The sequence below is a fragment of the Streptomyces poriticola genome (genome assembly GCF_036689765.1).
In the GTDB taxonomy this organism is placed as follows: Bacteria; Actinomycetota; Actinomycetes; order Streptomycetales; family Streptomycetaceae; genus Streptomyces; species Streptomyces poriticola.
This window is the reverse complement of sequence record NZ_JBAGKH010000038.1, coordinates 1-50387: the sequence shown is the minus strand read 5'-3', so window position 1 is coordinate 50387 and position 50387 is coordinate 1. Positions and strand designations below refer to the sequence as shown.

The following is a 50387-nucleotide window of genomic DNA, read 5'->3' as shown; positions in this document are numbered from 1 at the left end:
GGGGGTGGTGGTGGCGGTGTTGTGCCGGAATTAGCAGTCCGAGACACCCGCGGCACTGGTGGTGGGCCCGCGGGTCACCGGCGGCCCCTCCTCTCCCCTCCTGGTCCTGCCCGGTCCGTCACTACCGGGGCAGCACCACGACATACGCGGCGGGCTCCCGGTCCGCCGCCGCCATCAGTGCCGTACGCACCACCGCAGCCTGCTGCTCCAGGGACTCCCGCAGCTTCTTCGGCGTCACGTACACCACCGTGATGCCCAGTCGTTCCAAGTGCTCGCGCTTGCGGGTGTATTCCGACCACAGCGCGTCCTCTTCCTGCGGCTCCGCCTGCCGGTGGGCGCGGGTGTCCAGTTCGACCGCCACGGCCTGATCGGGCCAGTAGGCGTCCAGGCCGCCGAGGTGGGGGCCGCCGGGGAGGCGCAGGTCGATGTTCCACACCGGGTCCGGCAGACCGTGTTCGCGGACCATGCGGTACAGCCGGTGCTCGGCGATCGCCCGTCCCTCGGCCAGGAGCGAGTCCACCGCGTCCACGACGTGCGGTCGGCCCAGCAGCCGGGCCCGGTTCAGTTCCCGTACCACCGCCGCCGGTTCGCAGTGGCCGCCGCGCACCGCCTCCGTCAGCAGCCGGCGCACCGCGCCCGCGTCCGTCAGGTCCGCCACCGCGTCGGCCAGCGCCCGCGCGACCGGCGCCACCGGCACCCCCGTGATCTCCTCCGGCGTGGGCAGCGCGGCGGTACGGACGATCCGGGCGCAGCCGGTCGAGCGGAGCCGGCGCAGGCGGGGGACCAGGACGTCCAGGGTGTCCAGGGACGGCAGCGGGGGAGCGGAGGCGAAGCCGTGCAGGGTCAGCGCGGCCAGGCCCGTGATCACCACCTCCGGGTACGCCGGGCGGGCCGGTGCCTCAGTGCCCGGCTGGGCCGGTACGCCGGCGCCGCCGCGGTCGCGCGCCGCGTACAGCAGGACCGCGTGCAGCCGCTCCTCGCTGGTGGGCGGGCCCGGGTGCAGCAGGACGACGCCGGGGAGCAGTTGCCGCCAGGGTCCGCCCGGGCGGCACTGCTCGGTGGTCTCGGCGGCGGTCACGCCGTGGGAGCGGAGCTGCGCGGTGGTCAGTACGCCGCGAGGGCCCGCGGCGAGGTGGTGCAGGGGGCGGGGGGAGAGCGGGGTGTTGTGGGTCATGACCCGGGACTTCCCGTGTCCGATCCGTCCCTTAACCGCTGTTACACGGCCGTCGACCAATGCGGACAATCCTGCCCTAAAGGACGGGTGTTCGGATGCCGAAAACCCCTGGTCCGTTCGGGGGTGGACCAGGGGTTACGGGTCATCTTGTAACGATGACGGAACGCCGAAGCATTGGCCAATGATCGGTCCGGTCGACGGCCTAGCGGTCGTCCGCCGCCGCGTCGCACGCCTGCCCGCGCAGCGCCCGCGCCAGGTCGTCCCGCGCCTCCAGCACCAGCCGGCGCAGCGCCGGAGCGGCGTCCTCGTGCGCCGACAGCCACGCGTCCGTCGCCTCGAGCGTGGCCGGCGAGTCCTGGAGCTCCGGGAACAGGCCGCTCACCACGTCCATGCCGATCTGGATCGACCGCTCGCTCCACACCCGTTCGATCGCCGCGAAGTACTTCTCCGCGTACGGGGCGAGCAGCTCGCGCTGAGAGGGCTGGGCGAAACCCGCGATGGTCGCCTCCACCAGGGCGTTCGACAGTGCGTCGGACTCGACGACCTGCGCCCACGCCTGCGCCTTCACCGCCGCCGACGGGCGGGCGGCCAGACAGCGGACCTGGTGGCGCTTGCCGGAGGCGGTGTCGTCGCGGGCCAGCTCGGCGGCGAGCACGGCCTCGTCGGCGACCCCGTGCGCGGCCAGCGGCTGCAGGAACGCCCAGCGCAGCTCCTGGTCCACCTCCAAGCCGTCGATCTTCTCGCTGCCCTCCAGCAGCCCCCGCAGCAGCGCCAGGTCCGCCTCATCGGAGGCCATCGCCGCGAAGAACCGGGCCCACGCCAGCTGGTGCTCGCTGCCCGCGGCCGCGTCCCGCAGCTCGCGCAGCGCGCCCTCCGCCAGCAGCAGGCCGCCGGTCTTCCGCCGGCCGGGTGCGGCGTAGTGCACCAGCGCCGAGTCCGCCCAGGCGTGCAGCATCTGCAGCACGCCGATGTCGGACTCGCGGCCGGCGAACCGCAGCACCAGGTCCACGAAGTCCCGGGCCGGCAGCAGCGCGTCCCGCGTCATGTTCCACAGAGCCGACCAGCACAGGGCGCGGGCCAGCGGGTCGGTGACGTCGCCGAGGCCGGACCGCAGGGTGGCCAGCGAGGTCGCGTCGAGACGGATCTTGCAGTACGTCAGGTCGTCGTCGTTGACCAGGACCAGGTCCGGCGCGTCCTGCCCGGCCAGCTCCGCGACGACCGTCCGCGGCCCGTGGACGTCCACCTCGGCGCGCGCGTACCGCTCCAGCGCGCCCTCGGCCGTGCGCCGGTACAGGCCCACCGCGACCCGGTGCGGGCGCAGCTCCGGATACGCCTCGGCGGCCTCCTGCACCACTGCCAGCTCGCCGACCCGGCCCTCGGCGGTCAGCAGCACCTGCGGGGTCAGCGAGTTGACGCCCGCCGTCTGCAGCCAGGACCGCGACCACGCCGCCAGGTCCCGGCCGCTGGTCTCCTCGAGTACCGACAGCAGGTCGCCGAGGCGGGTGTTGCCGTACGCGTGCCGCTTGAAGTAGCGTCGCGCGCCCTCCAGGAACGCGTCCTGGCCGACGTACGCAACCAGTTGCTTCAGCACCGAGGCACCCTTGGCGTAGGTGATGCCGTCGAAGTTGAGCTTGGCGTCCTGCAGATCACGGATGTCGGCCGTGATCGGGTGGGTGGACGGCAGCTGGTCGGCGCGGTACGCCCACGCCTTGCGGCGGTTGGCGAAGGTGATCCAGCCGTCGGTGAAGCGGGTCGCGCCGACCAGTGAGAAGGAGCCCATGAAGTCGGCGAAGGACTCCTTCAGCCAGAGGTCGTCCCACCACTCCATGGTGACCAGGTCACCGAACCACATGTGCGCCATCTCGTGCAGGATCACATTGGCGCGGCTCTCGTACGACGCCCGCGTCACCTTCCCGCGGAAGATGAACTCCTCCCGGAACGTCACCAGGCCCGGGTTCTCCATGGCGCCCAGGTTGTACTCGGGCACGAACGCCTGGTCGTACTTGCCGAACGGGTACGGGTAGTCGAAGTGGTCGTGGAAGAAGTCCAGCCCCTGCCTGGTGACCAGGAAGACGTCGTCGGCGTCGAAGTAGGGCGCGAGCCCCTTGCGGCACAGCGCGCCCAGCGGGATCCGCAACCGGGTGCCGTCCGCGAGCTCCCGCTCGTAGGTGTCGGTCACGTAGTGGTACGGGCCCGCGACGACACAGGTGATGTAGGTGGAGACGGGCCTGGTCTCGGCGAACCGCCACACCCCGTCGCCGGCCCGCTCGCCCGCGCCGTTGCTCCACACCGTCCACCCCTCGGGCGCCCGCACCTCGAAGCGGAAGGGTGCCTTGAGGTCCGGCTGCTCGAAGTTGGCGAACACCCGGCGGGAGTCGGCCGGCTCGTACTGGGTGTACAGGTACACCTCGCCGTCCTCGGGGTCGACGAAGCGGTGCAGGCCCTCGCCGGTGCGGGAGTAGGCGCACCGGGCGTCGACGACCAGCTCGTTGTCGGCGGCCAGGTCCTCCAGCACGATGCGGGTGCCGTCGAAGACCTCGCTCGGGTCGAGGTCGCGGCCGTTGAGGGAGACGGCGGTGACGCTCGGCGCGACCAGGTCCGCGAAGCTGGTCGCGCCGGGCTCGCTGCAGCGGAAGCGGATCGTGGTGACCGAGCGGAAGGTGCGCGGCCGGGCGTCGGCGCCCGGGCCACCGCTCTCCCCGGCGCCCTCGCCCACCGCGGAGCGCACGTCGAGGAACACCTCGTACCCGTCGACGGACAGCAGGGCGGCCCGCTCCCGGGCCTCGTCGCGGGACAGATTCTCACCGGGCACGGACGGCACTCCCTCGGCTCGCGTTCAGCATGCGGACAGCACCGATCCTGCCATGCGCCCCTGACGGCGGGCACTCGGGAATCGGCGGCTGCCCGGGAATGGCCGGGGCGCGCCGTGGCGTTCCCCCTGTGATCCCCAGTGATCTCACCCGTCATCCCCAGTGATCCCGGTGATCGCTCAGTGATTGTCCTTGGGAACGCCTGCCCTACGAGGAGAGACATGTCCGACAAGACGCCCGTCGACTTCTGGTTCGACCCGCTGTGCCCCTGGGCCTGGATGACCTCCCGCTGGGTGCTGGAGGTGGAGAAGCTGCGGGACATCGAGGTCCGCTGGCATCTGATGAGCCTCGCCGTCCTCAACGAGGACAAGCTCGACGAGCTTCCCGCGGAGTACCGTGAACTGCTCGAGACCAAGGCCTGGGGCCCGGTCCGGGTGGTCATCGCGGCGCAGGAGGAACACGGCGCCGAGGTGCTCGGCGACCTCTACACCGCGCTCGGCACCCGGATCCACAACCGCGACGAGGGCAGCGGCAGGGAGACCGTCGCGGCGGCGCTGAAGGATGTGGGCCTGCCCGGGTCCCTCATGGACCACTGGGACGACACCCCGTACGAGGCGCAGCTGCGCGCCTCCCACAAGGAGGGCATCGACAAGGTGGGGCAGGAGGTCGGCACCCCGGTGATCGCCCTCCCCGGCGCCGACGGCGAGCAGATCGCCTTCTTCGGCCCGGTCGTCACCCCGGCCCCGAAGGGCGAGACGGCTGCCCAGCTGTGGGACGGCACCGTCGCGGTCGCCTCGGTCCCGGGCTTCTACGAGATCAAGCGCACCCGCACGAAGGGGCCCGACTTCAGCAACCTGTAGCCGCCCCACCCCGGCAGCCTCGGGCGGTCCGGGTGGTCCGGGTGGTCCGGGTGGTCCGGGGCGGTCCGGGTGGTCCGGGGCGGTCCGGGTGGTCTGGGGTGGTCCTGGCAGTCCTGGCAGTCCTGGGCGGCCGGGGCGCACCGGGGCAGCCCGGTGCATCTCGACGGCCCGGTGCCCGGGCGCCGACGGCAGCCGTGCCCGCGGTGGCACGGCTGCCGTGCCCCGGGGTACCCGCCCCGACCACAGGCGGGCGGTGACGACGTCGGCGCCGGGGCCGCCGCCGTGCCCCCGGGGCATCCGCCCCGACCGCCGTTTCAGTTCAGGGTGTGTGCCGGGGGTTCTCCGCGGGCCCAGCGGGCGACCTCCTCCGCGGCCGCGCGGGCCGCCTTTCCGGCAGCGGCGCGGGTCGCCCCGCCCAGGCGCGGGGTGAGCAGCACCCGGTCGCCGAAGGTGCGCAGCCGTGCGGGAACGGGGGCGGTGTCGAGCGCCGCCGCCGACACCCGGCCGCCCTCCAGCGCCTCGCAGAGTGCGTCCTCGTCCAGCTGCTGCCCCCGCGCGGTGTGCACCACCACCGCCCCGTGCGGCAGCAGCGCCAGCTCGCGGGCGCCTATCAGGCCCCGGGTGCCGGGGGAGTCCCCGGCGTGCAGCGTGATCACCCGGGAGCGGGTCAGCAGATCGTCCAGCGAGGACACCCGCAGCCCGTGGATCTCACCGCGCACATACGGGTCGTACACCATCACCTGCGCGCCGAACGCACACAGCAGCCGCGCCACCCGCGCACCGACGGCCCCGTGGCCGATCAGCCCGACCGGCAGGTCCTCCAGCTCCAGCCCGGCGTCCTCGTAGGCGGGGCGCGCGGCGCCGTCCGGCCACGGGACGCGGCGCAGCGCTGCCAGCATCAGGCCGAGCGTGTGCTCGGCGACCGCCGCCGCGTCGCAGCCGGGCGCGTGGCACACCTGGACGTCCCGGATCTTGGCCGCGTCCGCATCGACGCCGGCCGGGCCGCTGCCGCACACCACCACCAGCCGCAGCCCGGGCCGGGCGTCCAGAACGCGCCCGGTCACCGGGGCCGCCCGGGTCACCAGCACCTCGACCCCCTCCAGCGCCGCGATCAGCGCGTCCTCGGCGCCGTCCGCCTCCGCCTCGAGCACCAACTCCCGTACGTCCACGGGGCGGTCGCGCAGCTCGTCGCCGACCGCTCGCGCGATCAGCGACGGTGGGGCGAAGGCATCGCCGGCGGCCAGGACACTCACCGGTTCGGTCATTGCAGGGGTACTCCCGTCTCTCGGCTGCTTCCCGCTGGTACTGCTCCTCGCCGGCCCTGTTCCTCGGTCGTGCCGTCTTCACCGGCCTTGCTCCTCGGGCGTGCCGTCTTCGCTGGTGCTGTTCCTTCGTTCGGCTGTTCCTCGGTCGTACTGTCCCTGGGGATCAGGGGACCTGAGGGCACTTGAGCGCGCCGGAACCGGTGCGTCAATCCCCCGCGGAGGGCGAAGTTCCCGTCCGGCCGGGGGAGAGCCCCGCACGGGCGGGACGGCGGATCGCGCCCCGGCCGTGCGGACCGCCGCACCGGGTCGTACGCTCGCCTCGTCGGCAGGCGGACGCGGCGGACAGGTCCGGGGCGTCGCCCACGGCACGACCCGAAACCGGAGGCGAGCCCCACCCCATGACGGAGATCGACACCTCTGTGCCGCACTCGGCCCGGATCTGGAACTACTGGCTGGGCGGCAAGGACAACTACCCGGTGGACGAGACGGCCGGGGACGCATACACCGCCGTGTTCCCCGGCATCGTCACCATCGCCCGCAGCAGCCGCGCCTTCCTCGGCCGCAGCATCCGGTACCTGGTGCAGGAGGCGGGGGTACGGCAGTTCCTGGACGTCGGCACCGGGCTGCCGACCGTCGACAACACCCACGAGGTCGCCCAGCGGTACGCACCCGAGGCGCGCATCGTCTACGTGGACAACGACCCCCTGGTCCTCGCCCACGCCCGCGCGCTGCTCACCTCCAGCGCCGAGGGGGCGACCGCGTACGAGGACATGAGCCTGTACGAGCCGGAGCAGATCCTCGAGGCGGCCGGCGGCACTCTCGACCTGGCCCGTCCCACCGCCCTGATCCTCAGCGGCATCCTGGGCCACGTCGCCGACCACGGTGTCGCCCGCGACCTGGTCCGCCGGCTCATGGCGGGCCTGCCCTCCGGCAGCCATCTGTGCCTCAACGACGGTTCCCGCGGCACCGATCCGGCCTACGAGGCGGCCCAGGACGGCTACAACGAGACCGGCGCCGTCCCCTACTTCCTGCGGCCCGTGGAGCAGATCGAGGCCTACTTCGAGGGCCTGGAGCCGGTCGAACCGGGCGTGGTGTCGGTCCCGCTGTGGCGCCCGGACACCACCGCCGACGGCGCGCAGCCGCAGCCGATCGGGCAGCACGGCGGGCTCGCCCGCAAGCCCTGACCTGGCCCCGGCACACAGGAAGCCCCCGTGAGTCACGTCCTCACGGGGGCTTCCCTTCTTCCGCCTGCCGCCGTGAAGGGTGAGAAGACGATCACGAGGCAGGGCGTCTCACCGGCGGGTCAGGGCGCCAGCAGCAGCGTGTTCGCACGGGACTTGGCGGCCTCGTAACGCTTCGCCACGTCCTGCCAGTTGACGACCTGCCACATCGCCTCGATGAAGTCCACCTTCTGGTTCTTGTACTGCAGGTAGAAGGCGTGCTCCCAGGCGTCGAAGACCAGGATCGGGGTGGAGCCCTGGCCGACGTTGCCCTGGTGGTCGTAGACCTGCTCGACGATCAGCCGCTCGCTCAGCGGCTCGTAGGCCAGCACACCCCAGCCGGAGCCCTGCGTGGTGGCCGCGGCCTTGGACAGCTGAGCCTTGAAGTTGGCGAAGGAGCCGAACGACTCGGCGATCGCGCCCGCGAGCTCGCCCACGCCGTCCTTGTCCAGCGGCTCGCCGCCGCCGTCACCGGTCATGTTGTGCCAGTAGATGGAGTGCAGGATGTGGCCGGAGAGGTGGAAGGCCAGGTTCTTCTCCAGGCCGTTGATCGAGCCCCAGGTCTCCTTGTCCCGAGCCTCGGCGAGTTGCTCCAGCGTGTCGTTGGCGCCTTTCACGTAGGCCGCGTGGTGCTTGTCGTGGTGCAGCTCGATGATCTCGGGGCTGATCACGGGCGCCAGCGCGGAGTAGTCGTACGGCAGTTCAGGAAGCGTGTAGACGGGCATGGCGGTATCCCCTCCGAGCTCTCTATTGCAAAAGGCTTGCAAGTGCACGCTAGCAGCAAGAGGGTGCACACCCGTGCGGGGGCACGCCAAAAGGGCCCCCGCACGGTTCGTCTCCGTACGAGGGCCCTCGGGGCTGAGCGGCGTCAGCCGATGTTGTGGCTGACGCTCCGGCTGTCGCTGTCGCTGTCGCTGTCGCTGTCGCTGTCGCTGTCGCTACGGCTGCGCTGCCAGGCGTAGCCGATGGCCGCCAGGACCAGGGTCATGCCGCCGGTCGAGTACAGCTGCACCCGGGTGTCGGGCTCGCGGGCCATCAGTACGAACACGGTCGCCATACCGGCCAGCGCGACCCAGGTCAGCACCGGGAACGCCCACATCCGCACGACCAGCCTCTCGGGCGCCTCCCGTTCGATCCGGCGGCGCAGCCTGAGCTGCGAGACGGCGATGAAGATCCAGACGACCAGGATCACGGCGCCGATCATGTTCAGCAGCCAGGAGAAGACGTCGTCGGGCCGCCAGTAGCTGAGCAGCACGCAGCCGAAGCCGAACACGGAGGAGGCGAGCACCGCGATGCGCGGCACCCGGCCCGTGACCCGGCCCAGCGCCTTCGGGCCCTGACCGCGCTCCACCAGCGAGTAGGCGATGCGGGAGGCACCGTAGATGTTGGCGTTCATCGCGCTCAGCAGCGCGACCAGCACCACGACGTTCATCAGCTGACCGGCGCCCGGGATGCCGAGCTGGTCCAGGGCGGCGACGTACGGGCCGTTCTCGACTACCGCGGGCGAGTCCCACGGAACGAGGGTGACGATGACCGCCATGGAACCGATGTAGAACAGCGCGATGCGCCACATCGCCGTGCGGACGGCGACGGCCACGCCCCTGACCGGGTTCTCCGACTCGGCCGCCGCGATGGTGACCGTCTCCAGGCCGCCGTAGGCGAAAACGGATGCGAGCAGGCCGATCACCAGCCCTTCGCCGCCGTGGGGCATGAAGTCGGTGAGGTTGCCGGTCCCCGGCGAGTCCGTGCCGGGCAGCACTCCGGTGATCGCCAGTGCGCCCAGCACCAGGAACAGGCTGATGGCGAAGACCTTCAGCGCGGCGAACCAGAACTCGAACTCGCCGAAGTTCTTCACCGCGGCCAGGTTGGTGGCGCAGAACACCACCATGAACAGCGCCACCCAGGCCCACTCGGGCGTACCCGGCAGCCAGCCGCTGACGATCTTCGCCGCGCCGATGCCCTCAAGGCCGACGGCGGTGCACAGCAGTACCCAGAACGACCAGCCCGCGGTGAAACCCGCCCAGGGGCCGAGCGCGCGCTCGGCGTGCGCGGAGAAGGAGCCCGACGACGGATACGCGGCGGACATCTCGCCGAGCATCCGCATCACCAGCATCACCAGGAGACCGGAGAGCGTGTAGGCCAGGACGATCGAGGGTCCGGCGGCGGCGATGCCCGCGCCGGAACCGACGAACAGCCCGGCGCCGATCACGCCGCCGAGGGCGATCATGGAGAGGTGGCGCTGCTTGAGGCCGTGGGACAGGGAGGCGTCGTCCGACTTCGGCGGCGTCTCGGTGGTGGTGCTGGACATCAGGCGGCTCGTCCAATGTGTGCGATGCGTGCGACGGGCGCACGAAGGGCAAAAGTGCCCACAGTCTCCGTGCTCGACAGGTGCTGCGGCAGCGGTTGCCCACGATGTGGACATCTGTGATACGGAGGGTGAATGGATGGTTGCAAGTGCTGCAAGTGCTCGGCGGGTCTCGGCCACCTGGACCGGTTTGGTGGATCCCTACAGGCCTCCGCGGTGTCCGCCGGTCTCGGTCGCCGTGACGGCCACCTCCCGACCTCAGTGACTGGTATCACGCCCGACGTGGTGAGGGGCCGGTGCTTTGTCGGGAGCCCACCAAGCCCCCGCTCGCCCCTTGTCGACGGCTGACGGTGAGCGGCCGTGATCCGCTGGGATAGCGTCACCCGGTGTCCCGACATGTCCACACCACCGCGGAGTCCCCATGAGCAGCGTTGCCGCAGCCCCCGCCCGCACCGGAACGGTCCTCGCCGACCTTCTGCCCGCCTCCCGAGTCCGGGACGCCGCCCTCGTGATCGGCGGCGCCGCGCTCACCGGTCTCGCGGCGCAGATCGCGCTGCCCGTGCCGGGCTCCCCGGTCCCGGTGACCGGCCAGACCTTCGCCGCGCTGCTGGTCGGCACCAGCCTGGGCGCCGGCCGCGGCTTCCTCTCCCTCGCGCTGTACGCGCTGGCCGGCATGGCGGGCGTGCCGTGGTTCGCGGGCGGCGCCTCCGGCGTCGGTGCCCCGTCTCTCGGCTATGTCTTCGGCATGCTGCTCGCCGCCGCCGCCGTGGGTGCCCTGGCCCGCCGTGGCGCCGACCGCTCCGTCTGGCGCACGGCCGGTGCGATGGTGCTGGGCGAGGCGATCATCTACGCCGTCGGTGTGCCCTACCTCGCCCTGTCCACCGGGATGTCCGCCACCGCCGCGATCGCGGCCGGCCTCACCCCGTTCCTGATCGGTGACGCCCTGAAGGCGGCCCTGGCGATGGGCCTCCTGCCGACCGCCTGGAAGCTGGTCGACAGGCGCTGAGCGCTCCGCTGGAAGTGCCGCGCTGTGCCGTCGCTCGTCCGCGGCGCCGTCGTGGCTGGTCGCGCAGTTCCCCGCGCCCCTTCAGGGCGCTGCGGAGCCGCAGGGGGCTTCGCCCGACCTGCTGGACGGCGCGACGTCCAGTGGAGACCGCCCCGGACACGCGGCGGCGGGGCCCGCGGCGCAACGCCGCAGGCCCCGCCTCTGCGTGTACCGGCAGGCTCGTTCCGAGTACGTGGTCAGGCTCGTTCCGAGTACGTGGTCAGGCTCGTTCCGAGTGCACGGGCAGGCTCGTTCCGGGTACGTGGTCAGGCTCATTGCGCCGCGGCGCGGCCTTTCCCGATCCGCTCCCTGGCGAACGCGATGCCGAGGACGATCGCAGCCACGAGCAGCGACAGCAGCATCGTCGTACGGCCGTCGTGCTCGGTGTCGGTCAGCATGTAGCCCAGCACGAAGACGATCAGCCCGGCCGCCGCCCACGTCAGGTACGGGTACAGCCACATCTTCACGACCAGCTTCTCCGGCGCCTCCGCCTGGATGATCTTCCGCATGCGCAGCTGCGAGAAGCAGATCACCAGCCAGACGAACAGGGCCACGGCGCCCGAGGAGTTGACCAGGAAGAGGAAGACCGAGTCGGGGAACTCGTAGTTGAAGAAGACGGCGACGAACCCGAAGACGACGGAGGACAGGATCGCCGTCCGCGGCACGCCCCGCCGCGTCGTCCGTGCGAACGCCTTCGGCGCGTCCCCGCGCTCACCGAGCGAGAAGGCCATCCGGGAGGCCGTGTAGAGCCCGGAGTTCAGACAGGACAGGACCGACGTCAGCACGATGAAGTTCATGATCTGACCGGCGTGCGCGATGCCGAGCGAGTCCAGCGCGGCGACGTAGGACCCGTCCTCGGCGATGGACGCCGAGTCCCACGGCAGCAGGGTCACCACGACGAAGATCGACCCGAGGTAGAACACACCGATACGCCAGATGATGCTGTTGGTCGACTTGGTGACCGCGCGCTGCGGGTCCTCCGACTCACCGGCCGCCAGGGTGGCGATCTCGCTGCCCATGAAGGAGAAGACGACCAGCAGCACACCGGTGAGGACGGCGCCGGGGCCGTTGGGCAGGAAACCGCCGTGCTCGGTGAGGTTGGCGAGCCCCGCCCGGTCGCTGTCGACGCCCGGCAGCAGCCCGAACACGGCCAGCGCGCCGACGACGACGAACGCACCGATCGCGACGACCTTGATCCCGGCGAACCAGAACTCGAACTCGCCGTAGGAGCCGACGGAGACCAGGTTGGTGAGGGTCAGCACGACCATCACGATCAGCGCCCAGGCCCACTGCGGCACGGCCGGTATCCAGCCCTCAAGGATCACCGCCCCGGCGGTCGCCTCTACCGCCAGCACCACCACCCAGAAGAACCAGTACAGCCAGCCGATGGAGAACCCGGCCCAGCGTCCGAGCGCCCGGTCGGCGTGGGCGGAGAAGGACCCGGACGCCGGATTGGCCGCCGACATCTCACCAAGCATCCGCATCACCAGCACCACCAGGGTGCCGACCAGGGCGTACGACAGCAGGATGCCGGGCCCCGCGGTGGCGATGCCGGAGCTGGAGCCGACGAAGAGCCCGGCGCCGATCACCCCGCCGATGGCGATCATGGACAGATGGCGGTTCTTGAGGCCGGCCTGCAGACCGGAGCCGGGTTCTCCGGCGGAGCCGCCGTCCCCGGTGGGCGGGGGGCTCTCTTCGGCCTGGGCGAGGGTCGGCTGCGAGGTCATGCGGTGGATTTCCTTTGCGCCGGTGGTGCTGGCTCCCGTACGGGCCTCCCGAACGGGCGAGGGACATGCCGTTCCAATGAAACGGAGGTACACGATTTCAGAAGCCTTGGAATCTGTGTCGTATCTTGAGGCATTCCTGAGGTTCTTTGATCTTCTTTGGGTTCTCTTGACGATTCCTTGATCGGTTCATGCTCCCGGGAGCGACACCCCGCGCCCTCGCCCTGAGACGGGCGTGTCACACTCTGACCATGCGCGTGTACCTCGGTTCCGACCATGCCGGTTTCGACCTCAAGAACCACCTCGTGGAGTGGCTCAAGGCCGCCGGCCACGAGCCCGTCGACTGCGGCCCGCACATCTACGACGCCCAGGACGACTACCCGCCCTTCTGCCTCCGCGCCGCCCAGCGGACCGCCGCGGACGAGGGCTCTCTCGGCATCGTGATCGGCGGCTCCGGCAACGGCGAGCAGATCGCCGCGAACAAGGTGAAGGGCGTGCGTGCGGCCCTGGCCTGGAGCGAGGAGACCGCGTCGCTCGGCCGGCAGCACAACAACGCCAACGTGGTGGCCGTCGGCGCGCGCATGCACACCCAGGAGGAGGCGACCAAGTTCGTCGAGACCTTCCTGAACACGCCGTTCTCCGAGGACGAGCGGCACATCCGCCGCATCGACATGCTCAGCGCCTACGAGACCACCGGCGACCTCCCGCCGATCCCGGCGCACCACCCCCAGCAGTAGCGGACCCGCCCCCCGAGGAAGGGCCCCGGCAGCCCCGGGGCCCCGGCGGCGCGCCGCAACGCACCCGGCGGAACGCACCCGGCGGGACGCCCTTGCCACCCACCGGGCGGAACGCGCCGCCACCCCACCGAGCGGAACAGGACGATCCCCGTGCCAGAAGGGCACACCATCCACCGGCTGGCCCAGGACTACGCCGCAGCCTTCGCCGGTGCACCCGTGCGCGTCACCAGCCCCCAGGGCAAGTTCAGCGACGCCGCGGCCCTCCTCGACGGCACCGTCCTGCGCACCGCCGACGCCCACGGCAAGCACCTCTTCCTCGGCTTCGGCGGCGCCGAGGAGGGCGACTGGGTCCACATCCACCTCGGCCTGTTCGGCAAGGTCGCCTTCGGTCCGGCCCCCGCGCCGCCGCCCACCGGCACCGTCCGCCTCCGCCTGGCGAACACCACCGCCCATGTCGACCTGCGCGGCCCCACCACGTGTGCCCTGATCACCGGGGCCGAGAAGGGCGCGATACACGGCCGCCTGGGCCCGGACCCGCTGCGCGGCGACGCCGATCCGCAGGCCGCGTACGCACGCGTCCGCCGCAGCCGCACCACCGTCGCCGCCCTGCTGATGGACCAGAAGGTGATCGCCGGCGTCGGCAACGTCTACCGGGCCGAGGTCCTCTTCCGGCACGGCATCGACCCCTACCGCCCCGGCCGGGACATCACCTCCGCCGAGTGGGACGCCCTGTGGGGCGACCTCGTCGCACTGATGCGGCAGGGCGTCCGCGACAACCGCATCGACACCGTCCGGCCCGAGCACACCCCGGAGGCGATGGGCCGCCCGCCCCGCGTCGACGACCACGGCGGCGAGGTGTACGTGTACCGCAGAGCCCACCAGGCCTGCCACATCTGTGGCGGCGAGATCCGCACCGCCGAACTCGCCGCCCGCAACCTCTTCTGGTGCCCCGGCTGCCAGCGCACCTGACCTGACCCGGGTGTCTGCGCCTTCTCATGCGTCAGACACCTGACCCGGTGTCAGCACGCCTGCCGAGGGCCGCCGCCGGGCCGCCTGACCGGGTGTCAGCACGCCTGCCGAGGGCCGCCGCCGGGCCGCCTGACCCGGTGTCAGCACGCCTGCCGAGGGCCGCCGCCGGACGCCTGGTCCGGTGCCGGCATGCGCCGGGGCTCGCCAGTCCACCTGACCCGGTGTCAGTACACCACTGCTGTTCAGCCCACCTGACCCGGGCGGCAGCGAACCCGAGCCGGTCGGCAGCCCCGGGCCGGGTCCGACGGCCGGGCGATGCGGCTCTCCGGCGACGCGATCCGCCGGACAGGCCCCGGCGTCAGAAGCCGTGCGGCAACCACGGCGCCACGTCGGAGGCGAGACCCAGCGACGCCTCCGCCAGCGCACCGGGCCGCAGCTCCCGCACCCGGCCGGCCGCGCCCAGCGAGCTCAGGGTCACGCCACCGAGGTAGGCGGCCCCCAGCTCCCGTACCGACAGGGCCAGATCCGCGACGTCGGCGGTGCGGGTGCACGACGCCCCCCGGAATCCGAACGCCCCCGTCGTACCGACGCAGTCCGCGCCGTCCCAGACACCGATGAACCGCTCGGTCTCGGTCAGCGCGTGCCACAGTTCCTTCTCCTCCGGGGCCTCCGGGACCCCGCCGAACGCGCGGATCTGGGTGCCGTACCAGGTCTCCCACTCGCCCCGCCGCAGTACCCGCAGTTCGGTCGCCGGATCCGGCACGGGGCCGGTCCCACGGTCAGTGCCGTCAGTGCTCATGAGCCATGCCTAGCAGGGGGACCCGGGGACGGGCGAGGCGATTTCACCCGGCGGCACGCAGGCCAAAACGTGGTGAAGTTCACTGATGAGTCCGGCCTCGGACGGGGGACAAGTGGGACCTCCCGTGCCAAGCAGCAGCCTCGATGGATAGGGTCCCGAACTGATGGCAGCAGGACGACAGCGGCGCGCGGAAGCCGAGACGATCCCGGCCCGGTTGCGGAAGCAGTGGCACCGGGCCCGCGTCGGCGTGCGCCGCTCCGCCGTCGACTACTTCCGCGGCGACGGATCCGACTGGATCGCGCTGGCCGGTCTGCTGCTGACCATCCCCGTGATCGCGGCCACCACGATGGCCAACTCCGTGTGGGTCTCCCCGGCCGCGCTGATACTGCCGATCGTCGCCGGCGGGCTGCTGCTGCGCCCCGCCAGCCTGCTCGGCCTGTACGCGGCGGCGGCCACGGCACTGATCGTGGAGTCCATACAGCTCGGCCCGTACACCGAGGGGCCCTCCCGGGTCACCCCGGGCGTGGTCCTGGTCGTCGCCGCCTGCGGCTTCTTCGGCCTGCTCCTCGCCCAGTTCCGCAGCCGGGTCGGGGTGCCCTGGCGGCGCGGCGGCACCATGCTCTTCGACCTGCGTGAACGCATCCGGGTGCAGAGCAAGCTGCCCAAGCTGCCGCCCGGCTGGCACCGGGAGATGGCCCTCCGTCCGGCCGGCGGCCAGTCCTTCTCCGGCGACTTCGTGGTCGCGGCCCGCACCAACGGCGGACGGACCCTGGAGGTCGTCCTCACCGACGTCTCCGGCAAGGGCATGGACGCGGGCTCCCGGGCCCTGCTGCTGTCCGGAGCGTTCGGCGGACTCCTGGGCAGCCTGCCCCCGCACGCCTTCCTGCCCGCCGCCAACGGCTATCTGCTCCGCCAGGACTGGGACGAGGGCTTCGCCACCTCCATCCACCTGGTCCTGGACCTCGACACCGGCGACTACGAGCTGTACTCCGCAGGGCATCCACCGGGGCTCCAGCTCAGCGCGGGCAGCGGACGCTGGGAGCAGAAGACGGCCGACGGCCCGCTGCTGGGCGTGTACGACGGCGCCCAGTTCGACCCGGTGAAGGGCTCGCTGCGCCCCGGTGACGTGCTGATGCTGTTCACGGACGGCCTGGTGGAGACCTCCGACCGGGACATCTTCGAGGGCATCGACCGGCTCACCGGCGAGGCCGACCGCTATGTCGCCGGCGGCTTCCACGGCGCCGCCTGGCATCTGATCGAGGCGGTCGCCAAGGACGTCAACGACGACCGGGCGCTGCTGCTGATCTGCCGGGAGGGCGCCACGGCCCAGGCACAGGCGGCCCTGGCCGCCCAGGCGGCCACGGCCCGGGCGGTGCGGGACCAGAGCGCCCGCACCCGGGCCGGCGGCCCGGCGGCCCCTCCTCCGGCACACTGACGCCATGCCCCGGACACCCCCGCTGACCCTGACCGAGGTGGCAGCCGCCGCCCGCACCGCCCACCAGGACCAGGTGGACAAGGCGGGGCGCCCCTACGCCGAGCATCTCGCGGCCGTCGCCGAGGGGGTCCGCCGGCGCGGCGGGGACACGGACCAGATCGCGGCGGCCTGGCTGCACGACGCCGTCGAGGACGACGCCCTGCCGGAGGAGTGGCTGCGCGAGGCCGCGCTGAGCCGCCGTACGAAGGACATCGTCCTGGCCGTCACCAAGCGGGCGGGCGAGTCCCCCGAGGCCTACGCCGCGCGCGTCCTGGCCACCCCCGGCGCGCTGCTGGTCAAGGAGGCCGACCTGGCGCACAACAGCGACCCGGCCCGTCTCGCGGTCCTCGACCCGGTCACCCGAGCGCGGCTGACCGAGAAGTACGCCCGGATGCGCGCACTCCTCGGTCTGGCCGGCCCGGACACCCCGGGGGGAAACCCGGGCGAGGAGGCCTAGACCCCGACCTTCTCGCCCACCCCGCTGCTCCCGCCGGCATCGCGGGTCTCGCGCACCTCGGTCGCCTGCGTCCCCTTCCGCTCGCGGTGGTCCCGGGCCCCGTCGGCCGGGCCGCGCCGGAAGGCCCACTCCATGCGCGGCTCCACGACGAACCGCAGGACGCGCCGGACGGGCTCGGTGCACAGCAGCGTGATCGCCGCGGCGCCGAGCACGGTCATCGCGATCTCACCGAGCGGCCCACGCCAGGCGGGGCCGTCGAACCAGCCCGAGAAGCTGCCCTGCTTCACCAGGAAGCCGTGCAGCAGATAGCCGTAGACGGTGCCTGCGCCCAGCGCCGTGAACCAGGTGCGCCGGCCCGGCACCCAGGCGAGGAAGCACGCGGTCAGCACCAGCGAGCAGCCGAACAGCGCCAGTGTGAGAACCGGCCCGGTCCACCAGGGGGCGCCGGTGTTCTGCGCGGCGGCGTTGCGGTAGAACCAGCCGGTGTCCATGAGGGGTACCGTCCACCATCCGACGGCCACCGCCACCGCGACCACCGGCACCGACAGGATCCGCACCGCACGGCGGCGCACCAGCGCGAAGTGCTCGGGCCGCAGCAGCAGGCCCAGCACGAAACACGGCAGGAACTGCAGCACCCGCTGCATGTTGAGGTCGTTGTCGACCGTCGGTGTCATCGACGCCAGCGCCGCGATGGCCAGCGCGACCGGCAGCGGCCAGCGGACGGTCCGCCAGATCGGAGTGGTCAGCCGCCACACGAACAGCGCGCACAGGAACCACAGCAGATAGCTGGGGTCCAGCAGGCTGATGGCGTGGTCCGGGGCGTCGTCGCCGTAGCGCATGTGCAGCGAGTAGGCGACCTCGAAGACGAGATACGGCACGACGACGCCGGTGATCAGCCGCTTGACGCGCTTGGGGCTCAGATCGAAGCTGCGCGAGAAGTAGCCGGAGATGATGATGAACGCCGGCATGTGGAACGTGTACAGGACCCGGTACAGGGTCTCCATGGACCGGTTGTCGTCCAGGATCTGTCCCCAGGCATGGCCCACGCCGACCAGCACGATCGCCAGGTACTTGGCGTTGTCGAAGAACGCGTCACGGCGGCCCGGCGGCGCCGGCGGCTGCGCCGGGGTGGGTGTCGTCCTGCGTTGGCCGTGTGGTGGCAGCGAGTTCGTCATGGAGCCTCCCGCCGGGAAGTCGGCGAGCAGCCCCAGGACCCCGCTGCGCTTTCGGGGAACGTGGCAGCGTAGAACATCTGAGGCACCCTAGCGTCGGCCGAGCTATTCCGTAAAACTCCTGACGACACCTTCCCGGGCCTTTCCGTAAATCTCTCACGAGTACCTGCGAGTACCCGCAATTTCAGGGAGGTTGACACGGCTGCCGCGTACGGATGCCGCCCGGATCATCCGGATGTTCCATGATTAAACACCCCATAAGCCCGGCGAGGGACTACCCCGTTATGTCCGGATCAGCCTGGATTTCAAGGGTCGTTGAGGAGCGCCCTCGTGTAGCCGTCACCACAATTCGAAATACCTGCGAACGTGTTGTGTGGGCATGGAAACGGAAGTGATCGAATTCCCCGTCGGTCACCCCGCCGCTTCTCTTCCGCCGCGTGCGGCACTACGTCCGTGCGACCTGTCGAATTCCTGTGCGGAATGCCCCTGTCGGCCTCCCCCGACGCCCGCCTGACCCCCGGTGCCGACTCGACTCGGACAAACGTTGCGTCACCTGCCGCATGGCGCGGCCGGGTTGGTGGCACGATGGTTCTGGCGGGGGTGCGCGGGGTTGCGCCCCCGGGCCGGGAGAGCGGACCGACCGAGGGTGTGATCAGTTGTGGCCATTTCACTGTCAGTGGTGCTGCTGTTGGCGATCATCCTGGTGGTGCTGCTCCGGGGCGGCTCCCTCAAGCCCGGCCCGGCGATCGTCGCGGTGCTCTTCGGCTTCTTCCTCGCCTCCACCGGCATGGCCCCGTCGATCAACCGCTTCCTCGACTCGATAGCGGACACGATCAACTCGATCAGTTTCTGAACCCGCCCCCGCCGGCCCTCGCCGTCTCCGCCACCGTCGCCGCACACACGTAGGGCCCGGTTCGTCATCGGAACCGGGCCCTACTGCACAACAGAGCGGGCGACGGGAATCGAACCCGCGTAGCCAGTTTGGAAGACTGGGGCTCTACCATTGAGCTACGCCCGCACGGCACTGGCCGCCGGTCGGCGACCGCGGCACCGAAGGCATCGTACCGGGTCACACCCCGTCCCCGCACACCCCGTTCCGGTCCGCGGCGGAGCGTCACCGGCGCCCCCGAAATGCGGCGGCCGGCACACCCGGCGGCATGTACCCTACGTCTCGCACCAGACGGGGTGTGGCGCAGCTTGGTAGCGCGTCCGCTTTGGGAGCGGAAGGCCGTGGGTTCAAATCCCGCCACCCCGACCATCCACCGGTACCGCCCCCGCACCGGCCGAGCCCGGCCGCACCCGGCCGTTCGGCCGATCACCTCGCGTGATCGCCTTTTGGGCCGTGTAGCCGCTGCCGTTACTATGCAAGCTGCACGCCCGTGTGTCTCATCCTGTGCAGTCCTCCGGGCGGCGAAATCGGCCGGGCCGCTCTGGCTCCGGCAGAAACCAAGAAGTCAGCCACAAGGAGACCGAACCGTGAAGAGCGCCGTGGAGACCCTGAACCCGACCCGGGTTCGGCTCACTGTCGAGGTGCCCTTCGAGGAGCTCAAGGACAGCCTCGACGCGGCGTACAAGAAGATCAACCAGCAGGTCACGGTGAAGGGCTTCCGCAAGGGCAAGATCCCGGCCCGCGTCATCGACCAGCGGTTCGGCCGTGGTGCGGTGCTGGAGGAGGCCGTCAACGACGCGCTGCCGAAGTTCTACACCGACGCGGTCAACGAGGCCGAGCTGAGCCCGCTGGGCCAGCCCGAGGTCGACATCACGGAGCTGAAGGACGGCGAGACGCTGAACTTCACCGCCGAGGTCGACATCCGCCCGGCCCTGGAGATCCCGGACTACTCCGGCATCGAGGTCGAGGTCGACGCCGTCGAGGTCAGCGACGAGGACGTGGACAAGTCGGTCGAGCAGCTCCGTGAGCGCTTCGCCTCCACCGCCCCGGTCGAGCGCGCCGCCGAGGACGGCGACGTGGTCACCATCGATCTGGAGGCCAAGGTCGACGGCGAGGTTCTCGAGGACGGCGTGGCCAGTGGCGTCTCCTACACCATCGGCTCCGGCGAGCTGCTCGACGGCATCGACGACGCCGTGACGGGCCTGGAGGCCGGTGGCGAGGCCACCTTCGCCTCCGAGCTCAAGGGCGGCTCGGCGGCCGGCAAGGAGGCCGAGGTCACCGTCAAGGTCACCCAGGTCGCCAAGCGCGAGCTGCCCGAGCTGGACGACGACTTCGCCCAGCTCGCGTCGGAGTTCGACACGCTGGAGGAGCTGCGCGCCGACAGCCGCAAGCGGCTGGCCGACATGAAGCAGTACGACCAGGCCACCCAGGCGCAGGAGCGCGTCCTGGACAAGCTGCTCGAGCTGGTCGAGGTCCCGGTCCCCGAGAAGCTCCTCGAGGACGAGATCAACACCCGTAAGCACAACCTCGAGCACCACCAGCTCGGCCAGATGGGTCTCACCCTCGACAAGTACCTGGAGCTCCAGGGCAAGACCGCCGAGGAGTTCGACGCCGAGACCCGCGAGGCCGCGGTCAAGGGCATCAAGACCCAGTTCGTCCTCGACGAGCTGGTCAAGCAGGAGAAGCTCAACGTCAACCAGGAGGAGCTCACCGAGCACCTCATGCGGCGTGCCTCCTCCTCCGGCATGTCCCCCGACCAGTTCGCCCAGGCCGTCGTCGAGCAGGGCCAGGTCCCGCTGCTCGTCGGCGAGGTCGCCCGCGGCAAGGCCCTGGCCGTCGTGGTCGAGAAGGCCACGGTCAAGGACACCAACGGCGAGACCGTCGACCTGGACGACGAGGACGAGGCCGAGGCCGGGACCGAGGCCGCGGAGGCCTCCGCCGAGTCCGCCGAGTCCGCCGAGGCGAAGGGCGAGGAGAAGGGCGAGGAGAAGGCCGAAGGCTGATCCTTCACGGCACCTGTGACGCCGTACGACGGGCCCCGGGCGATCAACGCCGGGGCCCGTTTCGTCGTCCGGCCGGGCGACGGCCTCGGGGGGGCGCGGGGACCGGCGCGCGCCACCACGGACACCCGTAGCCGCCGACGCGGAGGCCGCACAACGGCGCTGGGCACCACGGCACCCGGCGGGGCCCTCCGCTACGCCCCCGGCGAACACCCGCGGAACCGGGATGGCGCCGCAGGCCTACCGCGTTAGGGTCCATGAATACGAGGGCAGTGGAGTCGCCGGACGGCTCCGGCCCCGCAGGGAAACGTGAGACGGCCCGGCGCCGTCGTAAGACGAGCAGGTGGATACGTGACGAATCTGATGCCCTCCGCCGCCGGCGAGCCTTCCATCGGTGGTGGCCTCGGCGACCAGGTCTACAACCGGCTGCTCAACGAGCGGATCATCTTCCTCGGCCAGCCGGTGGACGACGACATCGCGAACAAGATCACCGCACAGCTGCTGCTCCTTGCCTCCGACCCGGACAAGGACATTTACCTGTACATCAACAGCCCGGGCGGTTCGATCACGGCCGGCATGGCGATCTACGACACCATGCAGTACATCAAGAACGACGTGGTGACCATCGCCATGGGTCTCGCGGCCTCCATGGGCCAGTTCCTGCTCAGCGCCGGCACGCCGGGCAAGCGCTTCGCCCTGCCGAACGCCGAGATCCTGATCCACCAGCCCTCCGCCGGCCTGGCCGGCTCCGCCTCGGACATCAAGATCCACGCGGAGCGGCTGCTGCACACCAAGAAGCGCATGGCCGAGCTCACGGCCCAGCACACCGGCCAGACGGTCGAGCAGATCACCCGTGACTCGGACCGCGACCGCTGGTTCGACGCCTTCGAGGCCAAGGAGTACGGCCTCATCGACGATGTGATCGCCACGGCCGCCGGTATGCCGGGCGGCGGCGGCACCGGGGCCTGACCCGCTCCCGCACCCAGCCCCGAGCCGACCGCCTCAGCCTTTACAGGAGACACTGTGAACGACTTCCCCGGCCGCGGCCTCTACGACCGCATGCACGCCGCGCAGGACACGCGCGCCGCGCAGGGCCAGTACACCGGCCCGCAGGCCGAGTCCCGCTATGTGATCCCGCGCTTCGTGGAGCGCACCTCCCAGGGCATCCGTGAGTACGACCCGTACGCGAAGCTCTTCGAGGAGCGGGTGATCTTCCTCGGCGTCCAGATCGACGACGCCTCCGCCAACGACGTCATGGCGCAGCTGCTGTGCCTGGAGTCGATGGACCCCGACCGGGACATCTCGGTCTACATCAACAGCCCGGGTGGTTCCTTCACCGCGCTCACGGCGATCTACGACACGATGCAGTACGTCAAGCCGGACATCCAGACGGTCTGCATGGGCCAGGCGGCCTCGGCCGCCGCCGTCCTGCTGGCCGCCGGCACGCCCGGCAAGCGCATGGCCCTGCCCAACGCCCGGGTCCTGATCCACCAGCCCTACAGCGAGACCGGCCGCGGCCAGGTCTCCGACCTGGAGATCGCCGCCAACGAGATCCTGCGGATGCGTTCGCAGCTGGAGGAGATGCTGGCCAAGCACTCCACCCGTACGATCGACAAGATCCGCGAGGACATCGAGCGCGACAAGATCCTCACGGCCGAGGACGCGCTGGAGTACGGGCTGATCGACCAGATCATCACCACCCGGAAGATGGACAACGCTTCTCTGCGCTGAGGCAGGAGGCTGTATCGTCTGCCGCCCCTTGGCATGGTTCGGTGAGGTTCACGTCAAAGCGAACCCTGCCAAGGGGGGCCCGAACGGGGGGCACGGCAAGGTACCGTCGGACATAAGGCAGCACCAGGAGTCCGCTGGACGTCGACGTCCAGGCGTCTCCCAGGCGAAGGGGAAGCACACCGTGGCACGCATCGGTGACGGCGGCGATCTGCTCAAGTGCTCGTTCTGCGGGAAGAGCCAGAAGCAGGTCAAGAAGCTCATCGCAGGGCCCGGTGTGTACATCTGCGACGAGTGCATCGATCTCTGCAACGAGATCATCGAGGAGGAGCTGGCCGAGACCAGCGAGGTCCGCTGGGAGGAGCTGCCCAAGCCCCGCGAGATCTACGAGTTCCTCGAGGGGTACGTGGTCGGCCAGGAGGCCGCCAAGAAGGCCCTCTCCGTCGCGGTGTACAACCACTACAAGCGGGTCCAGGCCGGTGAGAACGGCGGCGCCCAAGGCCGCGACGACGCCATCGAGTTGGCCAAGTCCAACATCCTGCTGCTGGGCCCCACCGGCTCCGGCAAGACCCTGCTCGCCCAGACCCTCGCCCGCATGCTGAACGTCCCGTTCGCGATCGCCGACGCCACGGCGCTCACCGAGGCGGGCTACGTCGGCGAGGACGTCGAGAACATCCTGCTCAAGCTGATCCAGGCCGCCGACTACGACGTCAAGAAGGCCGAGACCGGGATCATCTACATCGACGAGATCGACAAGGTCGCGCGGAAGAGTGAAAACCCCTCCATCACGCGCGATGTGAGCGGCGAGGGCGTGCAGCAGGCGCTGCTGAAGATCCTGGAGGGCACCACCGCCTCCGTCCCGCCGCAGGGCGGGCGCAAGCACCCCCACCAGGAGTTCATCCAGATCGACACGACGAACGTGCTGTTCATCGTGGGCGGCGCCTTCGCGGGTCTGGAGAAGATCATCGAGGCCCGGGCCGGCGCCAAGGGCATCGGCTTCGGCGCGCAGATCCGCTCCAAGCAGGAGCGCGAGTCCAAGGACCACTTCGAGGACGTCATGCCGGAGGACCTGGTCAAGTTCGGCATGATCCCCGAGTTCATCGGCCGGCTCCCGGTGATCACCAGCGTGCACAACCTCGACCGCGAGGCCCTGCTCCAGATCCTGGTCGAGCCGCGCAACGCCCTGGTCAAGCAGTACCAGCGGCTCTTCGAACTCGACGGCGTGGAGCTGGACTTCGAGCGCGAGGCGCTGGAGGCCATCGCCGACCAGGCCATCCTCCGCCAGACCGGCGCCCGTGGCCTGCGCGCCATCATGGAGGAGGTCCTCCAGGGCGTGATGTACGAGGTCCCGTCCCGCAAGGACGTCGCCCGTGTCGTCATCACCGCGGACGTGGTCCTCTCCAACGTCAACCCGACGCTGATCCCGCGGGATTCGCGGGGGCGGGGCTCGGGGGAGCAGAAGACGGCGTAGCGAGACATACGGCGAGGCATACGAGCGAGACACACGGCGAGGCATACGAAGGGGCCCCGGTCGAGCACGACCGGGGCCCCTTCGTATGCGCCGACGGGTGTCAGGCCTCGACGCGGACCTCCTTGCGGAGCTTGGTGGTGAGGTCCACGGCCACATCCTTGCTGATGCTGTTGGTGACCTCGCCCGGGGACACCATGGCGATGGTGCTGTGGTCCGCCCAGGCGCAGAACCAGTCGGACTTCATCCTCTTGGACTGTGCGTTCTGGCCCTCGGCCACCTGGCACTTCATGATCGCGCCGTCCAGCTCGACCTCCTCGGGCTCACCGACGAGTTCGGGCTTCTGGCCGACGGAGCCGGAGGAGCTCTGCTCGGCCGACTTCTTCATCTGGGCGAAGAACGCGTCCAGGGTGGCCTCGGGGTCGGCGATCTCCCCGTAGGCGCCGATCATGGTGATGGTGGAGAACTCCGCGGGGAGCGAGCTGGGGTCGCTCGGGTCGTAGGTGTTCGGATCGACCGTGGCGTAGAGACCGAACGCGGACTCGCCGTTCTTGACGCCGCTCTTCTCCAGATCCTCGGCCGTGTCGGCTCCGCCGGCGGTCGCGCCCTCCTCGGAGAGCAGGTTGTACTCGCCGCCGATGACCGTCTTCGGCGTCTCCAGCCTGTGCGGGCCGTCGTCCGCCAGGCCGCCCGCGCCGCCGCCCCCGCCGAGGACGAAGTACGCGCCGACCCCGATGGCGGCGACCACCGCGACCGCGCCGATGATCAGGCCGGTCTTCTTCTTGCCGCCACCGGGGGCCGGGGGCTGGGGCACGCCGTACGGGGCCTGGCCGTAGGGCGGCTGCTGGCCGTACGGGGCCTGCTGGCCGTACGGGGCCTGCTGGGGCGGGACGCCGCCCTGCTGCGGGTAGCCGTAACCCGGCTGGGGCTGCGGCGGAGGCGTCTGCTGGGGGTAGCCGTAGCCGGGCTGGGGGGCCTGCGGCTGCTGGCCGTACGGTCCCGGCTGGCCGTACGGTCCGGGCTGCTCGGGCTGCCCGCCGTACGGGCCCGGCTGGTTGTAGCTCATGTTCTGGGTTCCCCTCCAGATGCTTATGCGTTGCTGACATCCTGACGCAGACCTGGCGTGGGCAGGTCACCGGGGGCGGCACCGTTACAAAGGAATCGCGTTTCGGGACAGCGGCGTGACGCCTCTAAACTGACCCTCGTGACCGAGAACACTCAGCAGCCGCAGCCCGCACCCACGACCGAACTGCCGACCCAGTACACGCCGGCCGAGGTGGAGGGGAAGCTGTACGAGCGCTGGGTAGAACGGGGCTACTTCGAGGCGGACGCCAAGAGTGACAAGCCTCCGTTCACCGTCGTCATCCCCCCGCCGAACGTCACCGGCTCGCTCCACCTGGGGCACGCCTTCGAGCACACGCTCATCGACGCGCTGACCCGCCGCAAGCGGATGCAGGGCCACGAGACGCTGTGGCAGCCCGGCATGGACCACGCCGGCATCGCCACGCAGAACGTCGTCGAGCGGGAGCTGGCCAAGGAGGGCAAGTCCCGGCACGACCTGGGCCGGGAGGCGTTCGTCGAGCGGGTCTGGCAGTGGAAGGCCGAGTCCGGCGGGCAGATCTCCGGACAGATGCGCCGCCTCGGCGACGGCGTCGCCTGGTCGCGTGAGCGCTTCACCATGGACGAGGGCCTGTCCCAGGCCGTCCAGACCATCTTCAAGCGGCTCCACGACGACGAGCTGATCTACCGCGCCGAGCGCATCATCAACTGGTGCCCGCGCTGCCTGACCGCCATCTCCGACATCGAGGTCGAGTACCAGGACGACGACGGCGAGCTCGTCTCCATGAAGTACGGCGACGGGGACGACACCATCGTCGTCGCCACCACCCGCGCCGAGACGATGCTCGGTGACACGGCCGTCGCCGTGCACCCCGAGGACGAGCGGTACCGGCGCCTCATCGGCAAGCTCGTCAAGCTGCCGCTGACCGACCGCTCCATCCCGGTCGTCGCCGACGAGCACGTCGACCCCGAGTTCGGCACCGGCGCGGTCAAGGTGACGCCCGCCCACGACCCGAACGACTTCGAGATCGGCCAGCGCCACGACCTGCCCGCCATCGCCGTGATGGACGAGCACGCCATCATCACCGCCCACGGCCCCTTCCAGGGCCTGGACCGGCTGGAGGCCCGCTCCGCCATCGTCGCCGCGCTGCGCGCCGAGGGCCGCATCGTCGCCGAGAAGCGGCCGTACGTCCACTCCGTCGGCCACTGCTCGCGCTGCAAGACCACCATCGAGCCGCGGCTGTCCATGCAGTGGTGGGTCAAGGTCGGCCCGCTGGCGCAGGCGGCCGGCGACGCGGTCCGCGACGGGCGGGTGAAGATCCACCCGCAGGAGATGGAGAAGCGGTACTTCGACTGGGTCGACAACCTCCACGACTGGTGCATCTCCCGCCAGCTGTGGTGGGGCCACCGCATCCCGGTCTGGTACGGGCCGAACGGCGAGGTCGTCTGCGTCGGACCGGACGAGGAGCCGCCGGCCGGCGAGGGCTGGCGGCAGGACCCCGACGTCCTGGACACCTGGTTCTCGTCGGGTCTGTGGCCGTTCTCGACGCAGGGCTGGCCGGAGCGGACCGAGAGCCTGGCGAAGTTCTATCCGAACTCCGTCCTGGTCACCGGCTACGACATCCTGTTCTTCTGGGTCGCCCGGATGATGATGTTCGGGCTGTACGCGATGGACGGGACCCCGCCGTTCCACACCATCGCCCTGCACGGCATGGTCCGTGACCAGAACGGCAAGAAGATGTCCAAGTCCTTCGGGAACGTCGTCAATCCGCTGGACTGGATGGACAAGTACGGTTCCGACGCGCTCCGCTTCACCCTCGCGCGCGGCGCCAACCCGGGCGTGGACGTCCCCATCGGCGAGGACTGGGTCCAGGGCTCGCGCAACTTCGCCAACAAGATCTGGAACGCCACCCGGTTCGCGCTGATGAACGGCGCGACGGTCGAGGGCCCGCTGCCGGACGTGTCGCTGATGTCCTCGACGGACCGGTGGATCCTCTCCCGGCTGAACTCGGTCGTCGCCGAGGTCGACGCGTACTACGAGGACTTCCAGTTCGCGAAGCTGTCCGACGCGCTGTTCCACTTCGCCTGGGACGAGGTCTTCGACTGGTACGTCGAGCTGTCCAAGACCACCTTCCAGGCGGGCGGCGAGGCCGCCGAGGTCAGCAAGCGCGTCCTCGGTGAGGTCCTCGACGTCACGCTGCGGCTGCTGCACCCGGTGGTCCCGTTCGTGACGGAGACCCTGTGGACCACGCTGACCGGCGGCGAGTCCGTCGTCGTCGCCGATTGGCCGAAGGACTCCGGCTTCCGGGACGCCGACGCCGAGCGGGAGATCGAGACGGTCCAGTCGGTGGTCACCGAGGTCCGCCGGTTCCGCGCCGACCAGGGACTCCAGCCCGGTCAGCGGGTCCCGGCCCGGCTGACGCCCGACGGCACGGCGCTCGCCCCGCACGAGGCGGCCGTCCGGCAGCTGCTGCGCCTCCAGCCGGAGGGTGAGGGCTTCACCGCGACGGCCACGCTGCCGGTCGCGGGAGTGGAGGTCGCGCTGGACCTGTCCGGTGTCATCGACGTCGCGGCGGAGCGCAAGCGCCTCGCCAAGGACCTCGCGGCCGCGGAGAAGGAGAAGGCGCAGGCCACGGCCAAGCTGGGCAACGAGGCGTTCCTCGCCAAGGCGCCGGACCAGGTGGTGGAGAAGATCCGCACGCGGCTGGCCAAGGCGGAGGAGGACATCACCCGCATCCAGAACCAACTGGAGCGCCTGCCCCGGGCATGACCGACGCGGCGTGAGAGCAGCCGACCGACCGCCGCCCCCACAGCCTGCGGGGGCGGCGGTGCTCCGAGCCTGCGGGCAGTCGTGCCTCCCCTCTCCAGTGCCTCAAGGGTCTGGGAGGTATCCCCGGGGCGGCGGGTGGGCGCAGGCGGCGCCCGTCAGCGCGGGCAGCAGGACGCTGTGACAGCACGGAGGCCCCCGGGGGCCAGCCAGCACCGGGGGTCTTGGGTCGCCAGGCGGGTCGGTCGGGTGCGGTCCGGCGCCAACGGAATGCCGTCCGCGCCCGCGCGGTGCCGCCCCGGGGGGACGGGGACCCCCGGGCGGACCTCCTCGGCCGTTCAGGCACCGGCGGCACGACCGCCCGCCGGGTGCCCACGGGCGATGCGCCCGGCGTCCCGCGGGCCACGGGCCACGGGTGACGGGCCCGAACGTCCGGGGACCGCGGGCCGAATGCCGGCGGGCCACGGGCCCGAATGTCGGCGGACCGCGGGTACGTAGACTGGCCCCGTGAGCGACAACCCCGGCAGCAACGACCAGCCCGACCCCCTCGAATCCTTCGACGAGATCATCGCGGCGGAGACCGACCGCGACCCGGATCTCGCGGTGATCGAGGCCGGCAGCCGCACCCTGCGCACCCAGGGCGGCCCGCCGCAGGCCGACGTGCCCGGGCGACCCGAGGACCCCGAGGTGGACCGGGCGCTGCGCGAGGTCGAGGCGGAGCTCGCCACCCGCTGGGGCGAGACCAAGCTGGAGCCCTCCGTCAGCCGTATCGCCGCGCTGATGGACGTGCTCGGCGAGCCGCAGCGCGCCTACCCCTCGATCCACATCACCGGCACCAACGGCAAGACCTCCACCGCCCGCATGATCGAGTCCCTGCTCGGCGCCTTCGAGCTGCGTACCGGCCGGTACACCTCGCCGCACGTGCAGTCTGTGACGGAGCGGATCAGCCTGGACGGTGCGGCGGTCTCCGCCGAGCGGTTCATCGAGACGTACCAGGACATCAAGCCGTACGTCGAGATGGTCGACGCCCGGCAGGAGTACCGGCTGTCGTTCTTCGAGGTGCTTACCGGCATGGCGTACGCCGCCTTCGCGGACGCGCCCGTGGACGTCGCCGTCGTCGAGGTCGGCATGGGCGGCAGCTGGGACGCCACCAACGTGATCGACGGGGACGTCGCCGTGGTCACCCCCATCGACCTGGACCACACCGACCGGCTGGGCAGCACGCCCGCCGAGATCGCCACCGAGAAGGCCGGCATCATCAAGCAGGGTGCCTCCGTGATCATGGCCCAGCAGCCGGTGGACGCGGCCCAGGTACTCCTGAAGAAGGCCGTGGACGTGGACGCCACCGTCGCCCGCGAGGGCCTGGAGTTCGGGGTGGTCTCCCGGCAGGTGGCCGTGGGCGGGCAGCTGCTGACCCTGCGAGGTCTGGGCGGCGAGTACCCCGAGGTGTATCTGCCGCTGCACGGCGCCCACATGGCGCACAACGCGGCCGTGGCGCTCGCTGCCGTGGAGGCGTTCTTCGGGGTGGGCGCGCAGCGCGCCGAGCCGCTGGACGCCGACACCGTGCGCAAGGCGTTCGCCTCCGTCGCCTCGCCGGGGCGGCTGGAGGTGGTGCGGCGCTCGCCCACCGTCGTCCTGGACGCCGCGCACAATCCGGCCGGCGCCCGCGTCACCGCCGAGGCACTGGGCGAGGCCTTCCAGTTCAGCCGCCTCATCGGGGTGGTCGGCACCAGCGGCGACAAGAACGTGAAGGGGCTGCTGGAGGCGTTCGAGCCGGTCTTCGCCGAGATCGTCGTCACCCAGAACTCCAGCCACCGCGCGATGGACGCCGACGAGCTCGCCGGGCTGGCGGTGGAGGTGTTCGGCGAGGAGCGGGTCCAGGTCGAGCCGCGGCTGCCGGACGCGCTCGAGGCCGCGATCACGCTGGCCGAGGAGGAAGGCGAGTTCGCCGGCGGCGGCGTGCTCGTGACCGGATCCGTCATCACCGTCGGCGAGGCCCGACTGCTGCTGGGGAAAGGCTGACAGCCCGTGCGTACGCTCTGCTCCTCGACCTTGATCAGCGAGTTCTTCGTGATCGGCTTCGCCGCACTCGTGGCGATGAAGGACCCGGACCTGTCCACAGGGGCGGTGTGGACGGTCAGTGGCATCGCGATGGCGCTGTGCCTGGTGCTGTGCGGTCTGGTGACCCGGCCCGGCGGAGTCGCCTTCGGCTGGGCGCTCCAGGTCGCCCTGATCGCGTCCGGCCTGGTGGTACCGCTGATGTATGTGCTGGGAGTGATCTTCGCGGCCCTGTGGTGGGCGTCCGTGCACTACGGCCGGAAGATCGACGAGGCGAAGGCGAGGTTCGCGGCCGAGGGCGGGTCCGCTCCGGCCGACGCTGCCTGACGGGCGCCGCGACACGCCGGGTAACCTCTGTCATCACCTCGCACGTACCACGTACCAAGGAGCCCCTCGTGTCGCAGCGCACCCTCGTCCTGCTCAAGCCCGACGCCGTCCGCCGGGGTCTGACCGGCGAGATCATCAGCCGTATCGAGCGCAAGGCGGACTGGCGGATCACCGCGCTGGACATGCGCACGCTGGACACCGGGACGCTGGAGCTGCACTACGGCGAGCACCAGGGCAAGCCGTTCTACGAGCCGCTGGTGACGTTCATGTCCTCGGGGCCGGTCGTGGCGATGATCGTCGAGGGGGAGCGGGTCGTCGAGGGTGTGCGCGCCCTGGCGGGCCCGACCGACCCGATCGCGGCGGCGCCCGGGTCCATCCGCGGTGATTTCGGCGTGATCGTCCGGGAGAACCTGATCCACGCCTCCGACTCCGAGGAGTCCGCGGAGCGCGAGCTGAAGATCTTCTTCCCGGGGCGCGACTGACCCCCGAGGGCTCGGGAGTCCCGCGAATTCCCTGATGCACCGTCAGTCAAATGGGTGCAGCTGACCTGGGCAGTCGTGAAGATTCGGCAGCCCTGTGACATATAAGTGCCGATCGGGGGAACGTTTGCCACCGTTGGCCCGTCTCCACAAGCGAGGCGGCGTGTGATCTGCTGACAATGGCGAAGACCCTCGCGCAGTGTTCGTGAAAGCGCGTCTACGATGGACGCATTCACGTCGCAGCAACCCACCTCGCCTACCTGAAAAGCCCTCAAAAGCTCGCGGGAAGGCCAGACGAATCCTGATGGGGAACTCAATGTCGTTCATCGGCCGTGACATGGCTGTCGACCTCGGGACCGCCAACACGCTGGTGTACGTCAGGGGTCGCGGGATCGTACTGAACGAGCCGTCCGTCGTCGCGATCAACACCAACACCGGTGGCATCCTCGCGGTCGGCGCCGAAGCGAAGAAGATGATCGGGCGCACGCCCGGCAACATCGTTGCCGTGCGTCCGCTCAAGGACGGCGTGATCGCCGACTTCGAGATCACCGAGCGGATGCTCCGCTACTTCATCCTGAAGATCCACAAGCGGCGGTATCTGGCTCGTCCGCGGGTCGTCGTCTGTGTGCCCTCGGGCATCACGGGCGTCGAGCGCCGTGCCGTCATCGAGGCGTCGTCCCAGGCCGGCGCCCGCCAGGTGCACATCATCGAGGAGCCCATGGCGGCGGCCATCGGCTCCGGCCTGCCGGTCCACGAGGCCACGGGCAACATGGTGGTCGACATCGGCGGCGGCACCACGGAGGTCGCGGTCATCTCCCTCGGCGGCATCGTCACCGCGCAGTCCATCCGCGTCGCGGGCGACGAACTGGACAACGCGATCATCCAGCACATCAAGAAGGAGTACTCGCTCCTCCTGGGTGAGCGGACGGCCGAGCAGATCAAGATCACGATCGGCTCCGCGTACGACCTCGACTCCGACGAGCACACCGAGATCCGCGGCCGGGACCTTGTCTCCGGGCTGCCCAAGACCGTCGTCATCTCCGCGGCCGAAGTGCGCAAGGCGATCGAGGAGCCGGTCAACGCCATCGTCGACGCTGTCAAGACGACCCTCGACAAGTGCCCGCCGGAGCTGTCCGGCGACATCATGGACCGGGGCATCGTCCTGACCGGCGGCGGGGCGCTGCTGCGCGGCCTCGACGAGCGGCTGCGCCGGGAGACCGGCATGCCCATCCACATCGCCGAGGACCCGCTGGACAGTGTGGCGCTCGGCTCCGGCAAGTGCGTGGAGGAGTTCGAGGCGCTCCAGCAGGTGCTGGACGCCCAGCCCCGCAGATGACATAACGCTTCGGTTCCGCCGTACGAGACGATCTCCTCTCGTGCGGCGGATCGTTGATATAGAGACATGACAGCGCCCAAAACGCCCGCCGCCGGGCGTTCCCGGGCGGTTCCCGCGGATCCCCACCCAACCGAATCCCCACCCAACACCCGACGAATTTCCCGAATTCCGACGAGGAAGGCACGGCCGCCGCACGTGAGGGACACGAAAGAGAGCCGGCTGCTCCTGGTGCTGCTGATCGCCGTATCGTTCGCACTGATCACGGTGGACATCCGCGGCGGGGAGGACTCACCGGTCGACGGTGCCCGGCAGGCCGCAGCCACCGTCTTCGGCCCGATCGAGAACGGGGTGTCCGCCGCGGTCGACCCCGTCGGCAACGCGATCGCCGCGGTCCGCGCCTCCGACGAACGCCACGACCGCCTCGCGGAGCTGGAGAAGGAGAACGCCGCGCTGAAGGCGAAGCTCGGCAGCGACGACCGCAGCCGCAGCCGCCTGGCCCAGCTGGAGAAGATGCTCAAGACCGCCGGCAAGGGGCAGTACGGCATCAAGGGCGCCCAGGTCATCGCCATAGGAGCGGCCCAGGGCTTCTCCTGGACCATCACCATCGACGCCGGCGCCGAGGACGGCCTCGAACGCGACATGACCGTGCTCAACGGCGACGGTCTCGTCGGCCGCGTCACCACCGTCGGCCCCAGCACCGCCACCGTCCTGCTCGCCACCGACCCCGACTTCACCGTCGGCACCCGCATGGAGGCCACCGACGAACTCGGCTTCGCCGCCGGGCAGGGCGACCGCCCGCTGCGCGTCGAGCTCCTCAACGGCAAGTCCGAAGTCAAGAAGGGCGACCGCCTGGTCACCTTCGGCTCGCAGGCCGACAAGCCGTTCGTGCCCGGCGTGCCCGTCGGCGTCGTCTCCCGCGTCGACCCCTCCGGCGGCGACCTCACCCGCACCCTCTACGTCACGCCGTACGTCAGCTTCAGCAAGCTCGACATCGTCGGCGTCGTCGTCCAGGCCCCGCAGAAGGACCCGCGCGACACCGTGCTCCCGGACAAGCCCAAGCCGACTCCCAGGCCGACCGTGACGGTGACCGTCACACCGTCCGCCGGTGCGCCCGCCGACGGCGAGCTGCAGCCCGAGCAGCCCGAGCAGTAGGAGCCACGATTCCCATGCGCGTCAACCGGATCCTGCTCTCCGTCTCCCTGGTCGTCGTCGCCCTGGTGCTCCAGGTCAGCGTCCTGGCCCGGCTCCACCTGCCCGGCGCGGTCCCCGACCTGCTGCTGCTCACCGTCCTCGGCTTCGCCCTGGTCTACGGCCATGTCGGCGGTGCCCTCATCGGCTTCGGCGCCGGACTCCTCGCCGACCTCGCCCCGCCCGCCGACCACGCCGCCGGGCGCTACGCCCTGGTGCTGTGCGTCATCGGCTACCTGGCCGGACTGGTCCGGCCGGAGAACGGCCGGCTGAAGTCGGCCACCGGCCCCATGGTCGTCGTGGTCGCCGCCGCCATCGGCTCCACCCTGCTCTACGCCGGGGTCGGCGCCCTCGTCGGCGACACCGCCGCCCGGCATGTCGGCCTCGGCGGGCTGCTGTTCACCTCCGCCCTGTACGACCTGCTGCTCGCCCCGTTCGTCGTCCCCGGGATCATGGCCCTGGCCCGGCGGGCCGAGAACGACCCGCTCGCCGAGACCAACTCCGCCGCGCAGCGCACCGACATCTCCTCCGGCTGGCTCTCCTCGGGCACCGGACTGCGCATCGGGGGCCAGCGCGGCGGCCTGCGGGTGAAGGCGGCGCGGGCCCGGATGGCCAGGGCGGGGCGGATCAAGGGGGTCAAGCGGCTGTGAGCGCAGGAAAGTTCACCGGAACGGGTGAGCACGGGCGGAACCGCACCCGGGCGGCCGGCCGTTCACCACTCGTACACGCCACATCACTCGTACACGCCACACCGTTCGTCCATGCCGCATCGCCCGTGCCCGCCGCACCGGCCGTGCACGCCACGTCATCCGTACCCGGGGCGTCATCCGTCCACGCACTCGCGTACCTGCACTGAGAGGGGGAGGCAGCGCAGTGACCAACATTCCCGAGACCGGACGGACCCCACGCGTCCAGATCCGGCTCATCGTGATCCAGATCCTCGTCCTCTCCCTCCTCGGCACCCTCGGCGGCCGGCTGTGGTACCTGCAGATCCGCCAGGGCGACGACTACGCCAAGGAAGCCTCCGGCAACCACGTCCAGCAGGTCGTCCAGCCCGCCGTCCGCGGCTCCATCCTGGACGCGCGCGGCGTGGCCCTCGCGGACAACGAGACCCGGCTGGTCGTCTCCGCCTCCCGCACCGACCTGCTGAAGATGAAGGACGACGGCGAGGCGGTCCTCACCAAGCTCGCCGGCGTCCTCGGCATGACCCCCCAGGAGGTCATGGACAAGGTCCGGCTGTGCGACGCCAAGACCCCCCAGCCCTGCTGGAACGGCTCGCCCTACCAGCCGATCCCCATCACCGACGAGGCCACCCCCAAGCAGGCCCTGCAGATCCGCGAGCGCGCCGAGGACTTCCCCGGCATCACCGCCGAGCCGCAGGCCGTGCGCCGCTACGCCGCCCCGGGCAACGCCAACACCGGCCAGGTCCTCGGCTATCTCTCCCCGGTGACCGACGAGGAGATCCAGAAGGCGCAGGACACCGAGTCGCCGTATCTGCGCTCCGACATGGTCGGCCGCTCCGGACTGGAGCGCCAGTACGACCAGGCGCTGCGCGGCAAGGCCGGAGTCACCCGCTACGAGGTCGACAACCTCGGCCGCGTCCTCGGCCAGGCCGAGTCCGACCCCGCCGAGCCCGGCTCCAACCTCGTCACCAGCCTGGACGCCCGGGTGCAGCGCATCGCCGAGTACGAGCTCAACGAGGCGATGAAGGTCGCCCGCACCCAGTGGGACCGCAACACCGACCGCACGTACGAGGCCGACGCAGGCGCGATCGTCGTCATGGAGGCCAAGACCGGCCGTGTCGTCGCCATGGCCTCCAACCCCACCTACGACCCGAACGTCTGGGTCGGCGGCATCTCCGCCAAGGACTACAAGAAGCTCACCGGCAAGGACTCCCACTACCCGCTGCTCAACCGTGCCATCCAGGGCCAGGCCGCCCCCGGCTCCATCTTCAAGGTGGTCTCCACCTCCGCCGCGGTCGAGGCGGGCTACGACTTCGACGGCGGCTACGACTGCTCCAGCTCCTACTCCGTCGGCGGCCAGGTCTTCAAGAACTTCGAGTCCCAGAGCTACGGCTCCATCGACCTCGGCCGCGCCCTGGAGGTCTCCTGCGACACCGTCTTCTACCGCCTCGCCCACCAGCAGTGGCAGAAGGACGGCGGCATGAAGCCGAAGAACCCCAACGACTACTTCTACAAGGCCGCCCACGAGTTCGGCCTCGGCGAGAAGACCGGTATCGATCTGCCCAACGAGGTCACCGGCCGGGTCCCCGACCGCCAGTGGAAGCAGGACTACTGGGAGGCCAACAAGGACGCCTGGTGCAAGTCCGGCAAGAAGGACGGCTCGTACGTGGAGAAGATCGCGTACGAGAACTGCCTCGAGGGCAACAAGATGCGTGCCGGTGACTCCATCAACTACTCCATCGGCCAGGGAGACACCCTCGTCACCCCCGTCCAGATGGCCACCATCTACGCCGCCATCTCCAACGGCGGCACGCTGTACGACCCCTCGATCGGCAAGGCGGTCATCAGCCCCGACGGCCGGCAGATCACCGAGATCAAGCCCGAGTCGCACGGCAAGCTGCCGATAAGCCAGGCCACGCTGAAGAAGATGGACAGCGCCCTGGAGGGCGTCGCCACCCGCGGCACGGCCGCCTGGCGGTTCGGCGGCTGGCCCCAGGACGAGATCCCGATGCACGCCAAGACCGGTACCGCGGAGGTCTACGGCAAGCAGACCACGTCCTGGTTCGCCACCTACACCGAGGACTACGCGATCGTCATGACGATCTCCCAGGGCGGCACCGGCTCCGGCGCCTCCGGCCCCGCCGTCCGCAATGTCTACAACGCGCTGTACGGCGTCCAGGAGGACGGCTCGATCGACAGGAAGAAGGCGCTGCTGCCCCAGCCGCAGCAGGGCCTGCCCAAGGTCAAGTCCGATGGGACGATCGCCTCGCCGAAGATGTCGGACCCGGTGAAGGACATGCTGGCCGAGCAGGAGGAGGCCGCCGAGGAGACCGCGGACAACCCGGACGGCGGGCAGCAGGACGACCCGCAGGACCAGGGCGCCACCACCTCGCCGCAGCGGTCGGAGAACCGCGACACCCGCAGGCGGGCCGGCGGCACGGGCGGGCGCGGCCGGAACCGCGGAGGCCGCGGCGGCCGGGCCCGCGAGCGGAACCGGACGGTGCGCACATGACCGGCGCGAACAGCTTCCAGGTCTCCGGGTACGGGCCCGAGCGCGCCGGGTGGACACGGCTGTTCGCCCGTGACTCGGTCGCCCGCCGGCTGGACTGGCCGATACTGCTGTCGGCCACCGCCCTGTCCCTGCTCGGCGCGCTGCTGGTGTTCTCCGCGACCCGCAACCGCACCGACATCAACCAGGGCGACCCGTACTACTTCCTGGTGCGCCATCTGCTCAACACCGGCATCGGTATCGCCCTGATGATCGCCACGGTCTGGCTGGGCCACCGCACCCTGCGCACGGCCGTGCCGGTCCTGTACGGCGCGTCCGTCTTCCTGATCCTGCTGGTGCTCACACCGCTCGGCACGACGATCAACGGCGCGCACTCGTGGATCAAGCTCCCCGGCGGCTTCTCGCTGCAGCCGTCGGAGTTCGTCAAGGTCACGATCATCCTGGGCATGGCGATGCTGCTGGCGGCGCGGGTGGACGCGGGGGACAAGCCGTACCCCGACCACCGGACCGTGCTCCAGGCGCTGGGACTGGCCGTGGTGCCGTGTCTGATCGTGATGCTGATGCCCGACCTCGGCTCGGTCATGGTCATGGTGGTGATCGTGCTGGGCGTGCTGCTCGCCTCCGGTGCGTCCAACCGGTGGGTGTTCGGGCTGATCGGTGCGGGCGCCGCCGGGTCGATCGCGGTGTGGCAGCTGGGGGTGCTCGACGCGTACCAGATCAACCGCTTCGCGGCCTTCGCCAACCCCGAGCTGGACCCCGCAGGCGTCGGCTACAACACCAACCAGGCCCGTATCGCGATCGGATCCGGCGGGCTGACCGGGTCCGGGCTGTTCAACGGCTCGCAGACCACGGGCCAGTTCGTGCCCGAGCAGCAGACGGACTTCGTGTTCACCGTGGCGGGGGAGGAGCTCGGCTTCGTCGGCGCCGGCTTCATCATCTTCCTGCTGGGCGTGGTCCTCTGGCGCGCGTGCCGCATCGCCCGGGACTCCACCGACCTGTACAGCACGATCGTCGCGGCGGGCATCGTGGCATGGTTCGCTTTCCAGACATTCGAGAACATCGGCATGACCCTCGGCATCATGCCCGTCACCGGCCTTCCCCTGCCCTTCGTCTCCTACGGCGGCTCGGCGATGTTCGCCGTCTGGATAGCGGTAGGCCTACTCCAGTCGATCACCTCCCAACGCCCCATGTCTGCGTAGCGTCTCCGACGACCGGCCCGGAGGGCCGTGCATCGGCCCTCCGGGGCCGCCCCCACCAGCAGCGCCGACTGCCGGCCCACCAGCTGCGCCGGTCGCGTCGGCCGCGGCAGCCGAGCCGCCCAAGCCGCGGGCAGTCGTGCCACCCGGGGCGGCACCCAGCCGAGCAGGCGCCCCGGCCTGGTCCGGCCCGGCCGGACCAGGCCGGGGCGGGGCGGCCGGATCCGCCGGGTGCGATAACCAGCCTCTCCAGGGCACCGAGCCCGGGACGAGGCGAGGGCCGGACCGACCCGGGACCGGCCCGCCCCGGAGCCCCGCAGCCACCCCGGACCTGCCACCCTGGCCGATTCCTCACGGCCACCCCCGTGACCCACCCCGCCGACCCGACTAGATTCACCTCATGGTGGACACCAAGCGTGAGATCGAACGGAAGTACGAGTCGAAGGACAGCGGCCTCCCCGACCTGACCGGCGTCCCCGGCGTCGCGGCCGTCGTGGACAAGGGCGTCGCCCACCTGGACGCCACCTACTACGACACCGCCGACGAACGCCTCGCCGCGTCCTCGGTCACCCTGCGCCGACGCACCGGCGGCTCCGACGCCGGCTGGCACCTCAAACTCCCCGTCGCCCCCGGCGTCCGCGACGAGATCCGCGCCCCGCTCTCCGACCAGATCCCCCGCACCCTCGCCGGCCTCGTCCGCTCCCGAGCCCGCGACGCCGAGCTGACGCCCGTCGTCCGCCTGGTCACCGACCGCGACATCCACAACCTCGTGGACGCCGACGGACGCCTCCTCGCCGAGGTCAGCGTCGACGCGGTACACGCCGAACGCCTCAGCGGCACCGGGACCGGCGCCGCCGTCCAATGGTCCGAGATCGAGGTCGAGCTGGCGGACGACAGCGACCCCGCCCTCCTCGACAAGATCGACAAACGGATGCGCAAGGCCGGCGTACGCCGCTCCCGCTCCGCCTCCAAGCTGGCCGACGCCCTGACCCGGACGCTCCCCGGGAAACAGCGCAAGGCCGAGCGCAAGGCCCGGCTCGAGGCCGCACCCCCGCCGCCCCCGGTCACCGCCGGCGACCACGTCCTCGCCTACGTCCGCGCCCAGCGCGACGCCCTCGTCGCACTGGACCCCGAGGTACGCCGCGACGTCCCCGACTCCGTGCACCGGATGCGCGTCGCCACCCGCCGCCTGCGCAGTGCGTTCCGCTCGTTCGGCAAGGTCCTCGACCGGAGCGTCACCGACCCGATCGGCGCGGAGCTGAAGTGGCTGGCCGCGGAGCTGGGCGTCGGCCGGGACCAGGAGGTGCTCACCGAGCGGATCATCCTCGCCCTGGACGAGCTGTCCCGCCCCCTGCTCGCCGGCCCCGTCCGCACCCGCCTGCGCACCTGGTCGCACGCCCGCAGCGGCGGCTCCCGGCGCCGGCTGATCGCCGTACTGGACGGCAGAAGGTATCTGGCGCTGCTCGCCTCCCTGGACGCCCTGCTCGCCGACCCCCCGCTGCGCGACCCGGCCGCAGCCACCGGAACCAAGCCGGAGAAGGTGATCGCGAAGGCCGTCCGCAAGGACTTCGGCCGGGTCTCCGCCCTGGTCGAGCAGGCGCTCGGCCTCCCACCCGGACACGACCGCGACCTCGCGCTGCACGAGGCCCGCAAGGAGGCCAAGCGGACCCGCTACAGCGCAGAGGCGGCCACCCCGCTGCTCGGCGCCCCGGCCGCCGCCCTGGTGCGCTCGATGAAGTCCCTGCAGGGCCTCCTCGGCGACCACCAGGACAGCGTGATGACCCGCGAGGCGCTGCGCGAGCTGGCCCGCCAGGCGCACGCCGCCGGTGAGAGCGGCTTCACGTACGGGGTGCTGTACGGCCGCGAGGAGCACCGGGCGGCCGACGACGAGGCGGCACTGCCCGGACTGTGGGAGCGGATGCGGCGCGGTCCGGAGTTCTGAGCGGTTCGGGCGGACGTCGCCGGTCGGGTTAGTCTGGATGGTCACCCGCCTCCGGCCCCGGCCGGGGGGACCCCAGTCATCACACGAAGGTTCCGCGAGATGCCTGCCGAAGCCACCGAGTCCGTGTCTTCCGTGTTTCCGCAGCTCGAAGCTCTGCTCCCGCATGTGCAGAAGCCGATCCAGTACGTCGGCGGCGAGCTCAACTCCACGGTCAAGGACTGGGACTCCTGCGACGTCCGCTGGGCCCTGATGTACCCGGACGCCTACGAGGTCGGCCTGCCCAACCAGGGCGTCATGATCCTCTACGAGGTGCTCAACGAACAGCAGGGCGTCCTCGCCGAGCGCACCTACAGCGTCTGGCCGGACCTGGAGGCGCTGATGCGGGAGCACGACGTCCCGCAGTTCACCGTGGACAGCCACCGCCCGGTCAAGGCCTTCGACGTCCTCGGCCTGTCCTTCTCCACGGAGCTGGGCTACACGAACATGCTGACCGCACTCGACCTGGCGGGCATCCCGCTGGAGTCGAAGGACCGCGGGACCGACGACCCCATCGTGATGGCCGGCGGCCACGCGGCCTTCAACCCCGAGCCGATCGCCGACTTCATCGACTGCGCGGTGATCGGCGACGGCGAGCAGGCGGTCCTGGAGGTCACCGCGATCATCCGCGCCTGGAAGGCGGAGGGCCGCCCCGGCGGCCGCGAGGAGCTGCTGTTCCGGCTGTCCAGGACCGGCGGGGTGTACGTTCCCGGCTTCTACGACGTCGAGTACCTGCCCGACGGCCGTATCGCCCGCGTCGTGCCGAACCGCTCGGGCGTCCCGTGGCGGGTCAGCAAGCACACGGTGATGGACCTCGACGAGTGGCCCTACCCGAAGCAGCCGCTCGTCCCGCTCGCCGAGACCGTGCACGAGCGGATGTCCGTGGAGATCTTCCGCGGCTGCACCCGCGGCTGCCGCTTCTGCCAGGCCGGCATGATCACCCGCCCGGTGCGCGAGCGCTCGATCACCGGCATCGGCGAGATGGTCGACAAGGGCCTGCAGGCGACCGGCTTCGAGGAGGTCGGCCTGCTCTCCCTGTCCTCCGCGGACCACTCGGAGATCGGCGACATCGCCAAGGGCCTCGCCGACCGCTACACGGACGACAAGATCGGCCTCTCGCTGCCCTCCACCCGCGTCGACGCCTTCAACATCGACCTGGCCAACGAGCTCACCCGCAACGGCCGCCGCTCCGGCCTCACCTTCGCCCCCGAGGGCGGCTCCGAGCGCATCCGCAAGGTCATCAACAAGATGGTGTCGGAGGACGACCTGATCCGCACGGTCGCCACGGCGTACGGCAACGGCTGGCGCCAGGTGAAGCTGTACTTCATGTGCGGCCTGCCCACCGAGACCGACGAGGACGTCCTCCAGATCGCCGACATGGCCACCCGCGTCATCGCCAAGGGCCGCGAGGTCTCGGGTTCGGGCGACATCCGCTGCACGGTGTCGATCGGCGGCTTCGTCCCCAAGCCGCACACCCCCTTCCAGTGGGCCCCGCAGCTCTCCTCGGAGGAGACCGACGCCCGCCTGGCCAAGCTCCGCGACAAGATCCGCGGCGACAAGAAGTACGGCCGCTCGATCGGCTTCCGCTACCACGACGGCAAGCCCGGCATCGTCGAGGGCCTCCTCTCCCGCGGCGACCGACGCATCGGCGCCGTCATCCGCGCCGTCTACGACGACGGCGGCCGCTTCGACGGCTGGCGCGAGCACTTCTCCTACGACCGCTGGATGGCCTGCGCCGACAAGGCACTGGAGCCCTTCGGCGTGGACGTCGACTGGTACACCACGCGTGAGCGCAGCTACGAGGAGGTCCTGCCCTGGGACCACCTCGACTCGGGCCTGGACAAGGACTGGCTCTGGGAGGACTGGCAGGACGCCCTCGACGAGACGGAGGTCGAGGACTGCCGCTGGACCCCGTGCTTCGACTGCGGGGTGTGTCCTCAGATGGACACGAGCATCCAGATCGGCCCCACGGGCAAGAAGCTGCTGCCGCTCACGGTCAAGAAGTAGCCGTGCCGGGCGGCACGACGCCGCCCGGCAGGTCGGTGAGGCCGCCCTCCGGTACCGTCGGCGGCCCCGGCCCCGGTGGATGACGCCCGGCCACCGGCCCGGTTCAGCGCAGGGCGCTGCGCGCCGTCCAGTCCGGCCAGGACACGTTCCAGGCGCCGAAGCCGTTGCCCGGTGCGACGACGCCCTTGGTGTCCTTGCCCGTGATCTCGAACGGGTCGCCGGGGCGGACCTGGGCGTAGAACCAGGCGGCGTCCGCGTCGCTCATGCCGATGCAGCCGGAGCTCTTGTTGGCCCTGCCCATCCACCGGTCGTTCCAGGGGGCCGCGTGGGCGTACATGCCCGACCAGGTGAGCCGCATCGAGTAGTCGACCATCTTGTCGTAGGCGTCGCCGAGGCCGACGGTCTCGGAGTTCATGTTGATGGTGCCCTCCTTGGCCATCAGCACGGCGGTGCCGCGCCAGGAGCGCTTGTCGCCGCCGGGAGTGCCGCCGGAGACCGGGACCGTACGGACCTCCTTGCCGTCGCGGACCAGTGTGAGCTGCTTGCGGTCGAGGTCGACCCGGACGATCCGGCTCGCGCCGATGGTGAACCTGGTCGTGTAGTCGCGGACGAACCAGCCGCCGTCGCCGGAGTCCGTACCGTTCAGCTCGGCGGTCAGCGTGACCTCGGTGCCGGGCTTCCAGTACTCCTTGGGCCGCCAGTCGACCCGGTCGCGGCCGGAGTGGTCCTCCAGCCAGGCCCAGGAGCCCTCGGTGCGGTTCGAGGTGGTGAGCTTCAACTGCCGCTCGACGGCGGCCCTGTCGGTGACCGGGTGGTCGAAGACGAGGGAGACCGGCTGGGCGACGCCGACGGTGGTGTTCGCGCCGGGGCGCCAGTCGACCTTGTTGACCCGGTCGGGTTCGGCGGTGGTGAACACGGACTTCACCGTGTCCTTCCGGCCGGCCCCGGTGGTCGTCACGGCGGTGACCGTGTAGGAGGCACCGGGGACGGCCTTGCGCCGTGAGGTCCAGCTCGCGCCGTCCGCGGCGAGCTCGCCGCCGAGGGTGCGGCCGTCCGCGTCGGTGACGGTGACCGAGGTGAGGGTGCCGCCGGACGCGGTGACGTTGACGGGCTCACCGGCCCGGACGTCCTCGCCGCGGGGCGTCACCGTCACGGTCGCCGGACGGTCCTCGGCCGCCCCCGGTCCGCCGCCGTCGCCTTGGCCGGCCGGCGTACCGGTTCCGGACGACGAACAGGCGGCGAGCGGCAGGAGCAGCAGCGCCGTGACCGCCGTGGTGCGCGTACGTATGTGGTTCAACGGATTCCCCCCGTCACGGGCAGTGGTGGTCCCCACGGGTGTCCCGTGGGCGCCGAAGTGGCTGTACCGGGACTGTAGGACCAGGAAAGCGCAGGTGAGCGGGGCTGCGGCCATGTGACGGCGACTGGAGGGGAACGGTCATCGTCCGGTCACATCCGCCGCGCGGAGCGGTCATGAACCGCTGTGAGCATCCTCGGCGTCGCCAGGAGACCCGGGCGTTCCCCACAGAGAGGCTCACACCGTGTCAGCGCTGCCCGTCACGGCCGTCCGTGGCCAGGAAACACCACTCGGACCCATCACCGCCGCCGCGTACCGCCGGTTCCTGGACTCCGGCGGTGCGGCACTGGGCGCCGCGTTCCTGCAGTGTCCGTCCTGGGCGGAGGTCAAGAAGGGCTGGCAGGGCCGGCTCGTCGGCTGGGGACCGGAGCCGGAGGCCGGACGTCTGTCCGGTGTGGCGCTGGTGCTGCTGCGGCAACTGCCCGGTACGCGCAAGTTCTTCGCCTATCTACCGGAGGGGCCGGTCGCCGACTGGGCCGACCCCGGCCTCGACGGCTGGCTCACCCCGTTGCTGCGGTATCTGCGCGCGGCGGGCGCGTTCGCGGTGCGGATCGGGCCCTCGCCCGCGTACCGCCGCTGGAGCGCGGGCCGGGTCAAGTCGGCGACCGGTCCGGGGCGGCGGCTCGCGGACGTCCTCGCGAGCGAGGTGGACCCGCTGGGCACGGCCGTCGCAGAGCGGCTGCGGGCGCGCGGCTGGAGACGGTGCGGCGGCGAGGAGGACGGGGACGCGCAGCCGCGGCACGTCTTCCGGATACCGCTCACCGGCCGTACCCCGGACGACCTGTGGGCGGGGCTCAACCAGGAGTGGCGGCGCAATGTGCGGCGCGCCCAGAGGTCCGGGGTGGAGGTGGTCGTCGGCAGCGCATCCGATCTGCCCGAGTTCTACCGGCTGCTGAGCATCACGGAGGAACGGGACGGCTTCCGGCTCGGCCGTCCCCTCGCGTACTACGAGCGCCAGTACGCGGCCCTCAACGCGGAGGAGCCGGGCCGGATGAAGCTCTACCTCGCCCGTCACGACGGCGAGACCCTCGCCGCCCACACCATGATCCGGGTGGGCCGCCGGGTCTGGTACCAGACCGGTGCCTCCGCCGACCACCGCCGCGAGGTCAGGCCCTCCAACCTGCTGCAGTGGCGGATGCTGCGTGACGCCCAGGCGCTGGGCGCCGAGGTCTACGACATGCGTGGGGTACCCTCCACCCTCGACCCCGGCGACCGCCCGTACGGGCTGCTGCGCTGGAAGCTCGGGACCGGCGGGGAGGTCGTCGAGACCCTGGGGGAGTGGGAGAGACCGTTGGACGGCCCGGCCAACCATGCGCTGTACCGAGCGTTCCAGACGTATCTGGCGCGCCGGTGACGGCGGCGCACAGCGCGACCGGGACGTCCGGGGCATCCGGCATATCCGGTGCGTCCCGGGGACCGTCCGTGCTGCGCAGCGGCGCCGTCATGGCCGCCGGGTCGGTGGTGTCCCGGGCGACCGGGTTCGTGCGGTCCGCCGTCGTCGCCGCCGCGATCGGCGTGGGGATGGTCGCCGACGGGTACGCCGTCGGCAACTCCCTGCCCACGATCGTCTACATGCTCCTGATCGGCGGTGCGCTCAACGCCGTCTTCGTGCCCGAGCTGGTCAGGGCCGCGAAGGAGCACGAGGACGGCGGTGCCGCGTACACCGACCGGCTGCTCACCGTCTGCGGGCTCGCGCTGCTGGTGCTGACCGCGGGCGCGGTGTGGGCGGCGCCTGCGATCGTGGATGCGTACACCGACTACCCGCCCGGCCAGACCGCGATGACGGTCGCCTTCGCCCGCTACTGTCTGCCGCAGATCTTCTTCCTCGGGCTGTTCACGCTGCTCGGCCAGGTGCTCAACGCCCGTGGCCGCTTCGGCGCGATGATGTGGACGCCCGTCCTGAACAACGTCGTCGTCATCGCCGTCTTCGGCGTCTGTCTCGCGACCTTCGCCACCGGCGACGGCGGCCCGCTCGACGCCGCCGAGACCGCGCTGCTCGGCTGGGGTACCACGGCGGGCATCGTCGTCCAGGCCCTCGCCCTGCTGCCCGTGCTGCGTGCGGCCCGCTTCCGCTACCGTCCCCGCTTCGACTGGCGCGGCAGCGGGCTCACCCGGCCGCTGCGGAACGCCGGCTGGCTGGTGCTGCTGGTGCTCACCAACCAGGTCGCGTACTGGGTGACGACCCGGCTGGCGACGGCGGCGGGCCTGCACGCGAAGGCGGCCGGCATCGACGGCGGTGCCGGGTTCAGCGCCTACAACAACGCCTATCTGCTGTGGGCCGTGCCGCACGGGATCATCACGGTGTCGCTGATGACCGCGCTGCTGCCCCGGATGTCCGCGTCGGCCGCAGACGCGGACACCGCCGCGGTACGGCGGGACGTGTCGTACGCGCTGCGCAGCAGTGCGGCGGCCGTCGTTCCCGCGGCGTGCGTGCTCTTCACCCTCGCGCAGCCCGCGCTGACGCTCGTCTTCCGGTACGGCGAGACGGACGAGGCGGCCGTCGCCGTGATGGCGGGCACGCTGATGGCGTTCGCGCCCGGACTGATCGCGTTCAGCGGGCAGTACGTCCTCTCCCGCACGTTCTACGCGCTGTCCGACACCCGGACGCCGTTCCTCCTCAACCTGATGATCGCGGGCCTCAACGCGGGCCTGTCGCTGGTGGCGTATGCGCTGCTGCCCGCCCGCTGGGCGGTGACGGGCATGGCCGGCGGGTACTCGCTGGCGCTGTGGGCGGGCTGGGCGGTCACGGCCCTGGTCCTGCACCGCCGTCTGGCGGCACGGGGCGCCGGTCCGGCAGCGGGCGCCCGCGCGCCGGAGGCGGCCCGCCCGGTGGAGGCGGCCCGCTCGGCGGCGGACCATGCGGCGGAGGCGGCCCGCCCGGCTGCGGTGCGGTCTCCTCGCGCCCCTGCGCGTGCCCTCGCCGCGCAGGCGAGGCTGCTCGTCGCCGCCGTGCCGGCGACGGCCCTCGGGTACGGCGCCGCCCGCTGGGCCGAGCCCGGCGGGGCCGTCGCGTCGGCCGGGGCCGGGGCGGCGGCGATCGCCGCCGGGTTCGTCCTGCTCGCCCGGCCGCTGCGGCTCACCGAGATCGACACCCTCGTCACCGGGGCCGTCGCACGGCTGCGCCGCCGCTCATGAACCCCGCTCCGCTCCGGACCGCCACCGACCCTCTGGATACTGTGCACATGCCTCGGGTACTGCTCATCGAAGACGACCCCTCCGTGCGCGAGGGCGTGGAACTGGGACTGCGCCGCCGCGGCCACGAGGTGCGGACCGCCTCCACCGGCGAGGCCGGGCTCGCCGCCCTGCGCGAGTTCCGGCCCGACCTGCTGCTGCTCGACCTGATGCTGCCCGGCATGAACGGCGTGCAGGTCTGCCGCAGGGTGCGGGAGGACAGCCAGCTGCCCATCATCATGCTCACCGCCCGCGGTGACGACTTCGACGTCGTCATCGGTCTGGAGGCAGGTGCGGACGACTACATCGTCAAACCCGCCCGCACCGAGGTCATCGAGGCCCGCATCCGGGCCGTGCTGCGCCGGGTCGAGGAGCCCGGCGGCGGGCGGCCCGCCGTCGAGTTCCACGGCGAGCTGGCCATCGACCGGTCGGGGCTCAGCGTGGCCAGGAACGGCGAACGCCTCGCCCTCGCGCCGTCCGAGATGAAACTGCTCCTGCACCTGTCCGCCGCACCCGAACAGGTCTTCAGCCGCCAGCAGTTGCTGGAGCACGTGTGGGAGCACAGCTACCACGGCGACGCCCGGCTCGTGGACGCGTGCGTGCGGCGGCTGCGCAACAAGATCGAGGATGTCCCGGGGAGCCCGCGCTACATACAGACCCTGCGGGGCTTCGGCTACCGCTTCGGACCGCTGTGAGGCTCCGGCCCTCGCGGCCGCGCGGACCGGTGCGGCATGACGGGACCACCCGTGAGCGGCGCCGACCCTTCGGCCTGCGGACCCGCCTCGTCCTGGCGTTTCTGCTGGTGGCCGCCGTCGGTGCGGGGACGACCGCCGCTCTCACCTTCCGTGAGGCCCGCAACGCGGTCCTGGGGACGGCACAGGACACCGCGGTCGCCTCCTTCCGCGCCCAGGTGCGCGAGCTCGACGTCCTGCTGCCCGTGAGCAGGCCCGACCTGGAGTTCGCCCTGCGCGGCATCGCGCGCAACGGCCGGCCGCACCCGTGGTACGTCTACGCCGAGTACGGCTCGGTCCGCCTCTCCTCCGCGACCAGCCCCACGTCCACGGTGATCACGCCCGAACTGCGCCGCCGGGCCCACTCCGATCCGCACGGCAGCTTCCAGCGGGTCGTCAAGGACGGGGTGCCGTATCTGACCATCGGTATGCCGGTCGTGTTCGAGGCCGGGGAGAACACCGGGGAGAACGCCGGGCGGAACAGGGTCGTGCCGACCGGGCTGGTCCTGTTCGCCGTGATGCCCATGTCCGAGGAACAGGCCAACGTGGAGGCGCTCGTCGTCGCCGCCAGGGACGGCGCGCTGCCGGGGCTCGCGGTCGCCCTCGTGCCCGCGCTGATCGCCGCGCGCAGCGTGCTGCGCCCGGTCCGTGAGCTGCGCAAGGCCGCCCGTTCCATGGGCAGCGGCCGCCTCGACACCCGTATCGAGGTCCGGGGCAGCGACGAACTCGCCGACCTGGCAAGGACGTTCAACGAGTCCGCGGGCGGTCTCGAGCGCTCCGTGAACGAACTGCGGCAGGCGGAGGCGCGGGCCCGTCGCTTCGCCTCCGACGTCTCGCACGAACTGCGCACCCCGCTCGCGGGGATGCTCGCCGTCACCGAGATCCTCGACGAGGGCGCGGACCGTCTCGACTCCGACACCGCGCGTGCGGTCCGGCTGATCAGCACCGAGACCGGGAAGCTCGCGGTGCTGGTCGAGGACCTGATGGAGATCTCCCGTTTCGACGCCCGCGCCGCCGAGCTGAACACCGACGAGGTCGACGCCGCGGAGACCATACGCAAGACGCTGGCGCACCGGCGCTGGACCGACCGGGTCAGCGTGGACCTGCCGGAGGGAATCCGCGCCCGGCTCGATCCGCGACGCTTCGACATCGTCGTCGCCAACCTGGTCGGCAACGCGCTGCGGCACGGCGGCGGTCCGGTCAGCGTACGGCTGCGCACCGCCGCCGGAGCGGACGGTACGGCATGGCTGGTCACCGAGGTCGCCGACCGGGGGCCGGGCATCCGGCCGGAGGTGCTGCCGCACATCTTCGACCGCTTCTACAAGGCCGACGCGGCACGCACCCGCTCGGCCGGCAGCGGCCTGGGCCTGGCCATCACCCTGGAGAACGTCAGGCTGCACGGCGGCACCGTCCGCGCCGCGAACGGGCCCGACGGAACCGGCGCCGTCTTCACCGTGGAGATGCCGCTGGGCACGGGGGAGGCGACGGCATGAGACGACGACGCCGCCCGGCCCGCCCTGCCCTCTGCGCCCTGGCCGCGCTGCTGCTCGGCGGCTGCGGTGTCCCGGAGACGGATGTCATCGCGGCGGGCAGCCCCGCCGCGGCCCAGATCCGCCCGTATCCGACCACCGGGATGGTCCTCTTCTTCCGGTCCGACGACGGGCGGCTGATGCCCGTCGTCCGTTTCCTGGACGAGGCCGTCGACACGTCCGAACCGCCGGGCGTGTCGACGCCCCGGACGGTTTCGGAGCTCTTCGTCGGGCCGCTGGAGAACGAGCGGGAGGCCGGCCTCACCGACGGCCTGCCCGACTTTCCCTTCGAGGGCATCGCCCGGGCCGTGCCGTCCCGGCAGGGCGGGGTGGAGGTGACGCTGCCGATCGCCCTCGGCGACCTCGACGACCTGGCGGTGCGGCAGGTGGTGTGCACGGTCGCGTTCACCGAGGACGCCGAGGGTCGCACCCCCGTACGGCTGCGGGGGACCGACACGGCACTGGCCCCGGACGTCTGCGAGTTGGGCGCCGGCCTCGGTGGCCTTGCGACACCCACCACCGCCCCGGACGTGAGCAGTCCACCTGAGGGGTCCTAGCAGAGACCTTGGGAGCCCCAGGGGCGCCAGGGACGCTGCGCGGGGCGCTCAGAGGTGGACCGGACACCGATACATGATCTTGAATGTCCGAGGTCTGAGGGTTCGGTTTCCGCCCGGTGACTCCTGGGGGAGCAGTCGGTGGGCCGCAGCCTTCACACCCGTTTCGGCCGAACCGACCTGAGGACTGCAATGAAGGCTCGCAGCACCAGCACGTCACCTCCGCAGCGTTCCAGACGCCCAGCCCGGGGAGCCACCGCGGTCAGGGCCGCGGCGCTGCTCGGTGTGACACCGCTGCTGTTCATATCCGCCGCCCCGGCCGGTGCGGTGGTCGGCGAACCCGCCGGCGGCACGGGCAACGGCTTCACCGCCCGGCTGCTGGTCGGCGACCACGAGCGAGGCTGCTCGGGCACCCTGGTCTCCTCGGAGTGGCTGCTCACCGCCGCCAGTTGCTTCGCCGAGGACCCGGTCGCCGACCTCACCGTGCCGCCCGGCGCCCCTCGGCTGAAGACCGTCGCGACCGTGGGCGGCAGCCAGACCCGGAACGTCGTGGAACTCCGGCCGCACGGCGAACGCGACCTCGTCCTCGCCCGCCTCGCGCAGCCCGTGACGGGCGTGACCCCGGTCGCCGTCGCCGGCGCTGCACCCGCCGCCGGGCAGGACCTCACCGTGGCCGGCCACGGCCGTACGGCGCAGGAATGGGCGCCGCTGGAGCAGCACACCGGGACGTTCACCGTCACCGCCGTCGACGGCGCCGACCTGACCCTGGCGGGCAAGGACGGCGCTTCGGTCTGCCAGGGCGACGCGGGCGGCCCGGCCTTCCGCACCGTCGACGGCGAGCCGGCCCTCGTCGCCGTCAGCAGCCGCTCCAACCAGGCGGGGTGCTTCGGCGTCGACACACCCGAGGGAACGACCGGCAGCGCCATCAGCACCCGCGTCGACGACCTCGGCGACTGGATCGCCGCCAACGCCGTGCAGACGCCCGTCTCCGACCACGACGGCGACGGCCGCAGCGACGTCGGTGTGCTCTACGACAACGGTCAGCAGTCCGACGGTGCCAACCGCACCGCGTGGTGGACGTTCACCAGCACCGGCAGCGCCTTCGACGCCCCGCAGCGCAAGTGGGACAGCGCCGGGTCGATCAGCTGGGACTGGAGCCGGTCCAAGGTCGTCTCCGGTGACTTCAACGGTGACGGCCGCGCTGACGTCGGTGTGCTGTACGACAACGGCCGGACGAGTGACGGTGCGAACCGCACCGCGCTGTGGACACTGACGAGTACCGGTTCGGGTTTCGGTGCGCCGGTGAAGGTCTGGGACAGCGCCGGGTCGATCAGCTGGGACTGGAGCCGGTCCAAGGTCGTCTCC

The 50387-nt window shown here is 71.2% G+C and carries 38 protein-coding genes, 2 tRNA genes and 2 pseudogenes; 30 read left to right on the top strand and 12 right to left on the bottom strand.

The features are described 5' to 3' along the window. Positions 1-121 precede the first annotated feature (121 nt). Both V5O46_RS28910 and pepN read right to left on the bottom strand, forming a co-directional pair. Positions 122-1174, bottom strand: coding sequence for a hypothetical protein (locus tag V5O46_RS28910; RefSeq protein WP_332887671.1), 1053 nt, complete (start codon positions 1172-1174; stop codon positions 122-124). 202 nt (positions 1175-1376) lie between these two features. Next, the gene (pepN, locus tag V5O46_RS28905; protein WP_332887670.1) at positions 1377-3986 is read right to left on the bottom strand and encodes an aminopeptidase N; all 2610 of its coding nucleotides are present in this window, start codon (positions 3984-3986) and stop codon (positions 1377-1379) included. Positions 3987-4205: 219 nt separating this feature from the next. Here pepN and V5O46_RS28900 point away from each other — a divergent pair, with 219 nt between their 5' ends. Next, the gene (locus V5O46_RS28900; RefSeq protein WP_332887669.1) at positions 4206-4844 is read left to right on the top strand and encodes a mycothiol-dependent nitroreductase Rv2466c family protein; all 639 of its coding nucleotides are present in this window, start codon (positions 4206-4208) and stop codon (positions 4842-4844) included. A gap of 314 nt (positions 4845-5158) precedes the next feature. On the opposite strand, the gene V5O46_RS28895 is transcribed toward V5O46_RS28900, so the two are convergent. Continuing rightward, entirely contained in the window at positions 5159-6109 is a 951-nt protein-coding gene (locus V5O46_RS28895) for an NAD(P)-dependent oxidoreductase (RefSeq protein ID WP_332887668.1), read from the bottom strand. 398 nt (positions 6110-6507) lie between these two features. Between V5O46_RS28895 and V5O46_RS28890 the strand changes: the two genes are divergently transcribed. Beyond that, positions 6508-7293: an SAM-dependent methyltransferase gene (locus V5O46_RS28890; RefSeq protein ID WP_332887667.1), complete on the top strand. Its 786-nt coding sequence runs from the start codon at positions 6508-6510 to the stop codon at positions 7291-7293. Between the two features lie 119 nt (positions 7294-7412). Here V5O46_RS28890 and V5O46_RS28885 read toward each other — a convergent pair whose 3' ends face one another. Both V5O46_RS28885 and V5O46_RS28880 read right to left on the bottom strand, forming a co-directional pair. Beyond that, complete coding sequence (locus V5O46_RS28885; RefSeq protein WP_332887666.1) at positions 7413-8054, bottom strand: superoxide dismutase; 642 nt, start codon at positions 8052-8054, stop codon at positions 7413-7415. Positions 8055-8197: 143 nt separating this feature from the next. Then, the gene (locus tag V5O46_RS28880) at positions 8198-9637 is read right to left on the bottom strand and encodes an amino acid permease (protein ID WP_332887665.1); all 1440 of its coding nucleotides are present in this window, start codon (positions 9635-9637) and stop codon (positions 8198-8200) included. Positions 9638-10055: 418 nt separating this feature from the next. On the opposite strand from V5O46_RS28880, the gene V5O46_RS28875 reads away from it, so the two are divergent. Continuing rightward, the gene (locus V5O46_RS28875) at positions 10056-10640 is read left to right on the top strand and encodes a biotin transporter BioY (RefSeq protein WP_332887664.1); all 585 of its coding nucleotides are present in this window, start codon (positions 10056-10058) and stop codon (positions 10638-10640) included. 311 nt (positions 10641-10951) lie between these two features. Here the strand turns inward: V5O46_RS28875 and V5O46_RS28870 are convergent, their stop codons facing one another. Beyond that, positions 10952-12406, bottom strand: a complete 1455-nt coding sequence (locus tag V5O46_RS28870) for an amino acid permease (protein ID WP_332887663.1) — start codon at positions 12404-12406, stop codon at positions 10952-10954. A gap of 248 nt (positions 12407-12654) precedes the next feature. On the opposite strand from V5O46_RS28870, the gene V5O46_RS28865 reads away from it, so the two are divergent. After that, the gene (locus V5O46_RS28865; RefSeq protein WP_332887662.1) at positions 12655-13140 is read left to right on the top strand and encodes a ribose-5-phosphate isomerase; all 486 of its coding nucleotides are present in this window, start codon (positions 12655-12657) and stop codon (positions 13138-13140) included. 150 nt (positions 13141-13290) lie between these two features. Further along, on the top strand, positions 13291-14109 hold the full coding sequence (locus V5O46_RS28860; protein ID WP_332887661.1) for an Fpg/Nei family DNA glycosylase: 819 nt from the start codon (positions 13291-13293) through the stop codon (positions 14107-14109). A 358-nt stretch (positions 14110-14467) separates the two neighbouring features. Here V5O46_RS28860 and V5O46_RS28855 read toward each other — a convergent pair. Then, positions 14468-14671, bottom strand: a pseudogene (locus V5O46_RS28855) (sterol carrier protein domain-containing protein); the annotation flags it as partial. Positions 14672-14680: 9 nt separating this feature from the next. Next, positions 14681-14908: pseudogene (locus V5O46_RS28850) on the bottom strand (GNAT family N-acetyltransferase); the annotation flags it as partial. A 163-nt stretch (positions 14909-15071) separates the two neighbouring features. Between V5O46_RS28850 and V5O46_RS28845 the strand changes: the two are divergent. Both V5O46_RS28845 and V5O46_RS28840 read left to right on the top strand, forming a co-directional pair. Continuing rightward, the gene (locus tag V5O46_RS28845) at positions 15072-16343 is read left to right on the top strand and encodes a PP2C family protein-serine/threonine phosphatase (protein WP_332887660.1); all 1272 of its coding nucleotides are present in this window, start codon (positions 15072-15074) and stop codon (positions 16341-16343) included. A 4-nt stretch (positions 16344-16347) separates the two neighbouring features. Beyond that, the gene (locus V5O46_RS28840; RefSeq protein ID WP_332887659.1) at positions 16348-16839 is read left to right on the top strand and encodes an HD domain-containing protein; all 492 of its coding nucleotides are present in this window, start codon (positions 16348-16350) and stop codon (positions 16837-16839) included. Here V5O46_RS28840 and V5O46_RS28835 read toward each other — a convergent pair. Beyond that, the gene (locus tag V5O46_RS28835; RefSeq protein ID WP_332887658.1) at positions 16836-18014 is read right to left on the bottom strand and encodes an acyltransferase family protein; all 1179 of its coding nucleotides are present in this window, start codon (positions 18012-18014) and stop codon (positions 16836-16838) included. The genes V5O46_RS28840 and V5O46_RS28835 overlap by 4 nt on opposite strands. Before the next feature lie 655 nt (positions 18015-18669). Here V5O46_RS28835 and V5O46_RS28830 point away from each other — a divergent pair. Then, positions 18670-18864 carry a hypothetical protein gene (locus V5O46_RS28830; RefSeq protein ID WP_332887657.1) on the top strand — a complete coding sequence of 65 codons (195 nt, stop codon included), beginning with the start codon at positions 18670-18672 and terminating at the stop codon, positions 18862-18864. Positions 18865-18958: 94 nt separating this feature from the next. Here V5O46_RS28830 and V5O46_RS28825 read toward each other — a convergent pair. Beyond that, positions 18959-19029 (bottom strand) — tRNA-Gly (locus V5O46_RS28825). Positions 19030-19192: 163 nt separating this feature from the next. On the opposite strand from V5O46_RS28825, the gene V5O46_RS28820 reads away from it, so the two are divergent. The 5 genes from V5O46_RS28820 to clpX all read left to right on the top strand — a co-directional run bounded on the left by V5O46_RS28820 (position 19193) and on the right by clpX (position 24099). Continuing rightward, positions 19193-19269: transfer RNA gene (locus V5O46_RS28820), tRNA-Pro, on the top strand. A gap of 218 nt (positions 19270-19487) precedes the next feature. Continuing rightward, positions 19488-20903, top strand: coding sequence for a trigger factor (tig, locus tag V5O46_RS28815; RefSeq protein WP_332887656.1), 1416 nt, complete (start codon positions 19488-19490; stop codon positions 20901-20903). 360 nt (positions 20904-21263) lie between these two features. Beyond that, positions 21264-21869: an ATP-dependent Clp protease proteolytic subunit gene (locus V5O46_RS28810; protein WP_031114129.1), complete on the top strand. Its 606-nt coding sequence runs from the start codon at positions 21264-21266 to the stop codon at positions 21867-21869. A 54-nt stretch (positions 21870-21923) separates the two neighbouring features. Beyond that, positions 21924-22631: an ATP-dependent Clp protease proteolytic subunit gene (locus V5O46_RS28805; protein WP_332887655.1), complete on the top strand. Its 708-nt coding sequence runs from the start codon at positions 21924-21926 to the stop codon at positions 22629-22631. A gap of 181 nt (positions 22632-22812) precedes the next feature. Next, a complete protein-coding gene (clpX, locus tag V5O46_RS28800; protein WP_332887654.1) occupies positions 22813-24099 on the top strand; it encodes an ATP-dependent Clp protease ATP-binding subunit ClpX in 1287 nt (428 codons plus the stop codon). Positions 24100-24199: 100 nt separating this feature from the next. Here clpX and V5O46_RS28795 read toward each other — a convergent pair whose 3' ends face one another. Further along, positions 24200-25162 carry a hypothetical protein gene (locus tag V5O46_RS28795; RefSeq protein ID WP_332887653.1) on the bottom strand — a complete coding sequence of 321 codons (963 nt, stop codon included), beginning with the start codon at positions 25160-25162 and terminating at the stop codon, positions 24200-24202. A 138-nt stretch (positions 25163-25300) separates the two neighbouring features. Between V5O46_RS28795 and V5O46_RS28790 the strand changes: the two genes are divergently transcribed. From V5O46_RS28790 to V5O46_RS28740, 11 genes are all read left to right on the top strand, one after another. Continuing rightward, a complete protein-coding gene (locus V5O46_RS28790) occupies positions 25301-27925 on the top strand; it encodes a valine--tRNA ligase (protein ID WP_332887652.1) in 2625 nt (874 codons plus the stop codon). A gap of 504 nt (positions 27926-28429) precedes the next feature. Beyond that, the gene (gene folC, locus V5O46_RS28785) at positions 28430-29944 is read left to right on the top strand and encodes a bifunctional tetrahydrofolate synthase/dihydrofolate synthase (RefSeq protein WP_332887651.1); all 1515 of its coding nucleotides are present in this window, start codon (positions 28430-28432) and stop codon (positions 29942-29944) included. A gap of 6 nt (positions 29945-29950) precedes the next feature. Then, the gene (locus V5O46_RS28780; RefSeq protein ID WP_332887650.1) at positions 29951-30307 is read left to right on the top strand and encodes a DUF4233 domain-containing protein; all 357 of its coding nucleotides are present in this window, start codon (positions 29951-29953) and stop codon (positions 30305-30307) included. Positions 30308-30375: 68 nt separating this feature from the next. Continuing rightward, positions 30376-30789 (top strand): nucleoside-diphosphate kinase, encoded by a 414-nt coding sequence (gene ndk, locus V5O46_RS28775; RefSeq protein WP_332887649.1) that lies wholly within the window; start codon positions 30376-30378, stop codon positions 30787-30789. Between the two features lie 313 nt (positions 30790-31102). Beyond that, on the top strand, positions 31103-32122 hold the full coding sequence (locus V5O46_RS28770) for a rod shape-determining protein (protein WP_004001297.1): 1020 nt from the start codon (positions 31103-31105) through the stop codon (positions 32120-32122). 195 nt (positions 32123-32317) lie between these two features. Beyond that, a complete protein-coding gene (gene mreC, locus V5O46_RS28765; protein ID WP_332887648.1) occupies positions 32318-33274 on the top strand; it encodes a rod shape-determining protein MreC in 957 nt (318 codons plus the stop codon). Positions 33275-33288: 14 nt separating this feature from the next. Next, entirely contained in the window at positions 33289-33960 is a 672-nt protein-coding gene (gene mreD, locus V5O46_RS28760; protein ID WP_332887647.1) for a rod shape-determining protein MreD, read from the top strand. A gap of 223 nt (positions 33961-34183) precedes the next feature. Next, positions 34184-36505, top strand: a complete 2322-nt coding sequence (mrdA, locus tag V5O46_RS28755) for a penicillin-binding protein 2 (protein ID WP_332887646.1) — start codon at positions 34184-34186, stop codon at positions 36503-36505. Beyond that, positions 36502-37701 (top strand): rod shape-determining protein RodA, encoded by a 1200-nt coding sequence (gene rodA / locus V5O46_RS28750; protein WP_332887645.1) that lies wholly within the window; start codon positions 36502-36504, stop codon positions 37699-37701. Before mrdA ends, rodA begins: the two co-directional genes overlap by 4 nt. 397 nt (positions 37702-38098) lie before the next feature. Then, complete coding sequence (locus V5O46_RS28745; protein WP_332887644.1) at positions 38099-39640, top strand: CYTH and CHAD domain-containing protein; 1542 nt, start codon at positions 38099-38101, stop codon at positions 39638-39640. 99 nt (positions 39641-39739) lie between these two features. Continuing rightward, positions 39740-41683 (top strand): TIGR03960 family B12-binding radical SAM protein, encoded by a 1944-nt coding sequence (locus V5O46_RS28740; RefSeq protein ID WP_332887643.1) that lies wholly within the window; start codon positions 39740-39742, stop codon positions 41681-41683. A gap of 103 nt (positions 41684-41786) precedes the next feature. Here V5O46_RS28740 and V5O46_RS28735 read toward each other — a convergent pair whose 3' ends face one another. Continuing rightward, on the bottom strand, positions 41787-42980 hold the full coding sequence (locus V5O46_RS28735; RefSeq protein WP_332887642.1) for a L,D-transpeptidase: 1194 nt from the start codon (positions 42978-42980) through the stop codon (positions 41787-41789). Positions 42981-43221: 241 nt separating this feature from the next. Here V5O46_RS28735 and V5O46_RS28730 point away from each other — a divergent pair, with 241 nt between their 5' ends. From V5O46_RS28730 to V5O46_RS28705, 6 genes are all read left to right on the top strand, one after another. After that, the gene (locus tag V5O46_RS28730; RefSeq protein WP_408649076.1) at positions 43222-44391 is read left to right on the top strand and encodes a lipid II:glycine glycyltransferase FemX; all 1170 of its coding nucleotides are present in this window, start codon (positions 43222-43224) and stop codon (positions 44389-44391) included. Between the two features lie 68 nt (positions 44392-44459). Then, a complete protein-coding gene (murJ, locus tag V5O46_RS28725; RefSeq protein ID WP_332887641.1) occupies positions 44460-46172 on the top strand; it encodes a murein biosynthesis integral membrane protein MurJ in 1713 nt (570 codons plus the stop codon). A gap of 47 nt (positions 46173-46219) precedes the next feature. Further along, the gene (locus tag V5O46_RS28720) at positions 46220-46903 is read left to right on the top strand and encodes a response regulator transcription factor (RefSeq protein ID WP_332887640.1); all 684 of its coding nucleotides are present in this window, start codon (positions 46220-46222) and stop codon (positions 46901-46903) included. Between the two features lie 29 nt (positions 46904-46932). Then, entirely contained in the window at positions 46933-48432 is a 1500-nt protein-coding gene (locus V5O46_RS28715) for a HAMP domain-containing sensor histidine kinase (RefSeq protein WP_332887639.1), read from the top strand. Next, complete coding sequence (locus V5O46_RS28710) at positions 48429-49025, top strand: hypothetical protein (protein WP_332887638.1); 597 nt, start codon at positions 48429-48431, stop codon at positions 49023-49025. Before V5O46_RS28715 ends, V5O46_RS28710 begins: the two co-directional genes overlap by 4 nt. A 189-nt stretch (positions 49026-49214) precedes the next feature. Continuing rightward, on the top strand, positions 49215-50387 hold a 1173-nt coding region (locus V5O46_RS28705), incomplete at its 3' end, for a trypsin-like serine protease (RefSeq protein WP_332887637.1).

Coding starts and splice junctions, on each gene's coding strand:
- V5O46_RS28910 (WP_332887671.1), bottom strand. CDS start 1,174: ATGACCCACAACACCCCGCTCTCCCCCCGCCCCCTGCACCACCTCGCC.
- V5O46_RS28900 (WP_332887669.1), top strand. CDS start 4,206: ATGTCCGACAAGACGCCCGTCGACTTCTGGTTCGACCCGCTGTGCCCC.
- V5O46_RS28895 (WP_332887668.1), bottom strand. CDS start 6,109: ATGACCGAACCGGTGAGTGTCCTGGCCGCCGGCGATGCCTTCGCCCCA.
- V5O46_RS28890 (WP_332887667.1), top strand. CDS start 6,508: ATGACGGAGATCGACACCTCTGTGCCGCACTCGGCCCGGATCTGGAAC.
- V5O46_RS28885 (WP_332887666.1), bottom strand. CDS start 8,054: ATGCCCGTCTACACGCTTCCTGAACTGCCGTACGACTACTCCGCGCTG.
- V5O46_RS28880 (WP_332887665.1), bottom strand. CDS start 9,637: ATGTCCAGCACCACCACCGAGACGCCGCCGAAGTCGGACGACGCCTCC.
- V5O46_RS28875 (WP_332887664.1), top strand. CDS start 10,056: ATGAGCAGCGTTGCCGCAGCCCCCGCCCGCACCGGAACGGTCCTCGCC.
- V5O46_RS28870 (WP_332887663.1), bottom strand. CDS start 12,406: ATGACCTCGCAGCCGACCCTCGCCCAGGCCGAAGAGAGCCCCCCGCCC.
- V5O46_RS28865 (WP_332887662.1), top strand. CDS start 12,655: ATGCGCGTGTACCTCGGTTCCGACCATGCCGGTTTCGACCTCAAGAAC.
- V5O46_RS28845 (WP_332887660.1), top strand. CDS start 15,072: ATGGCAGCAGGACGACAGCGGCGCGCGGAAGCCGAGACGATCCCGGCC.
- V5O46_RS28840 (WP_332887659.1), top strand. CDS start 16,348: ATGCCCCGGACACCCCCGCTGACCCTGACCGAGGTGGCAGCCGCCGCC.
- V5O46_RS28835 (WP_332887658.1), bottom strand. CDS start 18,014: ATGACGAACTCGCTGCCACCACACGGCCAACGCAGGACGACACCCACC.
- V5O46_RS28810 (WP_031114129.1), top strand. CDS start 21,264: ATGCCCTCCGCCGCCGGCGAGCCTTCCATCGGTGGTGGCCTCGGCGAC.
- V5O46_RS28795 (WP_332887653.1), bottom strand. CDS start 25,162: ATGAGCTACAACCAGCCGGGCCCGTACGGCGGGCAGCCCGAGCAGCCC.
- V5O46_RS28770 (WP_004001297.1), top strand. CDS start 31,103: ATGTCGTTCATCGGCCGTGACATGGCTGTCGACCTCGGGACCGCCAAC.
- mreD (WP_332887647.1), top strand. CDS start 33,289: ATGCGCGTCAACCGGATCCTGCTCTCCGTCTCCCTGGTCGTCGTCGCC.
- rodA (WP_332887645.1), top strand. CDS start 36,502: ATGACCGGCGCGAACAGCTTCCAGGTCTCCGGGTACGGGCCCGAGCGC.
- V5O46_RS28745 (WP_332887644.1), top strand. CDS start 38,099: ATGGTGGACACCAAGCGTGAGATCGAACGGAAGTACGAGTCGAAGGAC.
- V5O46_RS28740 (WP_332887643.1), top strand. CDS start 39,740: ATGCCTGCCGAAGCCACCGAGTCCGTGTCTTCCGTGTTTCCGCAGCTC.
- V5O46_RS28720 (WP_332887640.1), top strand. CDS start 46,220: ATGCCTCGGGTACTGCTCATCGAAGACGACCCCTCCGTGCGCGAGGGC.
- V5O46_RS28710 (WP_332887638.1), top strand. CDS start 48,429: ATGAGACGACGACGCCGCCCGGCCCGCCCTGCCCTCTGCGCCCTGGCC.